Source organism: Sphingopyxis sp. GW821-FHT10B01, from assembly GCF_059415685.1.
This window is the reverse complement of sequence record NZ_JBWKNS010000005.1, coordinates 1-56735: the sequence shown is the minus strand read 5'-3', so window position 1 is coordinate 56735 and position 56735 is coordinate 1. Positions and strand designations below refer to the sequence as shown.

General features: G+C 64.0%; 56 protein-coding genes (1 of these 56 running past the window's edge). 28 read left to right on the top strand and 28 right to left on the bottom strand.

The annotated features are described in order from the left end of the window. The 4 genes in view from AC07NV_RS15810 to AC07NV_RS15795 are tightly spaced (at most 30 nt apart) and all read left to right on the top strand, a layout consistent with a single transcriptional unit that may run on beyond the window. Nucleotides 1–184, top strand: the end of a protein-coding gene (locus AC07NV_RS15810; protein ID WP_495167342.1) for a flavin reductase. 794 nt of this gene lie to the left of the window's left edge; 184 of the gene's 978 nt are visible here — the last part of the coding sequence; its start codon lies beyond the left edge, outside the window; the stop codon is at nt 182–184. Between the two features lie 30 nt (nt 185–214). Next, nucleotides 215–763: a VOC family protein gene (locus AC07NV_RS15805; protein ID WP_495167341.1), complete on the top strand. Its 549-nt coding sequence runs from the start codon at nt 215–217 to the stop codon at nt 761–763. 10 nt (nt 764–773) lie between these two features. Then, nucleotides 774–1484 carry an EthD domain-containing protein gene (locus AC07NV_RS15800; RefSeq protein WP_495167340.1) on the top strand — a complete coding sequence of 237 codons (711 nt, stop codon included), beginning with the start codon at nt 774–776 and terminating at the stop codon, nt 1482–1484. Between the two features lies 1 nt (nt 1485). Then, the gene (locus AC07NV_RS15795) at nt 1486–1992 is read left to right on the top strand and encodes an SRPBCC domain-containing protein (protein ID WP_495167339.1); all 507 of its coding nucleotides are present in this window, start codon (nt 1486–1488) and stop codon (nt 1990–1992) included. Between the two features lie 102 nt (nt 1993–2094). On the opposite strand, the gene AC07NV_RS15790 is transcribed toward AC07NV_RS15795, so the two are convergent. The 9 genes from AC07NV_RS15790 to AC07NV_RS15750 form a co-directional block, all read right to left on the bottom strand. Beyond that, the gene (locus tag AC07NV_RS15790; RefSeq protein ID WP_495167338.1) at nt 2095–4461 is read right to left on the bottom strand and encodes a TonB-dependent receptor; all 2367 of its coding nucleotides are present in this window, start codon (nt 4459–4461) and stop codon (nt 2095–2097) included. A 188-nt stretch (nt 4462–4649) separates the two neighbouring features. Beyond that, on the bottom strand, nt 4650–4985 hold the full coding sequence (locus AC07NV_RS15785; protein ID WP_495167337.1) for a 2Fe-2S iron-sulfur cluster-binding protein: 336 nt from the start codon (nt 4983–4985) through the stop codon (nt 4650–4652). Next, nucleotides 4985–6403: a cytochrome P450 gene (locus AC07NV_RS15780; RefSeq protein ID WP_495167336.1), complete on the bottom strand. Its 1419-nt coding sequence runs from the start codon at nt 6401–6403 to the stop codon at nt 4985–4987. The genes AC07NV_RS15785 and AC07NV_RS15780 overlap by 1 nt, the downstream gene beginning before the upstream one ends. Before the next feature lie 98 nt (nt 6404–6501). Then, entirely contained in the window at nt 6502–7305 is an 804-nt protein-coding gene (locus AC07NV_RS15775; protein ID WP_495167335.1) for a helix-turn-helix domain-containing protein, read from the bottom strand. A gap of 57 nt (nt 7306–7362) precedes the next feature. After that, on the bottom strand, nt 7363–7995 hold the full coding sequence (locus AC07NV_RS15770; protein ID WP_495167334.1) for a Dabb family protein: 633 nt from the start codon (nt 7993–7995) through the stop codon (nt 7363–7365). Further along, nucleotides 7988–8356: a hypothetical protein gene (locus AC07NV_RS15765; protein ID WP_495167333.1), complete on the bottom strand. Its 369-nt coding sequence runs from the start codon at nt 8354–8356 to the stop codon at nt 7988–7990. Before AC07NV_RS15765 ends, AC07NV_RS15770 begins: the two co-directional genes overlap by 8 nt. Then, nucleotides 8346–9335: a quinone oxidoreductase family protein gene (locus AC07NV_RS15760; RefSeq protein ID WP_495167332.1), complete on the bottom strand. Its 990-nt coding sequence runs from the start codon at nt 9333–9335 to the stop codon at nt 8346–8348. The genes AC07NV_RS15765 and AC07NV_RS15760 overlap by 11 nt, the downstream gene beginning before the upstream one ends. Before the next feature lie 62 nt (nt 9336–9397). After that, nucleotides 9398–11659 (bottom strand): TonB-dependent receptor, encoded by a 2262-nt coding sequence (locus tag AC07NV_RS15755; protein ID WP_495167331.1) that lies wholly within the window; start codon nt 11657–11659, stop codon nt 9398–9400. 202 nt (nt 11660–11861) lie between these two features. Further along, complete coding sequence (locus tag AC07NV_RS15750; RefSeq protein WP_495167330.1) at nt 11862–13004, bottom strand: LLM class flavin-dependent oxidoreductase; 1143 nt, start codon at nt 13002–13004, stop codon at nt 11862–11864. Between the two features lie 143 nt (nt 13005–13147). Between AC07NV_RS15750 and AC07NV_RS15745 the strand changes: the two genes are divergently transcribed. Then, nucleotides 13148–13909, top strand: coding sequence for an SDR family NAD(P)-dependent oxidoreductase (locus AC07NV_RS15745; RefSeq protein WP_495167329.1), 762 nt, complete (start codon nt 13148–13150; stop codon nt 13907–13909). A gap of 13 nt (nt 13910–13922) precedes the next feature. Here the strand turns inward: AC07NV_RS15745 and AC07NV_RS15740 are convergent, their stop codons facing one another. From AC07NV_RS15740 to AC07NV_RS15730, 3 genes are all read right to left on the bottom strand, one after another. Next, entirely contained in the window at nt 13923–14372 is a 450-nt protein-coding gene (locus AC07NV_RS15740; protein ID WP_495167328.1) for a nuclear transport factor 2 family protein, read from the bottom strand. Then, nucleotides 14373–15545: a sulfotransferase family protein gene (locus tag AC07NV_RS15735; RefSeq protein ID WP_495167327.1), complete on the bottom strand. Its 1173-nt coding sequence runs from the start codon at nt 15543–15545 to the stop codon at nt 14373–14375. Between the two features lie 96 nt (nt 15546–15641). After that, nucleotides 15642–16829, bottom strand: a complete 1188-nt coding sequence (locus AC07NV_RS15730; RefSeq protein ID WP_495167326.1) for a helix-turn-helix transcriptional regulator — start codon at nt 16827–16829, stop codon at nt 15642–15644. On the opposite strand from AC07NV_RS15730, the gene AC07NV_RS15725 reads away from it, so the two are divergent. Then, nucleotides 16828–17763 (top strand): alpha/beta hydrolase, encoded by a 936-nt coding sequence (locus AC07NV_RS15725; protein WP_495167325.1) that lies wholly within the window; start codon nt 16828–16830, stop codon nt 17761–17763. The two genes, AC07NV_RS15730 and AC07NV_RS15725, sit on opposite strands and share 2 nt — an antisense overlap. Nucleotides 17764–17791: 28 nt before the next feature. Here the strand turns inward: AC07NV_RS15725 and AC07NV_RS15720 are convergent, their stop codons facing one another. Further along, a complete protein-coding gene (locus AC07NV_RS15720; RefSeq protein WP_495167324.1) occupies nt 17792–18568 on the bottom strand; it encodes an SDR family NAD(P)-dependent oxidoreductase in 777 nt (258 codons plus the stop codon). A 140-nt stretch (nt 18569–18708) separates the two neighbouring features. On the opposite strand from AC07NV_RS15720, the gene AC07NV_RS15715 reads away from it, so the two are divergent. From AC07NV_RS15715 to AC07NV_RS15680, 8 genes are read left to right on the top strand one after another with little or no spacing between them, the layout of a single operon-like run. Further along, nucleotides 18709–19788, top strand: coding sequence for a 3-ketosteroid-9-alpha-monooxygenase, oxygenase component (locus AC07NV_RS15715; RefSeq protein WP_495167323.1), 1080 nt, complete (start codon nt 18709–18711; stop codon nt 19786–19788). Nucleotides 19789–19824: 36 nt separating this feature from the next. After that, nucleotides 19825–20619, top strand: a complete 795-nt coding sequence (locus AC07NV_RS15710) for an SDR family NAD(P)-dependent oxidoreductase (protein ID WP_495167322.1) — start codon at nt 19825–19827, stop codon at nt 20617–20619. Between the two features lie 2 nt (nt 20620–20621). Then, nucleotides 20622–21368, top strand: coding sequence for an SDR family NAD(P)-dependent oxidoreductase (locus AC07NV_RS15705; RefSeq protein ID WP_495167321.1), 747 nt, complete (start codon nt 20622–20624; stop codon nt 21366–21368). A gap of 13 nt (nt 21369–21381) precedes the next feature. After that, nucleotides 21382–21822 carry a nuclear transport factor 2 family protein gene (locus AC07NV_RS15700; RefSeq protein WP_495167320.1) on the top strand — a complete coding sequence of 147 codons (441 nt, stop codon included), beginning with the start codon at nt 21382–21384 and terminating at the stop codon, nt 21820–21822. After that, nucleotides 21819–23075: an NADH:flavin oxidoreductase gene (locus AC07NV_RS15695; protein WP_495167319.1), complete on the top strand. Its 1257-nt coding sequence runs from the start codon at nt 21819–21821 to the stop codon at nt 23073–23075. The genes AC07NV_RS15700 and AC07NV_RS15695 overlap by 4 nt, the downstream gene beginning before the upstream one ends. Beyond that, on the top strand, nt 23059–23844 hold the full coding sequence (locus AC07NV_RS15690; protein ID WP_495167318.1) for an SDR family oxidoreductase: 786 nt from the start codon (nt 23059–23061) through the stop codon (nt 23842–23844). The genes AC07NV_RS15695 and AC07NV_RS15690 overlap by 17 nt, the downstream gene beginning before the upstream one ends. 2 nt (nt 23845–23846) lie before the next feature. Then, the gene (locus AC07NV_RS15685) at nt 23847–24935 is read left to right on the top strand and encodes a DUF1214 domain-containing protein (protein WP_495167317.1); all 1089 of its coding nucleotides are present in this window, start codon (nt 23847–23849) and stop codon (nt 24933–24935) included. Further along, nucleotides 24922–25389 carry a nuclear transport factor 2 family protein gene (locus AC07NV_RS15680; RefSeq protein WP_495167316.1) on the top strand — a complete coding sequence of 156 codons (468 nt, stop codon included), beginning with the start codon at nt 24922–24924 and terminating at the stop codon, nt 25387–25389. The genes AC07NV_RS15685 and AC07NV_RS15680 overlap by 14 nt, the downstream gene beginning before the upstream one ends. A 17-nt stretch (nt 25390–25406) precedes the next feature. Here the strand turns inward: AC07NV_RS15680 and AC07NV_RS15675 are convergent, their stop codons facing one another. Together AC07NV_RS15675 and AC07NV_RS15670 are read right to left on the bottom strand one after the other, a co-directional pair. Continuing rightward, on the bottom strand, nt 25407–25877 hold the full coding sequence (locus AC07NV_RS15675) for an Lrp/AsnC family transcriptional regulator (RefSeq protein WP_495167315.1): 471 nt from the start codon (nt 25875–25877) through the stop codon (nt 25407–25409). After that, a complete protein-coding gene (locus tag AC07NV_RS15670) occupies nt 25874–26401 on the bottom strand; it encodes an Lrp/AsnC family transcriptional regulator (protein ID WP_495167314.1) in 528 nt (175 codons plus the stop codon). The genes AC07NV_RS15675 and AC07NV_RS15670 overlap by 4 nt, the downstream gene beginning before the upstream one ends. A 179-nt stretch (nt 26402–26580) precedes the next feature. Between AC07NV_RS15670 and AC07NV_RS15665 the strand changes: the two genes are divergently transcribed. The 3 genes from AC07NV_RS15665 to AC07NV_RS15655 all read left to right on the top strand — a co-directional run bounded on the left by AC07NV_RS15665 (nt 26581) and on the right by AC07NV_RS15655 (nt 32339). After that, nucleotides 26581–28266: an FAD-dependent oxidoreductase gene (locus AC07NV_RS15665; RefSeq protein ID WP_495167313.1), complete on the top strand. Its 1686-nt coding sequence runs from the start codon at nt 26581–26583 to the stop codon at nt 28264–28266. Nucleotides 28267–28888: 622 nt separating this feature from the next. Next, the gene (locus tag AC07NV_RS15660; protein WP_495167312.1) at nt 28889–31822 is read left to right on the top strand and encodes a TonB-dependent receptor domain-containing protein; all 2934 of its coding nucleotides are present in this window, start codon (nt 28889–28891) and stop codon (nt 31820–31822) included. Nucleotides 31823–31931: 109 nt separating this feature from the next. Further along, nucleotides 31932–32339: a hypothetical protein gene (locus AC07NV_RS15655; protein WP_495167311.1), complete on the top strand. Its 408-nt coding sequence runs from the start codon at nt 31932–31934 to the stop codon at nt 32337–32339. 161 nt (nt 32340–32500) lie between these two features. Here the strand turns inward: AC07NV_RS15655 and AC07NV_RS15650 are convergent, their stop codons facing one another. The 4 genes from AC07NV_RS15650 to AC07NV_RS15635 are packed head-to-tail and all read right to left on the bottom strand — an operon-like array spanning nt 32501 to nt 35789. Then, on the bottom strand, nt 32501–33256 hold the full coding sequence (locus AC07NV_RS15650) for a glucose 1-dehydrogenase (protein ID WP_495167310.1): 756 nt from the start codon (nt 33254–33256) through the stop codon (nt 32501–32503). Between the two features lie 17 nt (nt 33257–33273). Beyond that, entirely contained in the window at nt 33274–34476 is a 1203-nt protein-coding gene (locus AC07NV_RS15645; RefSeq protein ID WP_495167309.1) for a thiolase family protein, read from the bottom strand. Nucleotides 34477–34481: 5 nt separating this feature from the next. Then, a complete protein-coding gene (locus tag AC07NV_RS15640) occupies nt 34482–34859 on the bottom strand; it encodes a nuclear transport factor 2 family protein (protein WP_495167308.1) in 378 nt (125 codons plus the stop codon). 39 nt (nt 34860–34898) lie between these two features. Beyond that, nucleotides 34899–35789, bottom strand: coding sequence for a VOC family protein (locus AC07NV_RS15635; RefSeq protein ID WP_495167307.1), 891 nt, complete (start codon nt 35787–35789; stop codon nt 34899–34901). A 382-nt stretch (nt 35790–36171) separates the two neighbouring features. Here AC07NV_RS15635 and AC07NV_RS15630 point away from each other — a divergent pair, with 382 nt between their 5' ends. The 6 genes from AC07NV_RS15630 to AC07NV_RS15605 are packed head-to-tail and all read left to right on the top strand — an operon-like array spanning nt 36172 to nt 42454. Continuing rightward, the gene (locus tag AC07NV_RS15630) at nt 36172–37380 is read left to right on the top strand and encodes an acyl-CoA dehydrogenase family protein (RefSeq protein ID WP_495167306.1); all 1209 of its coding nucleotides are present in this window, start codon (nt 36172–36174) and stop codon (nt 37378–37380) included. A 14-nt stretch (nt 37381–37394) separates the two neighbouring features. Then, on the top strand, nt 37395–38213 hold the full coding sequence (locus AC07NV_RS15625; RefSeq protein ID WP_495167305.1) for an alpha/beta fold hydrolase: 819 nt from the start codon (nt 37395–37397) through the stop codon (nt 38211–38213). After that, on the top strand, nt 38200–38988 hold the full coding sequence (locus AC07NV_RS15620) for a fumarylacetoacetate hydrolase family protein (protein ID WP_495167304.1): 789 nt from the start codon (nt 38200–38202) through the stop codon (nt 38986–38988). Before AC07NV_RS15625 ends, AC07NV_RS15620 begins: the two co-directional genes overlap by 14 nt. Before the next feature lie 9 nt (nt 38989–38997). Further along, the gene (locus AC07NV_RS15615) at nt 38998–39942 is read left to right on the top strand and encodes an acetaldehyde dehydrogenase (acetylating) (protein ID WP_495167303.1); all 945 of its coding nucleotides are present in this window, start codon (nt 38998–39000) and stop codon (nt 39940–39942) included. Continuing rightward, nucleotides 39939–40985: a 4-hydroxy-2-oxovalerate aldolase gene (dmpG, locus tag AC07NV_RS15610; protein WP_495167302.1), complete on the top strand. Its 1047-nt coding sequence runs from the start codon at nt 39939–39941 to the stop codon at nt 40983–40985. The genes AC07NV_RS15615 and dmpG overlap by 4 nt, the downstream gene beginning before the upstream one ends. Next, nucleotides 40982–42454: an FAD-dependent oxidoreductase gene (locus tag AC07NV_RS15605; protein ID WP_495167301.1), complete on the top strand. Its 1473-nt coding sequence runs from the start codon at nt 40982–40984 to the stop codon at nt 42452–42454. Before dmpG ends, AC07NV_RS15605 begins: the two co-directional genes overlap by 4 nt. On the opposite strand, the gene AC07NV_RS15600 is transcribed toward AC07NV_RS15605, so the two are convergent. The 7 genes from AC07NV_RS15600 to AC07NV_RS15570 form a co-directional block, all read right to left on the bottom strand. Beyond that, entirely contained in the window at nt 42451–43323 is an 873-nt protein-coding gene (locus AC07NV_RS15600) for an SDR family NAD(P)-dependent oxidoreductase (RefSeq protein WP_495167300.1), read from the bottom strand. The two genes, AC07NV_RS15605 and AC07NV_RS15600, sit on opposite strands and share 4 nt — an antisense overlap. Before the next feature lie 40 nt (nt 43324–43363). Continuing rightward, on the bottom strand, nt 43364–44842 hold the full coding sequence (locus AC07NV_RS15595) for a flavin-containing monooxygenase (RefSeq protein ID WP_495167299.1): 1479 nt from the start codon (nt 44840–44842) through the stop codon (nt 43364–43366). A gap of 158 nt (nt 44843–45000) precedes the next feature. Beyond that, on the bottom strand, nt 45001–45153 hold the full coding sequence (locus tag AC07NV_RS15590; protein WP_495167298.1) for a hypothetical protein: 153 nt from the start codon (nt 45151–45153) through the stop codon (nt 45001–45003). A 234-nt stretch (nt 45154–45387) separates the two neighbouring features. Next, nucleotides 45388–47961 (bottom strand): TonB-dependent receptor domain-containing protein, encoded by a 2574-nt coding sequence (locus tag AC07NV_RS15585; RefSeq protein WP_495167297.1) that lies wholly within the window; start codon nt 47959–47961, stop codon nt 45388–45390. Between the two features lie 213 nt (nt 47962–48174). Then, entirely contained in the window at nt 48175–49452 is a 1278-nt protein-coding gene (locus tag AC07NV_RS15580) for a DUF5690 family protein (protein WP_495167296.1), read from the bottom strand. Between the two features lie 26 nt (nt 49453–49478). Next, the gene (phnX, locus tag AC07NV_RS15575; RefSeq protein WP_495167295.1) at nt 49479–50324 is read right to left on the bottom strand and encodes a phosphonoacetaldehyde hydrolase; all 846 of its coding nucleotides are present in this window, start codon (nt 50322–50324) and stop codon (nt 49479–49481) included. Continuing rightward, the gene (locus AC07NV_RS15570; protein ID WP_495167294.1) at nt 50321–51460 is read right to left on the bottom strand and encodes a TIGR03364 family FAD-dependent oxidoreductase; all 1140 of its coding nucleotides are present in this window, start codon (nt 51458–51460) and stop codon (nt 50321–50323) included. The genes phnX and AC07NV_RS15570 overlap by 4 nt, the downstream gene beginning before the upstream one ends. 138 nt (nt 51461–51598) lie before the next feature. Here AC07NV_RS15570 and AC07NV_RS15565 point away from each other — a divergent pair, with 138 nt between their 5' ends. Both AC07NV_RS15565 and AC07NV_RS15560 read left to right on the top strand, forming a co-directional pair. Further along, on the top strand, nt 51599–52480 hold the full coding sequence (locus AC07NV_RS15565; protein WP_495167293.1) for a LysR family transcriptional regulator: 882 nt from the start codon (nt 51599–51601) through the stop codon (nt 52478–52480). 200 nt (nt 52481–52680) lie between these two features. Next, nucleotides 52681–53211, top strand: coding sequence for a sulfatase/phosphatase domain-containing protein (locus tag AC07NV_RS15560; protein ID WP_495167292.1), 531 nt, complete (start codon nt 52681–52683; stop codon nt 53209–53211). A gap of 475 nt (nt 53212–53686) precedes the next feature. Here AC07NV_RS15560 and AC07NV_RS15555 read toward each other — a convergent pair whose 3' ends face one another. Beyond that, a complete protein-coding gene (locus tag AC07NV_RS15555) occupies nt 53687–54127 on the bottom strand; it encodes a MarR family winged helix-turn-helix transcriptional regulator (protein ID WP_495167291.1) in 441 nt (146 codons plus the stop codon). Between the two features lie 141 nt (nt 54128–54268). On the opposite strand from AC07NV_RS15555, the gene AC07NV_RS15550 reads away from it, so the two are divergent. From AC07NV_RS15550 to AC07NV_RS15540, 3 genes are all read left to right on the top strand, one after another. Further along, a complete protein-coding gene (locus AC07NV_RS15550) occupies nt 54269–55033 on the top strand; it encodes an alpha/beta fold hydrolase (RefSeq protein WP_495167290.1) in 765 nt (254 codons plus the stop codon). A 204-nt stretch (nt 55034–55237) separates the two neighbouring features. Then, nucleotides 55238–55687: a DoxX family protein gene (locus AC07NV_RS15545; RefSeq protein ID WP_495167289.1), complete on the top strand. Its 450-nt coding sequence runs from the start codon at nt 55238–55240 to the stop codon at nt 55685–55687. A gap of 191 nt (nt 55688–55878) precedes the next feature. Then, nucleotides 55879–56037 (top strand): hypothetical protein, encoded by a 159-nt coding sequence (locus tag AC07NV_RS15540; RefSeq protein ID WP_495167288.1) that lies wholly within the window; start codon nt 55879–55881, stop codon nt 56035–56037. A 179-nt stretch (nt 56038–56216) separates the two neighbouring features. On the opposite strand, the gene AC07NV_RS15535 is transcribed toward AC07NV_RS15540, so the two are convergent. Beyond that, nucleotides 56217–56735, bottom strand: a 519-nt coding sequence (locus tag AC07NV_RS15535; RefSeq protein WP_495167287.1) for a substrate-binding domain-containing protein, incomplete at its 5' end; no start/stop codon positions are given.

Here is a 56735-nt window from a genome sequence, read left to right as displayed (position 1 = left end):
GCTGACCGACACCGGCCGGCGCACGCTCGTCGAACTCACTGCCGCCGCCAAGGCCGCCGAAGAAGATGCGCTGGGCGCGTTCGACGAGAATGAAACCGCGCTGCTCAAGCATCTCCTCAAGCACGTCATTCGCAGCACCGATCCCGGACTTCCCGATCCGTGGGCGGCGCAGGAGACGCCATAAACCCGACGCACGCTACGAAGGAGCGCGAGCATGGACAGGACACACGCAATCGCGGGCCAAGGCTCGATCCGCCAGATCGCCTGGCTGACCGGGGATCTGGATCGCGCGATCGACCAATGGCGCCGGCTCGCAGGCGTCGGCCCCTGGACAGTCTATCGCAACGTCACGCTCGACGGCGACTATCGCGGCGTGCCCGCGACGATCGCGATCGATGTCGGGCTTGCGTATCAGGGCGAAACCCAGATCGAGCTGATCGCCCCGCACGGCACCGGCCCATCCCCCTATCATGACGCGAATGGCCGCGTGCGCGTGGGCATGCACCATGTCGCCTGGCTGGTCGACGATATCGCCGCCGCCGCGACGGATGCCGCCGCCGCGGGGCTCGTCCCCGTCTTCAGCGCCGAGAGCGGCGGCGGTGCAACGCGCGTCGCCTATCTGGAAGCACCCGACGAGCCCGCGATCCTGATCGAACTGATCGAGGCGACGCCGATGATCGTCGAAGGCTTTGTCGCAGGAATCGCCTCGGCGCGCGACTGGGATGGCAGCAATCCCGTTACCACTTTCGATTTCGCAGCCTGAGGGAAGCACTATGGAAAAGATCATTTACGCTTTGTGGAAAGACAGCGCGGAGGAAGATGTGCGCTTCACCGCTCGGCTGCTTGGCGATATCGCACAGCGGCTCGGCGAAACGGCGCACGCGGTGCGCATCAATGTTCAGGACGGCAGCGTCGCGGCCGGCAATTCGCCGCGCATGACCTCGACCCGCCCGCAAATGGACGCCGTCGTCCAGCTCTGGCTGCCGAGCGCGAACGAGCCCGAGCGCGCGGCCGTCGATGCGATCATCGGCGACGCCGCGCCGCGCCATGCCGCCTGGCTTGCGAGCGAATCCACCGTCATCGCCAATACGCTGCATCCATCCACCCCCGGCGCACGGACCGAAGGCTTTTCGCAGATCGTGTTTCTGGGCCTGCCCCCACGGTTGAACTGGGATGGCTGGCGCGACGCGTGGCAGCGCCAGCATTCGGCGGTCGCGGTCGATACGCAGGCCAACTTCGAATATGTCCAAAATCTGATCGTGCGGCCGCTGAGCTATGGCGCGCCCGCCTATGTCGCGATGGTGGAGGAATGCTTCCCCGCCGCCGCGCTGACCGACGAGGCGGTCTATTTCGACGCGGTGGGAGACAGCGCGCGGCTGGCGGAGAACCAACGACTGATGATGGAAAGCTGCGCGCGCTTCATCGATTTCGACCGGATCGACTGCATTCCAACCAGCCAGTTCGATATTTCGAAAAGGATCTAGCATGCCCGACGCCGATGAATCGCTATGCTATGTCGATCCCGACGCCATCGCCCGCTCGGAACGTGTCGAGATCGACGCCCCTGCGGCGGTGGTCTGGGAAATACTCACCGACCTTCCCCGCTACGGCGAATGGAACCCCTTTTGCATTGCGGCGGAATCAACGCTCGCGATGGGCGCACCGGTCCATATGACGCTCAAAAGCTATATCGAGCCCGAGACGGTCTTTCCCAATTGCGAATATGTCTGCGCGTTCGAACCCGAAAGGCTGCTGTCATGGGAGCTGCCGCATGACGACGCCTGGCCCTATCCGGCACGGCGCGACCAGATCATCGAACCGCTGAGCGACAGTGCCTGCGCCTATCATTCGACCGACGCCTTTCTGGGGCCCAACGGCATTCATGTCATGCGCTTTGCCGGGCCCTGGGTGAAGCGCGCCTTCGACGACACCGCCCACGCGCTCAAGGTCCGCGCCGAAGCGATGTATCAGGCCCGCAAAACCGCGGGATGATCCCCGTCCAGCCGGGCCCTGCCGCTCTCGAGACCGAAATGGCAAAGCCGGGCGCCGCCGATTGGCAGCGCCCGGCTTCACAAGATCATTGCGAGTGGTGCGCTAGAATTTGAAACCCACTTCAACGCCATAGCTGCGCGGATCGCCGTACATGACCCCGGCGAAGCCCAGCGAGCCGAAGTCGATCCCCGAGAGCAGATAATCTTCCTTGGTCAGATTCTTGCCCCACAGCGCGATCGAGGCCCGGGCGCCGCCAATCGAGATATCGGAGATCGAAAGCCGGGCGCTCAGCAACCCGACCCCGCCGTCGGAGATTTCTGCGTTATACGGATTGACCGGATGCCAGTAGACCTTGCTGCGATAGCTCCAGTCGGTGCGCGCGGTCAGTTTTCCGAAATTGCCGAGTGCGGTTTCATATTGTGCACCGACATTCGCGGTCGTCGCTGCCGAATATTGGAACTTGGCGACATCCGAAATGTCGGCGGGGACACCCGTCAGCGGATCGACGAAGGTGAACTTCTTGTATTTGCGGTCGGTGTAGCCGAACGACGCGTCGACCGTGAAGCCGTCGGCAATCTGCGCCAGAACCTCGGCCTCGATCCCCGTATAGGTGGCCTTTGCCGCGTTAACCGTGGTGCTCGATGCGCCGCCGGTGCCGGCAAGGAATTGCTGGACCTGAAGATCGTCATAAATGGCGTGAAAGGCCGCCACATTGAACCGCAGGCGCCGGTCGAACAGCTCGCTCTTGAACCCGACCTCGTACGAGACGAGATCTTCGGGATTGAAGCCGTTGTTGTCCGCCGCACGGGCATTGAAGCCGCCCGCCTTATAGCCCGTGCTCACCCGGGCATAGGTCATGATGTCATCGCTCCAGTCATAGGAGATGTTCGCAAGCCAGTTCAGACGATTGAACTTGCGTGTCAGGTCGCGCGGCGCGGTCGGCAGCGGCGCCGACTGGATCAGATGCTTCTTGTCTTCGGTATAGCGAATGCCGCCGGTGATATTCAGCCGGCCGTCAAGCGCGGCCGGTTTCCAGGTGACCTGGCTGAAGGCGGCGACCGACCGCGAGATGTGGCGATAGGACAGCAAGGTATCGAGGTTGACGCCAAAGCTGTTGAGGTTGACACCCGGCGCGATCGGGATCGGCACCGGCGAAGGAAGGACCAGCGTGAAGCCCTGCGGATTCACCTCGGTCGCGCGTTCGCGGAAATAATAGGCGCCGAGGACATAGTCGAACTCGTCGCCGATCGAGCCGATCAGGTTGAATTCCTGCGAGAACTGCTTTTGATGCCGCTCATTGCTGGTGTGGAACAGGTCGATCGGGCCGACGCCCTGCGGAATGAAGGCATTGGGCGGCACGAGGATCGCTGGGCTGACGAGGAAACCGACGAGGCCTCCGTTACCGTCGAGATCGGAGCTTTCGCTCACATTGTCCCATTTGCGATAGCCGGTGATCGAACGCAGCGTCGCGTCGCCGATCTCGAGGTTGAGCGTCAGCGAATGGCCCTGCACCTTGTCATGCGCATTGCCGTCGCGATCGAACCGGACCTGCGACAGCCGGTCCCGCGAAACCTGCGGCGCGGTGCCGCCGAACGCCGGCGAGAAGCTCAGATACTGGAGGATGTCGGGGCGGATCGCGCGCAACTGGAAGGCATTGGCACGGCCGTTACGGTCGCTCGAGTCAAAGACATAGTCGGCGGTGAAGCCGGTGCCCTTGTCAAAGCGGACCGCGGCGCGAACCGCGTCGGTGTTGCGCGCGCCCGGATCGCGCTTGTCGGACGGTTCGAGCAGATTGTCGACGGTTCCGTTGCGCTGGCTGTGGTAATAGCCGAGCTTTAGCGCCAGGCCGGTGTCGCCCAGTTCGCCGGTGTCGATCAGCGCTTTCACCATATATTCGTTGAAGCTGCCATAGCCGGCCTGCAGGCGGCCGCCGAAATCCTTCGACGGCTTGGCCGAGATCAGGTTGACCGCACCGCCCGTCGTGTTGCGGCCATAGAGCGTGCCCTGCGGCCCACGCAGGATTTCCACGCGCTCGAGGTCCATCATGTCGAACAGCGCGCCTGCCGAACGGCCGACGATGACGCCGTCGACATAGAGCCCCACCGCGGGATCGGCGGTGAGGATCGGGTCGTTGTCAACGATACCGCGGATCGAAATCGAAGGGTTCGCCGTCGCCGACGGCGTTTCGGTGATGATGAGGTTCGGGGCCGCGCTGCCGAGTGCGGCGACGCTGGTGATACCGCGCTGCTCGATCATCTCGGCGTTGATTGCACTGATCGCCAGCGGCGTGTCCTGGAGGCTTTCCGAACGCTTCTGCGCCGTCACGATGATTTCGCTGAGCCCTTGGGACGCGGCACCCTCGGCCTGCGGCGCCGGTTCGGCCTGCTGCGCCTGTGCGGCATTGGCGATCCAAGGCGCCATCAATGCGATAGCGGCAAGCTGCGTGCGATGATGTGTGCGTAGCTTCATCAGTCCCATCCCTCCATTTTATCGATTACGGCGTATTATGTGCCGTTTTTTGATCAATTACCATGTCATGCGTAATATGTGCAATAAATACCTACGCAAGAAGGCAATACAACACCCCCTTTTGGTGGTGCGCGCGGGGACAAAAAAAGGGGCGGCAAAAGCCGCCCCGGTTTCCGTTCCTAACCCATTTAAATTCCGGGCTGTTCCTTGGGGATATGGACCCTCAACCCGTCCAGTTCCTCGGTAATATGGATCTGGCAACTCAGCCGGCTGCCCGGCGTGACCTCGATAAAGTCGGCCAGCGCTTCGAGCATGATGGCCTCCTCTTCGCCTGGCGGCCCGACTCGGTCGACCCAGGCATCGTCGACATAGACATGGCAGGTGCCGCATTGGCGTACCCCGCCACAGAGGGCGTCGATCCCGTCGACAAGATTGCCGATGGCAAGGTGCATGACCGCCATGCCCTCGAAGTTCGTGCAGGTCCGTTCACTCCCGTCGGACTGGACATAGGTGACGCGCGCCATCAGTTTTTGCCCTTCGCATGCGCCGGGCATCCCGCCGCCGCCGCAACCGCGCCGAGATCGGCGGGCGCACGATCCACCATCGTCCGGCGCTTGTACCGCACACGGCAAGGCTGTTCGGGCCAATAGGTGCCCGCCCCGGCGATCGGGCGCGGCGTGTCGATCAGTTCCATATCATAGCGCTGGAGCAATATGGCGATCAGCGCCTTCATCTCCATCCGCGCGAAGTTCACTCCGGCACAGCGGTGCATGCCGCCGCCAAAACCGATCAGGCTGTTCGATTCGACCTTGGTATCGGTGCGTTCGGTGTTGAAGCGTTCGGGATCATAGTCGTCGGGCCGGTCGAAAATCTCGCTCATCCGGTGGCTGACCGAGGGTGCAAGCAAGATCCAGTCGCCTTCGCGGACCTGATAGCCGTCGCGCTCGAAATCGGCGGCGGCCTTGCGGATCATCGTGAAGGCCACCGGATGCAGCCGTTCGGTCTCGCGCAGTGCGAGGTCCATCTTCTGCATCGCGATCGCCTGTTCCCAGCTGAGATCGGCGCCCGATGCCGAACCCAGTATGGCGGCGATCTCGCCTCGCAGCACATCCTGATATTCGCGGTTCTGAAGGATATCGATCATCGCCCAGCTGACCTGCCCCGCGGTCGTTTCATGCCCTGCCCAGACGAGAAGCAGGATCATGTGGATGATCAGTTCGTCGGGGATCGGGCGGCCGTCGGGATAGGTTGACGCGACCATGTCCTGAAAAAAATCCGCCGGCTCGATCGGATTTGCACGCCGTTGCTTGATCCAGTCGCCGAGAATCTGGTGCAGCTTTTTCTTGGCGGCCTGGCTGCGCCGCATCTTCTTCGTCGGCAGCCACAGTGGCAGGACAAATTCCATCCCACCCGAGAAGTCGCGAAACAGCTCGAAAAATTCATGGCCCAGCTTTTGCTTGAAATCGCGGCCCATGAAGCTGTGCGCCGCGATATCCATGACGACCGGCCCGAGGGTCGAGACGAGATCGAATTCGCCGCGGTCGCCGAGCCGGTGACAAAGCGCCATCGCCTCTTCGGCCATCACCGGCACATATTGCTTCATCGCCGAAGCCTTGAAGCGCGGCATGATTACCGCGCGCTGGTTCAGATATTCCTCCATCTCGGCGAAGGAGTAGAAATTGGGCGAGAACATCTTGTGGAAGAAGGGCATCGATTCGCGGATCGACAGCAGTTTGTCGGTTTCCTGAAAGACGAAGCGATTGTTGTCGGGCCCGAGCATCACAACCATGTTCCGCCCACCCATGCGGAAGGAATAGATCGGGCCATGTTCCTGATATCCCCGGCGCAGCAATCCGACGGGGTCCTTGAAGAAGTCCGTCAGGTGGCCAAGGAACGGGATGCCGCCGCGCATCGCGGGCGGCTGCATGGCGATTGCCGTCATCAAATTTCTCCCTCTCACGCCGGTATCGAGACCGACTTGCAGCCGGTATCGCGCCATCGCGCGAGGCCGCCGAGAGGATCGCGCAATTGTAGCGTATTTTAATCCTTAAAGGATCGAATTTCGCGACTTTCTAGACCGAACGCACCCGCCGCAACGTCGCGCGCAACCATCGGCAACGGGATCGGGGTCGACGCGATCAGCAGGCCGACGTTGGTCTTCACTGCGGGCGGGAGCAACGCATCGCGCGCGATCAGGTCGCGCACTTCGCGAAAGAGGCTGACAAGCCGGCGCTCGAGCAGGATGCGCGAGGCATCGGACAGTTCGCCAATCTCGAACTCCCAGATCGACCCCTTGGCCGAGAAATCATATTGGAGAAACTCCTCCTTCACCCGCCGGTCGAAGAAGCGCCGCATCGGCCCGCCCCGGCGCCAACTGATGCTGCGTGCGGTCATCAGGCGGATGACATTGCCGGGGAGCAACTGGATCAATCCGATGCGTTCGAGCTTCAGCAGCGCGGGGACCAGCACCGTCTGGTCGATCGCATACTCCCCCTCGATCCGCTCGACCGTCCAGCCGCCGAGCGCGAGGTGAAAGCAAAACAGCGCCAGCGGATCATCGACCAGCGCCTGTTCCTGAACGTCGGTGAGTATATCGGGCATCGCGGGCCGCGCCGCGTCGGCCAGCCGCGCCAACTCGAGGAAATTGATCCCGGCGAGTTCGCAAATCTCGTCGATCCGCGCGAGCGTGAAGCTGCGCTGAGCGAAGGTCCGGCGAACGCTGGCGTGACTGATGCCGAGCGCCGCCGCAACGTCGGCATAGGTGAGCCCGCGCTCTTTCAACACGCGCTTCAATGCCTCGATCAGATAGTTGCTCTGCGTATGCAATCGCTCTGCTGCCGTCATTCGCCCCGCCTTTCGTCACGGTCACCATGCCCCCGGATCGAGGCTGGCGCCATGCGATTATAGGACGGACGCTTCCATCGCGCAGAAGCTGTGGCAGAGCCGCGCGTCGACGATCCGGTCCGGGCATTCGGGGTCGAACCAGCGATCGATCCGCGCCCAATGATACGGATGCATCATATAGGGGCCCATCAGCCCGCCGGCATCGGCATATTCCTGTTCCCAGACGTGCGTCCAGCGGCGCGCGCCGATCGCCTCGTCGATCCGGCTCAACTGCCAGTTGCGGATCGCGGGAATATAGTATGGCATCGTCCGCGTTTCCGCCTCGAAGCGCTCGACGAGGGCAGGATCGGTGCCTTCGTCGACGCCGAGCAGCAGCACGCGATAGACGCCATTCGCAAGCCCCGGATCGGACCGCCCGCCCGGCCCGCTCTGATAAGCAACGCCATCGACCGACGCGACCGCCTGGGTAGCGAGCAGCGGCGCGAGCGCCGCGTCGAAATCCGAGCGCTGCACCGCGTCGTCGAACGCAAAATGTGCGAGGAGGTCGCCGCCGAAATGGCTGCCCGCCAGCGTGGGGGCAACAAGCTGGCGATAGGCGGCGTGCACCGTAGCCAGCGCGTGTATCTCATCGGCCAGCGCCGACACACCGGCGGGGTCGGCCAGCGTGACGAGCCGGGTCAGCTTATACATCGCAGAGCCTTTCGATATTGGCGGGCTCGGACGCGAAGAAACGGCGCCGACCGACCGCGCGCGCATCGACATCGGCCCACCAGGCGGCGACATCGGGGTCGTTACCACCGACAAAGCGCATCTGCCACCACGCCCCCGCACCTGCGAGCGACCAGCGGAAGACAAGCGTGTTCGACTGGTCGTCGAGCCACATCGGTGGGCTGACGAGAATCTGTTCGAGCGTCATGCCGCGCGCCCGCGCGCCGGGCGCATAGCGCGCCAGATAGTCGTCGAGCAGCGCCTTGCCCTCGCCCGGCTTCGCGACGATCTCGTCGATCGCATGGACCATCGGCGCTGCGGCGGCCGTGTCGTCAGTCGACATGGGGCGTCACCTCCAGGATGATCTTTCCGCGGACATGCTGCCCTTCGATGCGGCGGTGTGCTTCGGCGGCGGCGTCCAGCGGCAGGATTTCGATCACGGGCGGCTTCACCCCGCCCGCGGCGCAGAGCGCGGCCAGTTCCTTCAGATGCTGCGGCAAGCGCGCAACCGCATTCATATTGGACAGGATGCTCACCCCCTTTGCGGCGGCATGCGCGACCTCATCGGCGCTCGCCTGCGATACCAAAGTCGCGATCTCGACATAGCGGCCGCCCGGCGCAACGATGTCGGGCGCGGACGGGAGCAGGCTGCCCAACCCGACCGCATCGAGGACCAGATCGACGCCGTCCGGCGCCCATTTGCGCACCGCCTGCGCCACATCGCCGGCGCGATAATCGATGGCATGGTCCGCGCCGAAACCCCGGACGTAGGACATATTGCCGGGCCCGCAGGTCACCGCGACACGGGCACCGAGCGCGCGCGCGATCTGGATGCCGATGCTGCCGACACCGCCCGCACCGCCATTGATGAGCACGGTCTGCCCCGCCGACAAGCCGCCGACGTCGGCCAGCCCGCCATAGGCCGTCGTCCCCGCAACCGGCAGCGCGGCGGCCTGCGCAAAGCTCCATCCGGACGGCAGCGCGGCGAGGAACGCTGCGTCGGCGATGCAATATTCGGCGTAGGAACCATCGCGCCCCTGTCCCTGTTGCGACATGCCGAAAACGCGGTCGCCGGGACCGAATGCATCGGCGCCCGCGCCCACCGCCTCGACAATGCCGGCAAAGTCGAAGCCGAGCACGAACGGGAAATGATAGTCGATATAGGCCGACAGCTTGCCGACGCGTGTTTTCCAGTCGGCGGGATTGACCCCTGCACAGACGACCCGGATCAGCACCTCGCCCGCGCCGGCTTCGGGCATGGGCAGATCGCCCCACACAAGCTGTTCGGGACCGCCGAACCCGTTGATCACCATCGCGCGCATGCCATTCCCCTTATCGACCGGTGGCACAGGGCCGGCCGCGCCGCACGGCCGGCCCCGCCCCGTCAGCGCCGGAAGCTGAGCGTCGCCCAGTAACGGCGTGGTTCATTAAAATAGCCCTCGACAAAGCCGAAGCTGGTCGAGGCGTCATAGCCCGCGGTCAGCACGCGTTTGTCGGTCAGATTGTCGACCGCGAGGCGAAGCGACAGCCCCTTGGCAGGTAGCGTAAATTCGGCGCTGGCGTTCAGGATCGCATGATCGGGGGCGCGCATCAGCGGCGAATTTTCGACGTCGATCCAGGTGAGGCTGCGGTAGGCGGCGTCGAGCCGGAAGCTCGCATCGACGCTGCCCGACAGCGCGGTCGAATAGACGATGCTGCCGCTCGCGGTGAGATCGGGCGCCTGCTTCGGATTGCGGAAGCTGACATCGGTCGGAACCCCGCCGATCACCGAGGTGTAGCGCAGATATTTCGCATCGAGATAACCGAACGACCCGCTGAGCCGAAGCGCGCGCGAGACGCGGACATCGGCCTCCAACTCGATCCCCTGGATGCGCGACTTGCCGGCATTGTCGGTGCGCACGACGATCAAGCCGGTGTTCGGGCTGACCGTCGAGATCAGCAATTGCTGATCCTTGTAGTCGTTGCGGAAGGCCGAAAGGTTCAGTGTGACAAGCCCGCCGAGCGTGGTCTTGAGCCCCGCCTCATAAGCGGTCAGATATTCGGGATCATAGGACCCGATTTCCTCGACCGAGGTCGGCCGCCCGTTGAAGCCGCCGCTGCGGAACCCCCGCGACCAGGAAACATAGCCGAGAATGTCGGGGGTGAATTTATACGAGAGCGAAGCGCGCGGCGTGAACGCCTTCCAGTCTTCGCTCAACCGGTACGAGGGCATGCCCGCGAGCAGCGGCTGCCGACTGTAGATCCGCATCGCGGCCTGGTTCCAGACCTTCTTTTCCCACGTATAGCGCGCCCCGAACTCGAGCGTCAGCGCATCGGTGACATCGAAGGTCGCGTTGCCGAACAGCGCGTAATTGGTCGTCTTCTGCCGGTTGGCGAAGTCGATGTTGAAATCGAGCGCGGTGGCGAGCGCGGAATCGAAGCCCGCCGCGATCAGGCGCGGATAGAGTCCGTCGGCGACATAGAGGGTGGTATCGTCGCGTGATTTCTCGCGGAAATAATAGGCACCGAGGAGCAGCGTGCCGCGATCGAACAGGCTGGTCGCATATTGCAGTTCCTGCGAGAGCTGGCGTGCGCTCTCGTCATGGATATCGCCCGCATAATTGACCGCAGCCGACGCATCGCCGTCGCGCCCGAAGGTCGCATGGACCCAGCGATAGGCGCTGATCGACTTCAACGTGCCAGCACCAAGATCGGCCGAAAGCGTGAGCGTCGCATTTGCCGAATCGGTATCGTCGCGGTTGAGGAAGTCGGTGGTGTCGGTGCGGTTGATGCTGCCGGGCGCGGTGCAGCACGGCGCAACAAAGGCCGATTGCAGCCCCGAGAAGAAGGTCGGGGTGAAGGACAGCATGCTGTGCGGCGTGCTGTTCTGACGGCGGCGCAGCCCGTCGACGGTCAGCACCGCATCGATCGGCGACGCATCATAATGCAGCGTCAGCCGGCCTGCCTGGACATTGCGATTGCTGAGATTCTTGCCCGACGGCACCTTCTGCCAGCCCTCGCCCCATTCGCCGAGCGCGGCGACGCCGATCGCAAGAGTGTCCGTCAGCCCCGCCTCGACATTGGCGCGCAGCCGGAGATCGTTGAACGAGCCGTAGCGGATGTCGCCTTCGAGCCGGTCACCCGTCGGCACGCGCGAGACGACGCTGATCGCGCCGCCGATCGTGTTCTTGCCGAACAGCGACCCCTGCGGCCCGCGCAGCACCTCGATCCGGTCGATGCCCAGAAGCTCGGTGGTCGCGCCAAAGCTGCGCGCGACATAGACGCCGTCGATATAGAGCGCGACCGCGGGATCGGAGGTGATGATAAAATCATTCTCGCCCACGCCGCGGATGAAGGCCGAGACACCGCCGCTGTTGCCGCCCTGCCCCGGGGTAAACTGGAGATTGGGCGCGACCTGGCCGACGTCGGTGACGCCGTCGAAGCCGCGCGAGTCGAGCTGCGCACCGCCAATCGCGGTGATCGCGATCGGCACGTCCTGCAGCTTTTCCTCGCGCCGGCGCGCGGTGACGACGATTTCGGTGGATTCGGTTTCGCTCGCCGTCTCCGCGGCAGCGGCGGGCGCTTGCTCCTGCGCAAGAAGCGGATGCGCCGCGACGAGCGCCGCCAGTGCGACCGAAGTGCGCGCGAAATGCCTGTAATATTTCATGTTTGCCCCTCTGCGACCCGGATCACCTCCGGGATGATGCTTCTCTTATGCATCGCAAATGACACTCCATAGAACGCATTTCAACATCAAATAACATTTACCTATATATTATGCGTTTATCTGATGGGGCGTTTTGTCGCATTTCATGGCCTTACGCCAAGACCGCCCGGCGACGCCACGCGCCGGGCCGGTACGCAAACCGCTATTGTGCGGCGACCGCGGCCTGCGCCCTGAAATGCGGGATCACATGGGTTCCGATATTGCGGATGGTTTCGAGGATGACGTCATGCGGCACCGCGCCCATCTGGAAAAGGAAGAGGATCTCGTCCGCCCCGGCATCGAACAGGCGCTGGACGTAGCGGATGCAGTCGTCGGCGGTGCCATAGGCGTCCTGCACTTCCTCGTAAGCGCCGGTATGTTCGGACCCGATGGTGATTTTTTCCTCGGACAGATAGGCGACGACCGCCGCCTTCTCCTGCTGCAGGATCGCCGCCTGTTCATCGCCCGACAGATCCTCGACCGTCGGCTTGGGGCCGCCCTGATACCAATATCCCAGCGATTCGACGAAGAAGCGCTGACCGCGAAGACCGATGCGCCGCGCCTTTTCGCGGTCGTCGAGCACCAGCGCCGGACAGAGCGCAGCAAGATGTTCGGTCGGGCGGAAGCCGACCTGGTCCTCGGCCCTGCGGTCGGCCCACGCCGCGCGATAGATCGCATTCTTCGCCGCAATGTCGTCGGGCCCGGCGAAACCCAGCACGAGCGCGCCGATCCCGCGCGCCCCCGCGGTCGTCAGCGCGTCGGCACGCGTGCACGCCATATAGAGCGGCGGGTGCGGGTCCTGATAGGGCTTGGGATGGATCGGGCGGCGCGGTATCTGGATATATTCGCCGTCATGCTCGATCTCGTCCTGCACCATGATTTTCGGGATCAGATACATCGATTCATCGATCATCGGCTGAAGCGCACCCAGATCATAGCCGAAGGTTCCGGCTTCCTGCTGTGTGCCGCCCTTGCCCATGCCGAAATGGACGCGGCCTTTGGACAGGATGTCGAGCGTCGCAATCCGCTCGGCGACCTTGACCGGATGGTTCATTGCAGGCGGCAGGCAAACGACGCCATGGCCGATGCCGAGGCGTGTGGTCTTGCCGGCAAGGAAGGCGAGAAAGGTCTCGGGCGCCGACATATGCGCATATTGGGTGAGCGCGGTGTGCTCGACCGCCCAGACGGTATCGAACCCCATTTCCTCGGCGAGCAGCGATTGTTCGATAATCTCGTGAAAGCAGCGCGCTTCGTTCGCGCGCGAGGTGTCGACCATCTGCGCTTCGTAAATAATCGAAAATTTCATGAGCGTCCGATCCTCTCCATTATCCCGTGTTTTTTGCGAGCATAAGGCGGCCATTCGCGCCCGTTCCTCGTCCAATTGGATCAATTCGCCCGGGCCCGCCGGTGCTACGAAATCGGGCAACGACGGATGGAGAGAGGATCGAGATGGGCATGTTCGAAGGCAAGGTCGCGCTGGTAACCGGCGGCGCTTCGGGAATCGGCGTCGCGGCAGCGCTGCGCTTTGCCGAAGAGGGCGCCGCGGTCGTGGTCGCCGACATCAACGAAGCCGGCGCCGAAGCGATCGCCGCGGCGATCCGCGCCAAGGGCGGCCGCGCGCGTGCCATTCGCTGCGACGTCGCGAGCGCTGCGGACAATGACGCGATGGTCGCCGCGGCGAAGCAGGATTTCGGGCGGCTCGACGCCGCCTTCCTCAATGCTGGCGCTTATACGCAGACCGTCTTCGAGGACACCGACGCGACGGCGTTCGACAGCATGATCGCGATCAACCTGAAAAGCGCATGGCTGGGACTACAGGCGGTTCTGCCCGCGCTCGAACCCGGCGGCGCAGCGGTGGTGACGGCCTCGACCTCGGGCGTGATCGGCCTCAATGTCGCCGCCGCCTATAGCGCCGCGAAGCATGGCGTGATCGGCGCGGTGCGATCGGCCTCGCAAAGCTTCGCGCGGCGCGGGCTCCGCGTCAACGCGATCTGCCCCGGCCCCGTCGCGACCGCGATCCTCGGCGTGACCGAGCAGGCGCCGATCCAGCCCGCCGACGCGCTTGCGCCGCCCGCCGACGGCCTGCTGCTGCCGCAGCATATCGCCGAAGTCGCGCTGTTCCTCGCCAGCCCGCGGTCGGGCGGAATCAACGGGCAATCGCTCATTGCCGATGCGGGCTTCCTGTCCAGCTACCCGCCGATGCCCGAATGAGCCCGAGCGCGCGTCAGTCGCGCTCGACGCGGATGCGGCTGAGCCGGGTCCTGGCAATCAGCCAGCGTCCGCGCGCCTTGCGGTAGCAATCGTGATAATGTCCGAAACCATGGCGCGAGCGACCGGCAAGGTCGCTTCCCTCGCCCGCCCAGAAATGATCGTCCATCGCCCAGATGCCCTCGGCGTCGCGCGCGCCGGTGAAGCGGATTTCGAAGCTGTGGAGATGGTGGACCGTCGTGGCATGTTCGAGCGTCGCGGCGACCCCCGTGACAAAGGCCTCGGCACTGGTGGTCAGCAGGCCTTCATCGGTTTCACCCGGCATTTCGCGAAAGTCGCCAATCATGTCGTCGGTGAGCAGGCTGCGCAGCAGCGCCCAGTCCTTGGTGTCGAGCGCGCGCACATAGCGCGCCTTGAGCAGCCTTATCTCCTCGATCGCGGCGAGATTGACGGCTTCGGTCATCATCTATTCCCCCTCCAGGAACGCGGCGCGATACGCCGCGAAACGCTGTTCTACATCCGCGCGGACCAGTCCGAAATCCTCAAGCGCATATTTGTGCGGCGCGCGGTCCTCGCGCTTGTTCGCCTCGATCCATTCGGCCATGCCCGCACGCACCGCGTCGGTGACATCGACCCCTGCGGCCGCAAGCACACGCACGCCCTCCCCGATCGGATCGCCCAGCAGATCGGCGTAGCGGACGTCGATGAAATTCTGCCCCGCGACCTGTCCGCGCACCGCCATGAAACGGTCGAGCAACTCGGCAAGCCGCGGCACCCAGAAAGCGGCGACGCTCGCCGGATCGACGCGGTCCGACACCATTTGGTAGAGACTGTGCTCCATGCTGCAATAGCTCGGCACCGTCGCGACCGGGTCGCGGTGGGTCATCACGATCTTCGCCTCGGGGAATATCTCGATCACCGCATCGAGCGCGAGCAGATGGCCCGGGGTCTTGAGCACCCATTTGGCGCCCTTTCGGCTCCGGTCCTGCCATTGCAGCGACTGGAGAATCTGTTTGAGGTCGCGATAGCATTGGATGCGGTCGTTGTCGGTCAGCCAGCGCGCATAGCCCGGGACATGGTAAGTCCCCTCGATCATCGTGCTCGAATAAAGCTGGCCAAGGATGATCAGTTCCTCGTCGGGTTGGTCGATGCTCATCGGGTGGATCGACATGAGATCGGGAATCGTCGCCAGCATATAATCGAGGAAACCGCGCGCCGCTTCGCGCCGCGGCTCGGGATTGCCGCGCTCCTCTTCGGGAAAGGGCGCGTAATTCTGTGTCTCGAACCAGCGCGTTCCGGTCATTCCCGGCGCCGATGCGAGCATCCGGTGCAGCATGGTGCTGCCCGTCCGCGGCAGCCCGACGACCACTGCGGCGACCTCGACCCGCTCGTCGAGGATTTCGGGGTGGCGCCTGATCAGGTCGATATGGCGCAGGCGGTTGACGAGGCCGTTCACGATCATTGCCGAGGCGCTCACAACTCCGGCTTCGCTCAGCCGGGCTTCGGCATTGAGCGCGGGGATCAGCGCGTCGATGTTGGCGAAGAACCAGGTGTCGCCGAAATCCGAAAGCCCCGCCTGTTCGCAGGCCCGCGCGACCAGCTCGTCGCGATTCGGCACATGGCCAATTACCTCTTTCACCGCACGTCCTCTCTGCATTATGATAGCATTTTTACATATCATACACGATATTCGTATGATCTTATGCTATCATCTACGCAGAAAGAAGCAATACCCTTAGCTTCCGGAACCGCCCAATTCGGTCATTCCGGCGTGGAGCAGATGCACAAGCTGCGACTGACGCCGCGCGCCGGTCTTGGCGAAGATCGAGCGCAGGTGCGACCGCGCGGTGTTGTGCGCGATGCCCAGCCGGTCGGCCGCCTCGACCAGCGAACCGCCGCCCGCGAGCGCCGCGGCCAGCATCGCCTCCATTCGCGTCAGCTGGAACAGGTCGCGGATCGCTTCGGGATCGGGCGTCGCATCCTGCCCCGGATCGCTGATGAACAGGGCGAGCGCGGCCCCCTTGCCGCCGCGCATGAAGGCCGGCGTCGTCACCGCCTTGGCAACGACGCCCAGATCGCGCTGCCCCGAGGGCCTTTCGATGCGGAAGCGCTGCGGCGGCGCGGCGGCGGGATCGGCCTCCGCGCTGAGCAATTTGAGCAGTTTTTCGAGCGTACGGTGCGCGGTCCCCGCCGCCAGCCGGAGCCGCCCGCCCGCGAGCGTCAGCCCGTCGCCCCCGGCCAGCAGGCGCTCGGCGACCGCGTTGGTGCGGATCACCTTGCCGTCATGGTCAAGGGTGATCGCCGCGACGCCCATCTGTTCGACAACCCCGCGATAGACACCATGTTCGGCGCCCGATGCCTGCAATCGTTCGAACAGCTGGATGGCATGGCGCAGATGCGGAACGAGCACCTGCAACGCCTCGCGCTCGGCGGTGCCGAAGTCGCGGCGGCTGCGGTCGCGCGTCACGCGCAACCGCGCCTCGAAACCGCTGTCGAAACGCAAATCCACACCGAGGATCTGGTCGCCGCCCGCAGCTTCGAGAAAGTCGTGCCAGAAATCGCTTGCGCGGGCTGCGCCCTGCACAAAGTCGCTGAACGACATGACCTTGCCTTCGGGCAACCCCTTGAACGGATCGCTGGCAAAGAAGCTTTCGGCATAGTCTTCGCTCGTTTGCGGATCGGCGTCGGGGGTGACGATCGTTCCGGGTTTGCGCGTGCCGGGCATCGTCAGGATCAGCGTCGCGTACGTGCCGTCGAGATAGAGTGCGAGGCCGCGCAGAAAATCCTCCCACGGCGCGTCCGTCAGCAAGCCGCCGAACAGGTCGGAGAGCAGTTTCGAAAATTCCGCGGCCGGTCCGCCTGCCTTCGCCATCACACCTTCATTTCCATCTATTCCATCCCACAAGCCGGAGAGTTTTGCCATGCCCATTGATCCCGCCCTCGCGCCGTTGCTCGATATGATGAACGCGCTGCCGCACATGAATGCGCCCTTCGATCCGGCCGCGCTGCGGCTGGCCGACGAACAGCCGATGCCCGTGCCCAAGGCCGGCGTGGCGGAGGTTCGCGACGTCACGCTCGACACCGGCGCGGGCGCCGTGAAGGCGCGCCTTTATCACCCCGCGCCCGGGACAACGCTCCCCCTGCTCGTCTTCATCCATGGCGGCGGCTGGGTGTTCGGGACGCTCGACACCCATGACCCGCTGTGCCGCGCGCTCGCCGCCGCCGCAGAGGTTGCAGTGCTCTCGCTCGAATATCCGCGCGCGCCCGAGCATCGCTATCCGGCCGCGCTCGATACCGTTCGCGCCGCCGTTGTGACCGCGGTCGAACAGGCCGATACGCTCGGCATCGACCCCGGCCGGATCGCGGTCGGCGGCGACAGCGCGGGCGGCAACCTGTCCGCGGCGCTGTGCCTTGCCACGCGCGATGAGGGTGGCCCGGCCATCGCGCATCAGCTGCTCCTCTACCCCGTCGTCGACAATGATTTCACCCGCGCCTCCTATATCGAGAACGCCACCGGCTATATGCTGAGCAGCGAAATGATGCAGTGGTTCTGGACGCAATATCTGGGCGATGCCGAACGCCCCGCCGACGCCCTCGCGACCCCGATCCGCGCCGACAGCCTCGCCGGCCTTCCGTCGGCGACCGTCGTCACCGCCGAATATGACCCGCTGCGCGACGAAGGCGCCGCCTACGCCGAACGGCTGAAGGCCGATGGCGTGGCGGTGACGCATGACCATTTCCCCGGCGTGATCCACGGCTTTGCCAGCATGCTGGGCATGCTGCCGCAGGCCGATGTCGCGGTGGGAACGGCGGCCCGCGGATTGCGGGCCGCCTTCGCGATGGAAACCGTAGCGTAACGGCGCCGCCGGGGTCTGGGCCGTGCGGTCAGACCCCGTAACCGCCCGCAACCGCGATTTGCTGCCCCGTGACATAGGCAGCTTTGGACGAGGCAAGGAAGACAGCAGCATGGCCGATTTCCTCGGGACGCCCCCAACGCTTGAGCGCAAGATTCTTGTGCACCTCGGCGGTCCAGGCGTCGTCGAACACGCCCTGTTTCGACAGCTCGAGGAACATGCCGGCCTCGATCACGCCGACGAGGATCGAGTTGGCGCGGATGCCATGCTTTCCCTCCTCGCGCGCGATGCCCCTGACCAGCGCCTCGTTCGCCGCCTTGGGCGCGACCGACAGGCCGTCCTTGTCGGGCCAGCGCAGGTCGCCGGCCGAGCCCAGATGGACGAACGAGCCGCCGCCATGTTCGCGCATATGCGGAATGATAAGATGCGTGGCGCCGAAAAAGCCGTGGACCTCGACGTCGATCGCCCGGCGCCATTGTTCGGGCGTCGTGTCGGCAAGATGGACCTGCGCAACGAGCGGCCCTGCGCCCCACAACATGGTGTGGATGCGCCCGTGTGCGGCGGCAGCGCCCGCGATGGTCGCGGCCAGCGCCGCGTCATCGGTAACGTCGCATTGATGCAGGCTCGCCTTGCGCCCCGACGCCTCGATGCGTTCGGCCAGCGCCTCGGCCTCCGCCTGTTTCGAACGCCATGCGATCGCGATGTCGCTCCCCGCCGCAGCAAATTCGCCGGCGACCGCCGCGCCGATGCCGCCGGTCGCGCCGAAAATCAGCGTCGCGCCTTCGGGAAACTGCGAACTTTCACCCATCTTCACCCTCCTTGATCCACAAAATATTGCATAACGTCGACAATAGTGAGATATGTTATCGAAATGCGATGATATCGCAAGTTTTCAAAACGCAAAATGACAATGCCTGATGCAAGCCGGGCATGAATGGGAGATTTCCAATGGCGACAACCGCAGACTATGGACTGGGCGACCAGGTCTTTCCGCGCGGCTGGTTCATGATCGCCGCCGCCGCCGAACTGGAAGGGACGACCCCGCTCGCCGTCCGGTTTTTCGGCCGCGACCGGGTGCTCTACCGCGGCGAGTCGGGGCAGGTTTATCTGGTCGATGCCTATTGCCCGCACATGGGCGCGCATCTGGCGAAGAACGAAACGAGCTTCGTGATCCGCGACAACGAGCATGTGCAGGGGGAGTCGATCCGCTGCCCCTATCATGGCTGGCGCTTTGGCCCCGACGGCAAGTGCAACCAGATCCCCTATTCGCCGCAGAAGATTCCGGCGGCGGCGAGGCTCGAAAACTGGCCGGTGATCGAACGCGCGGGCTGTATCTGGATGTGGCACGACCCCGAGGGGCTCGAACCCGAATATGAACTGCCGTCGTTCGAGGAATATTATCAGCCGCATTGGGTGAAATGGGAACTCGACCGGCTGGGCGAACTCGCGAGCCATCCGGTCGAGATCCTCGACAATATGGCCGACCGCGCGCATTTCGAACCCGTCCACGGCAATGATGCCGTCGATGTCTTTGAAAATGATTTCGACGGCCACCGGGTCGTCCAGCGACTGCGCGCCGGGCACCGCACGCTTCAGGGCGACGCCCCGCTCGAAACCGACACCTGGTATACCGGGCCGGGGATTCTGCAGTCGCGCATGTCGGGGCAATTCCCGTCGATCATCATGATTGCGCACACCCCCGTCGACGACGGGGTGGTGAAGGTGTGGCACGCGCTGCTGGTCAAGGTGCCCAATGCCGAGCCGAGCGCCGATGATGTCGCGATGGCGCGCGCTTATCAAGCCGCGGCCTGCGCCGCATTCGCGCAGGATTTCGAAATCTGGTCGAACAAGAAACCCTGCATCAATCCGATGGCGGTGCAGGGCGACGGCCCGATCGGAAAATTGCGCATCTGGTATCGCCAATTCTACAATCCGCGCGCGCGCGCCGAGGAATTTCAGAAGCGCGTCAACGGCACCCATATCACCCGCGGTACCTTGTCCGCGCCATTCGAACAGAAGGTCGCCTGACCGGCGGCACCAACAGACAAAGACAGGAGAAATTGCGTGGCAAGACTCGCAGGTAAAGTCGCGATCGTAACGGGTGCAGCACAGGGAATGGGCGCCGCGACCGCGCGCCTCTTCGCGGCCGAGGGCGCCAAAGTGGTGCTGTGCGACGTGATCGAGGACAAGGGACAGGAAACCGCGAAGGAAATCGGCGAGAGCGCCGTGTTCGAGAAGCTCGACGTGCGGTCCGAAGCCGACTGGGAGCGTGTGGTCGCCGCGACGGTCCAGCGCTTCGGCAAGCTCGACATATTGATCAACAACGCCGCGATCGTCCATTTCAGCCCGATCGAGGCGATGCCCGCCGAGGATATCGAACGCGTCCTTGCGATCAATGTGATGGGCACGATGCTCGGCGCCAAATATGCCGCGCGCGCGATGATCGAGGCCGGCCGCGGCGTCATCGTCAACATCTCGTCGGTCGACGGTCTGCGCGGCTGCAACGGCCTGTCGGCCTATACCGCCAGCAAATGGGCGGTACGCGGGCTGTCGAAATCGCTCGCTTACGAGCTGGGCCCGCGCGGCATTCGCGTCTGCACCGTCCATCCCGGCGGCGTGAACACCCAGATGGGCAATCCGACCGGGCTGACTGGCGATGCGCTCAACATCGGCTATGAGCGCGTGCCGCTCCAGCGCATCGGCGAGCCCGAGGAAATCGCGCGCGCCAGCCTGTTCATCGCCTCCGACGACGCCAGCTATATCAGCGGCGCCGAGCTGGCGGTCGATGGCGGCTGGTCGGCGGGCTATTACCAGACCTTCCTTCCCGGCGCGCCGGCAAGCCTGATGGGTCAGCCCTGACGATGCTGGCGGGCAAGGTCGCGCTGGTCACCGGTGCCGGTCAGGGTGTCGGACGCGGCATTGCCCGCGCGCTCGCCCGGCGCGGTGCCCGGATCGCACTGGTCGGCCGCACACTCGCCAAGCTCGAAGTCGTGGCGGCGGAAATCGGCAGCGATGCCGCCGCCTTCGCTGCCGACATCAAGGACGCGACATCGGTTCGCGCCGCGGTGGATGCGGTCGCGCAGCATTTCGGCGCGATCGACATTCTCGTCAACAATGCACAGGAGGTGCCGCTCGGGCCGCTTCTGCAGGTTGAGGATGACGCGTTCGAGGCGGGTTTCGCCTCGGGCCCGCTGGCTTCGTTCCGGTTGATGAAGGCCTGTCATCCGCACCTTCTGCGCCGCGGTGGCGGTACGATCATCAACCTTGCCAGTTCGGCCGCCGTGCGCTGGGACATGGCGAATTACGGCGCCTATGCTGCGGTGAAGCAGGCGACGCGCGCGTTGACCCGCGCCGCCGCCGCCGAATGGGGCCCCGACGGCATTCGCGTCCTTACGATCGCACCGCACGCCAATTCGCCGGGCCTGCAAGGCTGGATCGAGAATAACCCGGAGGAGGCCGAGGCCTTTTTCCGCACGATCCCGCTGCGCCGCGTCGGCGATTGCGAGGAGGATATCGGCAATGCAGTGGCGGCGCTGTGCGGCCCCGATCTCGGCTATCTGACCGGGGCAACGATCCCGCTCGACGGTGGGCAGGCCAATTTCGGCTGAAGGAACGAGCAAGATGAGCGCCACCGACATCATCGAAATCCAGCAACTACTCGCCGCCTATGTCTTTGCGATCGACGCCAGGGATTATGACGCGCTCGATGCCGTGTTCACCCCGGACGCCGCGATCGACTATCGCGTCACCGGCGGCGCGCAGGGCAGCTGGGCAGAGATCAAGCCGTGGCTGGCCAGGGCGCTCGCCCCCTTCCCCCTCACCCAGCATCTGATCGGGCTGCCGCTGATCCGGCTCGACGGCGACCGCGCGACGGCAAGGACGATGCTGTTCAACCCGATGCAGCTTGCGCGGCCCGAGGGCGATCATCTGTTCCTGCTCGGCTGCACCTATGTCGACGATCTGGTGCGCACGCCCGCGGGCTGGCGGATCGCAAGCCGCACCGAAGCCGATTTCTGGGTCAAGGACCCGCCCGCCGGTTTCACGCCCGAGCCCGCGCCATGAGCGCCGCCGGCCCCTTCGACCCGGTCCGGATCGGGCCGATCACGCTGCGCAACCGCTTCATCCGTTCGGGTGCGAACGAGATGATGAGCAAGGACACCTTCCCCACCCGCGCGCTCCTCGATTTCCACCGCGCTTATGCGCGCGGCGGCGTGGGGATGACGACGCTCGCCTATCTCGCGGTCTCGCCCGACGGACGCACGCTGCCCGGACAGGGAATGCTGAGCCACGACAGCGTGCCGCATTACCGCGCGGTCACCGATGCGATCCATGCCGGGGGCGCGAAAGCGTCGGCGCAGATCACCCATGGCGGCAGCTTTTGTCAGATCGACGACCTGTCGACCCCGCGCGCGATGTCGGCATCGGGCGGGATCGACAAGATGGGGGTGCTGAAGGGCCGCGTCTTTCAGCGCGCGATGACGCGGACGGACATGGAGATGGTGACGGGCGAGTTCGTGCGCGCCGCGGGACTGGCCGAACAGGCGGGTTTCGATGCGCTCGAAATCCATATGGGGCATGGCTATCTGCTCAACCAGTTCATCTCGCCGCTCTCCAATTTCCGCAAGGATGGCTATGGCGGATCGTCCGCAAACCGCGCACGTTTTCCCGCCGAGGTGCTGGCAGCGGTCAAGCAAGCAACCGGCGGGCGGCTCGCGATCCTCGCCAAGATCAATCTGACCGATGCGGTGCGGGGCGGCGCGACGGTCGACGACGCGATTGTGACCGCGCGGGCGCTCGAAGCGGCGGGCGCGGACATGCTGATCCTGTCGGCAGGGCGCAATATCGAAAGCACATGGGCAATGTTCGGCAGCGCGCTGCCCTATGACGACCTCGCAGCGATGCAGGGCGGGCTGCTGGCGAAGCTGCAATTTGCGATCCTGAAGCGCAGCGTGCCGAAGCTACCAAGTTTCCGCGAAAATTATCTGATGGAATCCGCGCTGAAGCTGAAGGCGGCGCTCGGCCGGACGCCGATGAAGCTTGCCTATCTGGGCGGCATCCAGTCGCTCGCCGGGGCGCGGCAAGCGGCGGCCGAAGGGTTCGATGCGATCGCGCTAGCGCGTGCGCTGATCCACGATCCGGCGCTGATCGCGAAATGGCAGAGCGGAGCCAGCGATGGTTCGGGCTGTACCGCATGCAACCGCTGCGTCGCCGCTATGTACGGCGCGTCGGGAACGCATTGCCCCGAGGTCGGCAACGCGCTGGCCCCCGAACTCAAATCCATATTTGCGGGAGAAGACTATGCCGAGCCTGCTTGAGAACAAGGTCATCATCATCAGCGGGGTCGGCCCCGGCATGGGGCAAGCGATGGCGCGGATCGCCGCCGCCGAGGGCGCCAAGGTCGGGCTCGGCGCGCGCAACAAGGATTTCATCGACGCGGTCGCCGATGAAATCCGCGCGAGCGGCGGCGAGGCGGTCGCGGTGCCGACCGATGTCGGCAATGCGGACCAGTGCGCGGCGCTGGCGAAAGCGACCGCCGATGCGTTCGGGCGGATCGACGGGCTGGTCAATACCGCCTATATCCACGGCGAATGGGTGACGGTGGACGAAGCCGATCCCGAGGATTGGGCACGCGTGTTCGACGTCAATTGCCTCGGCGCGCTGCGGATGACGCAGGCGGTGCTGCCCGCGATGAAGGCGGCGGGCGGCGGCGCGGTGGTCAATGTCGCCACCATGTCGCAGGTCAATCCCTTCCCCGGCGAGGGCGGCTATGCCACCGGCAAAGGCGGGCTCACCACGATGACCAAGCATATGGCCAAGGATCTTGGCCGCTTTAACATCCGGGTCAATGCGACGCGAATGGGCTGGATCGGGGGCAAGCCGGTCTATGACTATATCGACCGCGCCGCCGCAGGCGGGCTGGACCGCGATACGGTGATCGGCGAGATTACCGGGCGCATCCCGCTCGGCGTCATCCCGCCCGAGGCGGATTGCGCCAAGAGCGTGCTCTTCTTCCTCTCCGACTATGCAAAAATGGTCACCGGCGCGACGCTCGACGTCAACGGCGGCCAGTATATGGCGCCATGACGATGACCGGTAACCGCATCCTGTCGCCCGATGTCTGGCGCGATTTCTGCCGGCGGCTGGAGGCCGCGGGCGAGATCGTCACCGGCGCCGAAGCCGCCGCCAATCCGCTCGACCGTGCCGAGGGCTATCGCTATCTGACCCGACTGCTGCGCATCGCGCTCGACATGCAGCTCGAACATGCCGATCCCGATTTCCCGAGCTTCTATGCCGCCTCGCACCAGACCGCGAAGATCGGCGCCGACAATCCCGACAATATCTATATGAACGCGACGGTGTCGGGCGCTCGGCGCTATCGCATCCGGGGTCAGCGCGGCAGCGTGCCGATCCTGAGTTTCGGCACCAAGGCCAACCGCTATGCCGTGGACGGCACGATGGCCTCGACCGGCGAGCTCGATTCGGCCGACATGGCGGTGGCCGCCGACGGGTCGTTCGAGATCATCGTCAGCCGCGAAAAGGCCGACGGCAACTGGCTGCCGCTGGCCGACGACAGCTCGATGGTGATCGTGCGCCAGACCTTTCTCGACCGCGCGAACGAGGAGCCCGCGATGGTGGAGATCGAAGCGATCGACGGCCCGGCATATCCAGCGCCGCTCTCCGCCGACACGCTCGCGGCGGCGCTGGAACGCACCACCGCCTTTGTTGCCGGAACCGCGCGCACCTTCGTCCAGTGGACCGAGGATTTCCGCGCGAACCAGATGAACCGGCTCGCCACGACCGACCAGACGCCCTTTTTCCGCGCGGGCGGCGATCCGACGATCTTTTACCTCCACGGCTGGTGGCAGCTTGAACCCGGCGAGATGCTGCGGATCGACACGCGCGTGCCGGCATGCAGCTTCTGGAATTTCCAGCTCGACAATTACTGGATGGAATCGCTCGATTATCGCCATCATCGCATCCATGTGAACGGGCACAGCGCGCGGCTGAACGACGACGGCACGCTGACGCTGATCGTCGGCCCGCGCGATCCGGGCTTCGGCAACTGGATCGATACCGCCGGGCACCATCAGGGCACCATGTTGCTGCGCTGGATCGGCGCCACCGACCATCCCATCCCCCAAAGCAGGATAATCTCACCCGATGACCGACCTTGAATCCCGTATCGCGCGGCTCGAAGCCGAAAGCGACATCCGCCGCCTGAAGGCGCGTTACCTCAACGCCTGCGACGCGAAGGATGTGGCCGCGATCCGCGCCTGTTTTACCGAGGATGCGGTGATCGACTTTCCGCCCGTCGGCGAATTCAACCTCGACGGGCTGATCGACGTCTTCACGCAGATGGCGGCGACGACCGCGATCACCGACGTCCATCAGGGGCATAATGCCGAGATCGACGTGAAGGGCGACGAAGCCAGCGCGCGCTGGAATCTGGGCTATGCAACCTATGATCCGCGCAGCCAGAGCTTCCGGCTGCTCGCCAATTTCTATCATGACCGCTATCGCCGCACCCCCGAGGGATGGCGGATCAGCTATAGCCGTTCCGAACCGCGCGCGATCGTGGACGGCACGCTCGCCGACGACGCGATCAAGGCAAGCTGGGTGGCGGGGTAAGCCCGCTCACCGGGCTATCAATCGACCAGCGCGCACCAGCGATAGTCGTGCTTGATGAAATTCTGCCCAAGGCTGTAGCGGACGCGCCGCACGCCGGGGATCTTGTCGATCGTCTGGTGGAGGAAATCGGTCAGTTCATTGCCGTTTTCCACCAGCGTCATCGCGAGCACGTCGGCGCGGCCAAGCGTCGTGGCGACAAAGCCGATCTCGGGCAGTTGCGCCAGGCTCTCCGCCACGCGCTCGATGTCCGCGGCGGTGTCCGCCTCGACCCAGAGATAGGCGAGGATCGGGTTGCGGAGCCGGTTGGCGTTGGTCACCGCGGCAACGCGGATCACCTTGTTGTCGAGCAAGCGTTTGAGACGCGAGCGGATCGTCCCCTCGGTCAGATCGAATTCGCGGCCGATTTCGCGGTTCGAAACCCGCGCATCATGGCCGAGGCGTTCGATGATCTTGTGATCGAGGTCGTCGAGGCTGATCCTGGTGCTCATAGCGGGGCCCATTCCGGATTATATTTGAGAACCTTGAGTGCGAGGCTGGGGAAGAGCCGTTCGACCCCGTCGATCTTGGCGATCACGCTGGTCAGGAGATGCTGCATCTCTTCCAGTGTCTCGGCCACCACCTGAATTTCCAGATCATGCGTTCCGATCGCGACGTTGACGGTGATGACGCGTTCCAGCTCGGCGATCTCGGCACCGACCTCGCCCGCCGACCGCCCCTTCACCTGCACCCCGACGGGCGCCAGATAGCCGAAGCCCATCGCCGACAGATCGCGCATCGCCACGACGCGCACCATCCGGGCATCCTCCAGCCGGCGCAGGCGCGTGCGCACGGTCGCTTCGTTCAGCCCCATTTCGCGCGCGATGTCGCGGTTTGCGATCCGGCCGTTCTTGCGCAGCGCAGCGATGATCTGCTCGTCGACATCGTCGAGCGCGGGCAGCCCGTCGCCCTGGCTCGCGTTCGCGGCCTTGCCCCGCGTCCTTTTTCCGGCCTTGGTTGCGGTACGCAACGCCACTTCTCCCAGCTTGATCAGCGCCCCACAGACCGCATCGCCGCGCCACTGTCAACATTCATCGAGCACAACGTGAAATATATAACAGTTTGCGTAGAAATTTCCTGTTTCAAAAACGCAATCATTATGTAGAACATCATATGGATCGGAAAGAGCGAGTTTTCCGAGGCAGGAGCAATTGGGTGGCCGTTCACGAAGTCGATATATTGGTGATCGGATCGGGCGCAGGCGCGCTGACCGCAGCCTTCACCGCTGCCGATGCCGGCGCCGACGTGCTGGTTGTCGAGAAAAGCGCGCGTTATGGCGGAACCTCGGCGACCTCGGGCGGTGGCATCTGGATCCCCAACAGCGACGATGCACGCGCCAAGGGCCATGCCGACGATCCCGAAGCAGCGCTGGGCTATATCAAGACGCTGATCGGCGACGATGTGCCCGAAACCAAACTGGCAACCTATGTCGACAATGCGCACCGGATGCTGAGCTATCTCGAAGAGCGGTCGCAGGTTCACTACACCGCCTATGCCTATTCGGACTATCATATGGACGTCGAAGGTGCGCGCGACGGGTGGCGGACGCACGATCCGATCCCGTTGATGGCCGATACGCTCGGCGCCGATTTCGAGCGGATGGAGCCGCCGCACACGCTGACGCTGACCTTTGGCCGCTTCACCTGGACGATGGAAGAGGCCAAGCTGCTCCTGACGATGAGCCCCGGCGCCAAGCCGCTGCTGTTCAAGCTGATGCTCAAATATATGTTCGACCTGCCGTGGCGCTTCAAGACGAAGCGCTCGCGGCGGCTGACCGGCGGCAATGCGCTGATCGGGCGGCTCAAACTGTCGCTCGACGAAAAGGGCGTACCGATCTGGCTGGGTACGCCGATGGTCGAGCTGGTCCAGGGCAAGAGCGGGATCATCGGCGCAATCGTCGAACGCGACGGCCAGCGGGTCGAGGTCCGCGCGCGCCGCGGCGTGATCATTGCAAGCGGCGGCTTCGACCATGACGCCGCGCTGCGCGAGAAATATCTGCCGCAGCCGACCTCGGCCGACTGGAGCGCCGGGGTGCCGAGCAATACCGGCGACGGCCTGAAGGCCGGGCTCGCGGTGGGCGCCGCGACCGCGCTTATGGATTCGGCGTGGTGGGGCCCCGGCTTCCTGCTCGAGGGTGAGGATCGCGCGCGGATCATGTTCGTCGAACGCGCCCTCCCCTCCTCGATCATCATCAATCAGGCGGGGCGCCGCTATATGAACGAGGCGGCGTCCTATCATGTCGCGGGGGGGGAAATGCATCGCTGCAACACCCCCGAAGCGCCCACGACCCCCTCATGGTTCGTGTTCGATGCGCGCTATCGCGGCAAATATATGCTGGGGCCGATGATGGCGGGCAAGCCGTCGGCCGACGGGCGCATTCCCGAAGCGATGCGCAAGATCCTCAAGAAAGCCGGGACCCTTGCCGGGCTAGCAAAGGAGATCGGCGTCGACGCCGCCATACTTTCCAGGGAAATTGCGCGCTTCAATGCCAACGCGCTCAAGGGCGAGGATCCCGATTTCGGACGCGGCGCCTCCGCCTATGACCGGCATTATGGCGACGCCTCGGTGTCGCCGAATCCGACGCTCGCGCCGATCGCCGAGGCCCCCTTCTACGCCATCCCGATCTATCCGTGCGACCTTGGCACCAACGGTGGACTGCTCACCGACGACAACGGCCGGGTGCTGAACGAGGACGGCAAGGTGCTGGGCGGGCTCTATGCGATCGGCAACGCCTCGGCGGCAGCGATGGGACGGACCTATCCGGGCGCGGGCGCGACGCTGGGCCCGGCGATGACCTTCGGCTGGCTCGCCGCGCGGCACGCGATGCGGGTGAATCAATAAACCCAAGGTCGTCCCGGCGAACAAGGAAACAACCGGTTGCGGATATTCTCTATCATCGTCATCCCGGACTTGATCCGGGGTCCATGACGACAGTGGAGCTATGGATCCCGGATCAAGTCCGGGATGACGATGATCTGAATTCGACCGGAAGTTGCCGCTATCCCTTCTTACTTCTTTATCCCCGCGAAAGCGGGGACCCAGCGAGCTGGCGTCGCAACTGGGTTCCCGCTTTCCCTGGCACACCATTGTTCTAGCTCGCTGGAACTTGCCAATCGAAGCTTTCTCGAAGGCGGAGAACGCCGATTTTACGATGGGGAGACCTGGTAGCTCCGTAGCCCGATTCACCGTTGAACCCATTTTTCACGGGGGCCCGAATTCGTAACCTTTGAAACAAAATGTCGCAAATGCAGCGCTGTAGAATGTTGTATTTCATCGTTCGCCCCCGTTAGTTGCAAATACGTCACAAATGGAATTGAATCCGCTGGTTACTTGGGGAATTCCCTTTACTCGCCCCAAGCGAGAGGTCATCCCCTATGCCATCGGGGCTACATGGGAGGGGTGGTGACACTGCTTGCGCATGGGTGCCCGATATCTTGGGCATCAGGAGCAAGGGGACTGCACCGTGAAGAAAATCCAATATTCGAAGCTGAGACTGGGCGCCGCACCGTTGGTGCTGGGCATTGCCCTGGTTTCGACGCCTGTCTTTGCACAGAACGCGCCGGCCGAAGAGGCCGAAGCAGAACAAATTATCGTCGTCACCGGATCGCGCATCGCGCGCCCTGACCTTAACAACAGCGCACCGACTCTGGTTATTGGTGCCGAAGCGCTCGAAAATCGCGGGCTTGAGAACATCGCCGATCTGGCGACGCAGTTGCCGCAGTTCGCCGCCTCCTTTGGCACCTCGCGCACGCAGTCGACTTTTTCGGGCGCGGCATCATCGGGCCTTAACACGGTCAATTTGCGCAACCTGGGCGGCGGGCGGACACTGACGCTGATCAACGGCCGCCGTGCCGCCGCGGGGACGACGACCTCGACCGCGGTCGATTTCAACATGATTCCATCGGCCAACATCGAACGGATCGAAATTTTGACCGGCGGTGCGTCGGCCATTTACGGCGCTGACGCGGTTGCCGGCGTGGTCAACATTATCACCAAGACCGACTTCGAAGGCCTGCGGGTTGGCGGCAGCTATGGCATCAGCCAGCGCGGGGACAACAAGAACCCCAGCGGTTATGTCATGTTCGGCACGAAGTTCGGCGATGGCGGCCATGTGCTGTTGACGGGGCAGATCGATTATCAGGGCCTGGTCAATTGTTCGCAGCGGTCGCTGTGCTCCGAGGATTTTGCCTGGTTCCCGCCGGCCGCCCCGGTTCGCGGACCGTCCGCCTATTCGGCCGTCGGGCAAAATAGCACCTTCTTCCTGACCGCGGGCAATGGCCTTGGCGCGGTCAACGCAACGCGCATCGGCGACAATCTCAGTTACACGGACGGCAGCGGGAATCTGATTCCGTTCGTAACCACGCGCGACGGTTACAACCGCAACGCACGGCGCGACCTCGCAATCCCGACGCGCCGCATCATGTTTGCTGCGGCAGCCGAATATCCAGTGTCGGACGCCGTCAATGCGTTCATCGAATTCAACTATGGCAAGACGCGGACCAATGCCGCGTTCGAAGGCCATCCCTTCCAGTCGACGGCAGCGGGCAGCCTGTTCGGCGGCGGTCCGGGCGTCACCGGATTGCAAGCCAATATTCCGCTGAATATTCAGTCGACCGTTGGCGGCGTCACCACCACGATTGCCAATCCGATCATCCCGACCGCGGTTTACAATGCAGCCACCGCTCGCGGCATGACCCAGCTTGCATGGCAGCAGCGGTTCGGCGCTTTCGACGACCGCGGCGCGATCAACCAGCGTGAAATGATGCGCGGGGTCGCCGGCTTGCGCGGCGATTTCGAATTGGGGCTCGGCAAAAACTGGAACTATGAAGTTTCCTATACCTATGGCCGTACCAAGCTGGACAGCTTGACGCGCGGCCTGGTGAGCACGCGTCAGCTCTATTACGGCGTCAAGACGGAAATGGTCGACGGCCAGCTGCGCTGCGCCGACGCCGGCGCACGCGCGACCGGCTGTGTGCCGATCAATCCGTTCCTTCCCTACACCGACGCAATGCAGAAGGCGCTGAATGTTTCCGCCGGCCAGACCGGCGAAAGCGTCCTGCACGATGCGATCGCTTCGGTTTCGGGATCGCCGTTCTCGCTGCCCGGCGGCGACTTTTCGGTCGCCTTCGGCGCGGAGTATCGCACCTTCTCGGGCTTCCTCGATTATGATCAATCGATCAATAATGCCGAAGTCACCGGCAACCAGATCGGAGACGTCGACTTCGTAAAAACGAAGACCAAGGAAGTGTTCATCGAAGCGATCGCGCCGATTCTGGGCGATATGTCCTTCGTCAAAAGCCTGACGCTGGAGGGTGCATACCGCATTTCCGATCCTTCGAACGGCGGGAATTACAAGACATGGCGCTATGGTGGTACCTATGAGCCGATCGACGGCTTGCGGTTCCGCGTCATGCGCGGCCGCGCAGTTCGCACGCCGACCCCCGGTGAATTGTCGGGTGTGGGCCAGACGTTCGGCACGGTGAACGATCCGTGCACCGCGACCAACCGGACCGCCAATACGACGCGCGCGGCTAATTGCCTCGCCGACGGTGTGCCGGCCAATTACAACCCGCCGCTCAATGTCTTGCAGTCGGTGGGCGGTTTTGTTGGCGGCAATCCCAATCTTGCCCCCGAAAAGGCAACCACGCTGACTTATGGCCTGTCTTTCGCGCCATCGTTCCTTCCGGGCTTCTCGCTCACCGTCGATCGCTTCGAAATCAAGATGTCGGGGATCATCACCACGGTGGGGCGCCAGCTTAAGGCGAATCAATGCTATGATACGGCCGCCCGGTTGTTCTGCGAGGACCTGACCCGCGCCACCAATCCGAACGTACCCGGCGCCAACTATGTGTTGACGGGCGTCAACGATCAATTGGTCAACGTCGCTTCGCTGAAAATCAAGGGCATCGACATCGACGCGCGTTACAACTTCCCGGCGTTCGGTGGACGTGGTTCGCTGTCGACCATCGCGACCATTTACGACAAGGCAAAACAGGTGTCGTTGCCGGGTCAGCCAGCCACCAATTTGTTGGGCTTTGCCGGTGGGTCGACCTCCGATCAGGGCTTCATCAAATTCACCGCCAACGGTAATATCGGTTGGAACAGTGACGATTTTGGTTTCAACTATAACATCCGCTACATCGGCAGTGCGAAGAACAGCCCGTTTGTAACTCCGGCTACGGCAGTTAAGATCGGCGATCGTTTCTATCACAACGCTCGCTTCTCGTTCCGCGTCGAAAAGGACTATGAATTCTACGTCGGTGTCGACAATATTCTCGACAGCAAGCCGCCTTTCTTCCCGTCGAGCACCGCGGGGACCCAGGCGCTGGACACGATCCCGGCCTATTATGATGTTTTCGGACGGTCATTCTATGTCGGATTCAAAGCCGATTTCTAACGGTCCAGGCTGCATATGCAGCTGTTGGTCACGACGATGAGAAAAGGGCGGCTGAATCAGCCGCCCTTTTTATTGGCGACGAATGGCTTCGCCTGAGGGCATAGCGCGGTTGGCCGACGCACCACAGGACGTCCCCGATATTCATCCCGGCATTGCCGAAATCTACAGGCGCAAGATCGCTGCGCTCCTTGAAGCGCTCAACGACCCGGAAACCCGGCTTGATGCCTCAAGCGACATCCGTTCGTGCGTCGGCAAGATCGTCCTGCATCCCGGCGAGAAGCGCGGTGAGGTCCATGCAAACTTGCACGGATTGCTCATGGGATATTGGATTTTGCAAACGGCATCCCGAGGCCCGAGTTGCAATATCGGTGGCGTAGGGTTCGCGGGAATGACGAAGGTGGGGAGGCGTCGCCTTCAAATAAGCCTTTCCTACATTATCCGGCCGTGCCAGCCTTCATCCGGCTCTTTCATTTGGTGGATAAAGCGGTCGCTGCCCGGCGTGCGGGTGCGACCATAGCAGCGCGCGCCCAGCACGCCGCGACGTCCCAATCGGGCGATGCACGGGGCTGAACTTTCCTGAACTTTGGAATATCGTGCGCCCTTGCGCCGGCCCGATCCCGGATCCAGCCCGGGATCGCGAAAGAAGGTAGTGCGATGAAAGCCCGGTGACGGGGCTGCTCAGCGTGCCAGATACCCGCCGTCGACCGCGAGCGGGTGACCGGTGATGAAGCTCGCCTTGTCCGAGCAGAGGAAGATCACCGCGTCGGCGATTTCATGCGCTTCGCCGATCCGGTTCATCGGGTGCATTTCGGCGACGAAGCGCGCCGCGGCTTCTTCCTTCACCACCGCGTCGACCATCGGGGTGCGGATCGCGCCGGGGCAGACCGCGTTGATGCGGATGCCCTGCGCTGCGTAGCGCATCGCCGCCGAGCGCGTGAGCCCGATCACCGCATGCTTCGACCCGCAATAGCCCGCACCGCCCGCGCCCGCCATGCCCGCGATCGACGCGGTGTTGACGATCGCGCCGCGCCCCGCCTTTTCCATATGGCGCAGTTCCGCGGCCATGCAGAGCAGCAGTCCGCGCTGATTGACCGCGATGGTGCGATCGTAGGCAGCGAGGTCGCCCCACGGGGTTTCCATGCCCTCGAGCGAGACCCCCGCATTGTTGAAGGCGCAATCGAGCCGTCCCCAGCGCAGGGCGATATCGTCAACGAAGGCATCGACCGCGCTCCCGTCGGTGACATCCAGCGCACCATGATGCGCCTCGCCGCCCCCGTCGCGGATCAGCGCGGCGGTTTCGGCGGCGCTGTCGCCATTGAGATCGCCGATCGCGACCTTCGCGCCCTCGGCGGCAAAGGCCAGCGCGGCGGCGCGGCCGATGCCGCTGCCCCCGCCGGTCACGAACGCGGTTTTTCCCTCGAACAATAGCGCCATCGCCGCCTCCTTTTGATTCAGACGATTTCGAACAGGCCGGCGGCGCCCATGCCGCCCGCGACACACATCGAGACGACCGCATAGCGGACGCCGCGGCGCTTGCCCTCGATCAACGCGTGGCCGACGAGGCGCGAGCCCGTCATCCCGAACGGATGGCCGATCGCGATGCCGCCGCCATTGACGTTGAGCTTGCCCGGATCGATGCCGAGCTTGTCGCGGCAATAGAGCGCCTGGCTGGCGAACGCCTCGTTGATTTCCCACAGCCCGATATCGTCGACCTTCAGGCCGGCGCGTTCGAGCAGCTTGGGGATTGCGAAGACCGGACCGATGCCCATTTCCTCGGCCTTGCAGCCCGCGACCTGAAAGCCGCGATAGATGCCGAGGATCGGGAGCCCTTCCTTTTCGGCCATCGCACGGTCCATCACGACCTGCGCCGAGGCGCCGTCGGAGAGCTGGCTGGCGTTGCCCGCGGTGATATGGCGGCCTTCCTTGACGACGAGCCCGTCCCTGAACACCGGCTTCAGACCCGCGAGCTTTTCGGCGGTGGTGTCGCCGCGCACGCCCTCGTCATGCGCCAGCGTCAATTCTTCCTTGCCGGTCTCATGGCCTTCCTTGTCGAACAGCGCCTTCTCGACGGTGATCGGTACGATTTCGTCGGCGAACTTTCCCGCGGCCTGCGCCGCGCCCGCGCGCTGCTGGCTGGTCGCGGCGAACGCGTCCTGCGCCTCGCGGCTGACGCCATAGCGGTCGGCGACGATCTCGGCGGTTTCGATCATCGCCATATAGGCGTGCGGGTCGGCGGCGCGGATGAACTCGGAGCGGTTGCGGAACGCCGGCGTGTGCTTGTTGAGGGTGAGCGAAATGCTCTCCATCCCGCCCGCGACCGCGACGTCGATCTCGTTGCACATAATGCCGCGCGCGGCGAGCGCGAGCGCGTTGAGCCCCGACGAGCATTTGCGGTCGAGCGTGAAGCCCCCGGTCGAATCGGGAAGCACCGAACCATGGACCGCCAACCGGCCGAGATTATAGCTCTGCGTGTTCCAGTGATTGCCGACACCCAGATAGACGTCATCGATCCGCGCGGGGTCGATCCCGGCGCGTTCGATCGCGGCGTTGACGACATGCGCCGCGAGGACGGGTGCCTCGGTGTCGTTGAAAGCGCCGCGATAGGCCTTGCCGACGCCGGTGCGCGCGGTCGAAACGATGGCGGCTTCGCGCATCGCCCTCACGCCCCGGTGCTGCGCATGTTGGCGGGGCTCCAATAGGCGCGCATCTCGGTCACCTTGCCCTCGCCGTCGAATTTGAAGGTGTCGATGACCTCAATCTCCTTCGGCCCGCCGAAGTCGACGAGCACGGTGAAGGCGAAGGCCGCATAGTCGCCGCCGGTGCGCACGGGGCCGTCGAGGCGGAGCTTGGCGCCCGCCTGCATCGACATCGTATAGAAGGCATGGATCGCATCGCGTCCCTGGTGGATCGGGGTGCCGATCGGATCCTCGACCGTCGCGTCGTCGGCATAAAGGCCAGACGCCATCGCGGCATCGCCTTTGTCGAACGCTTCGACATAGCGCTCGACGGCGCGGACCATATCTTCGTGGCTGGGCATGGTATCTCTCCGTTGCGGGTGGCTAAGGAAGTGACGGCGTCAGCCGCCGAAATCCCAATGATGACCCCATTCGTCCTCCTTGAGGCTGATGGTCGGCGTGAAGCTGCTCCAGTCGGGCTGGATGCCGCCAAAGCCATATTCGATGTCGAAGCCGCCGGGGCTGCGCATATAGAAGCTGACCATCTTGTCGTTCATATGCTTGCCGAGGCTCGACGAGATATGGACGTTCGCCGCCTTCGCGCGGTCAAGCGCGCGGCCGACATCGTCGAGCCCCCGCACTTCGACCATCATATGGACGAGCCCGCTCGGCACCGGGAATTCGGCAAGTGCGACGCTGTGGTGACGCGGATTGTCGCAGTGCAGGAAGTGGAGGCCGAGCCCCGGGTCCTCGGGGCCGCCGCCCTGCATATAGACGCGCATCTCGTCGGTATCGCCGAAGCCGAGCAGGTCGATATAGAAAGCGCGCGTCTCCGCAAGCTTCGCCGCGGGGAAGACGACATGCCCCATCCCCATCTCGCCGGTGATGAAGCCGGACACGCCTGCGGGCGACACAAACGGATTGCCGTCGACGACGCGCCCCCAGCCAAGTTCGAGCCGGTTGCCCGAGGGATCGGCGCAGCGCACATATTCGACGACATGGCGATCCTTCGCTTCGTCGGCCGTCGCGGCTTCGATTGCAACGCCCGCGCCCTGCAACCGGGCGATGCCCGCGTCGAACGTCGCCTTGTCGGGATAAACGAGCCCCGCAGCGTAAAACCGCTCGGCATCGCCCTTGCGGATCAGCATGCGAAACGGCCGCTCGTCCATGCGCAGGCGAATATCATCGCCCCGATCGATCGCCTGCATGCCAAGCACATTCTCCCCATAGGCGCGCCAGGCTTCGATATCGGCCGTGTCCACCACAACATAGGCCAGTGACCGTATCGCCATTCACTTCATCCCCTGCATCCAGACGGGTGCGTCCGCACCCTGAGTGGAGCGCAAGCTACAGGCGAAAATCGCGCGCATCAAGTGTAATACGTAAAAATATTCCGTAAAATCTACGCAAACCGTAGATCAATACGCGTGCCGTCTCCGCATATCGTTATCGACGGGTCGCCTAAAGGCCCGGGCACCCCTACGGCAAGCAACGCTTTGCGTATCGCACACAGCCCCTCGATACGCAGGCCGCCTCTCCAAACCATCATAAGCGGCGTTTTGCACAGAATCGGGATTGACAGCTTGCGTAGAGAAATGCATCATTCTCTACGAATATAGGAGCAATACCGCGAAGCGGCTTCCGCAAGCGCATAAAATATCCCGAGGAGAGCATATGGCCACCGCCCCCAAGCAAGCCGGCGACACCGCCTTGCCGAACGCCGAAGCGCTGATCGAACGCGCACGTGCGATGATCCCGACGCTGAAGGCGCGCGCGCGCCAGACGACGCTCGACGGCAATGTGCCCGCAGCGACGATCGCCGAGATGCAGCAGGCCGGATTCTTCCGCATCCTGCAGCCGAAGCGCTGGGGTGGTTATGAAATGCACCCCAATGTCTTCTTCGAGGTGCAGAAGGCGCTCGCCGAGGGCTGCATGTCGACCGGCTGGATCTATGGGGTTCTCGGCTGCCATCCCTATGAACTCGCACTCTTCCATGACGAGGCACAGCGCGAGGTGTGGGGCGACAAGGACGATATGCTCGTCTCGTCAACCTATCAGCCCGTCGGCAAGGTCGAGAAGGTCGAGGGCGGCTTCTATCTTTCGGGCCGCTGGGGTTTTTCCTCGGGTTCCACCCATTGCGGCTGGGTGCTGCTCGGCGCGCTCAACTTCGATACCGATGGCGGCCCACCCGACATGCGCACCTTCCTGCTCCCCCGCGGCGACTATCAGGTCATCGAGGGAACATGGGATGTCTTCGGGCTGCAAGGCACGGGCAGTTTCGACATTCTCGTCGAGCGCGTCTTCGTCCCCGAGCATCGCACCCACCGGGCCAGCGACGGCTTTGCCTGCACCAATCCCGGTCAGGTCGAGAATGACGGTCCGCTCTATCGTCTGCCCTGGGCGCAGATCTTTGTCCGGTCGGTGTCGACCGCGGCGTTCGGCGGTGCCCGCGCAGCGGTCAATGCCGCGATGGAGATCATGCAGGGCCGTATCTCGACCAACACCGGCAAGGCGTCGAAGGCCGATCCGCTGCTGCACGGCGCGATCGCCAAGGCGCATGCGCAGATCCTCGAGATGGAACTGACACACCAGATGACGTTCGACCGGCTGATGGCGAAAGCGACAGGCGGCGAACCGATCACGCTCGAGGAGCGGGCGCTCTATGCCTATCAGTCCTCGACCGTCGTGCGGCGGCTCGCCGGACTGGTCGACGGCATGGTCCAGCTCCTCGGCGGCCGCGCCGTCTATATGTCGAGCGCGATCATCCAGCCCTGGCTCGACCTCAACGCCGCGCGCGCGCACGTCGCGAACGACCCCGGCAATCGCACCACCGACGTCGTGATGACGATGCTCGGCGAACCGCCCGCCTTCACGTTCATGTAAGCAAGGAAACGGCCATGGGAGAGATGAAGGAAACGACCCACCGCGTCGCGGGCGGATATGACATCCATATCAAGGAGGTCGGCGAAGGTCCGGCGCTGGTGTTCATCCACGGCAGCGGCCCCGGCGCATCGGGACTGTCCAATTTCCGGCAGAATGTCGACGCGTTCGTCAATGCCGGTTACCGCGTCATCCTGCCCGATATGATCGGCTATGGCGCCTCGTCGCAGCCCGTCGACATCGACTATACGCTGACCTTGTTCACCGACACGCTGTACGAGGCGCTGAAGGCGCACGGGATCGAGAGCGCGACGCTGATCGGCAATTCACTCGGCGGCGGCGTCGCGATCCAGATGACGCAGGACCATCCGGAATTCATCGAGCGCCTGATCCTGATGGCGCCCGGCTGCATCGAGGAACTCGACGTCTATTTCGCCATGCCGGGCATCGCCGACATGCGCTCCTCTTTCGGCAGCCCCGACTTCAGCCTCGCCGACCAGCGGCGCCTCGGCGAAAATCTGGTTTACGACCCGAAGCACATCACCGACGCGCTGGTCGAGGAACGTTTCGCGGTCGCGCGCCAGCAGCCAAAGGATGTCATCACGCGGATGCGGACGCATAATGTCCGCCCGCGGCTGGGCGAGATCAAAGTCCCGATCCTGCTCTTCTGGGGCCAGAACGAACGCTTCATGCCGCTCTCGGGCATCCAGTATTTCTTCGAAGCCTGTGACGATGTGCGCTGCGTGATCTTCAACAAGGTCGGTCACTGGGTGCAGGTCGAACGCGCGAGCGAGTTCAACCGCTATGCAATCGAGTTCCTCGATGAGCATCGCTGAAGCATACGGGCTGGAGCTCTATGCGGCGCTGCGCGACCGGCGCACCGTTGAACCGCTGATCGCGCGCGATGCGTCGCTGACGATCGACGACGCCTATGCGATCAGCCTCGACTTTCTGTCGCGGCGGCTGAAGGACGGCGAGCGCGTCGTCGGCAAAAAGATCGGGGTCACGTCGAAGGCGGTGCAGGACATGCTGGGTGTCCATCAGCCCGATTTCGGCTTCCTCACCGACTGGATGCATGTCGAGGGCGATATCGACATCGACGCGAAGGCGCTGATCGCACCGCGCGCCGAGGCCGAGATCGCGTTCATCCTGAAGGACAGCCTGAACGGCCCCGGCGTGACCGCCGCCGACGTGATCGCGGCGACCGCGAGCATCGCGCCCTGTTTCGAGATCGTCGACAGCCGCATCACCGACTGGAAGATCGGCATCGTCGATACCGTCGCCGACAATGCATCGTGCGGGGTCTTTGTGCTCGGCGAGGAGCGTATCGATCCGCGCGCACTCGATCTTCCGAACCTGCATGTCGCGGTCGCGAAGAACGGATCGCCGCTGTCCGAAGGCTATGGCCACGCGGTTCAGGGCGACCCGGCGCAGGCGGTCGCGTGGCTCGCCAACACGCTCGGCGCGCATGGCGTGACGCTCGATGCCGGCGACATCATCCTGTCGGGCAGCCTCGTGCCGCTCGCGCCCGCGGTGAAGGGCGACATTTTCGAAATGATCCTCGGCGACGGCCGCCGCACGCTCGGCCATTGCGTCGCGCGTTTTACATAAGGAATGGCAATGATCCGCGTGAAGGCAGCGATTATCGGTTCGGGCAATATCGGCACCGACCTGATGATCAAGATGATCAAATATCCGCAGAATATGGAGTTGGTCGCGGTCGTCGGCATCGACGCAGCGTCCGAGGGCCTCGCCATGGCGCGCGAACGCGGCGTCGCGACGACGCATGAGGGGCTCGACGGCCTCAAGGCCATGGACGTCTATCCCGAGATCGGCATCGTCTTCGACGCGACCAGCGCCTATGCGCACAAGGTGCATGACGCTGTGCTGCGCGCCGACGGCAAGCAGGTCGTCGATCTCACCCCGGCCGCGATCGGCCCCTATACGATCCCGACCGTCAACGGCGAAGACAATCTCGATGCGGGCAACGTCAATATGGTGACGTGCGGCGGACAGGCGACGATCCCGATGGTCGCCGCGGTCAGCCAGGTCGCGACGGTCCATTATGCCGAGATCGTCGCGTCGGTCTCGTCGCGCTCGGCAGGCCCCGGTACCCGTGCCAATATCGACGAGTTCACGCGCACCACGGCGGGTGCGATCGAAGAGGTCGGCGGCGCAGCGCAGGGCAAGGCGATCATCATCCTCAATCCCGCCGAACCGCCGATGATCATGCGCGACACGGTCTTTACCTTATCCGAAGGCGCCGACGAGGACATCATCCGCGCGTCGGTCGAGGCGATGGTGAAGAAGGTACAGGCCTATGTGCCTGGCTATCGCCTGAAGCAGGAGGTGCAGTTCGAGCGCTTCGGCGACAACAACAAGCTCAAGATTCCCGGCCGCGGCGAATTCACCGGGATCAAGACGATGATCCTGCTCGAGGTCGAGGGCGCGGGCGATTACCTGCCGCCCTATTCGGGCAATCTCGACATCATGACCGCCGCCGCCAAGGCGACCGGCGAACTGCTCGCACAGCGTATTCGCGAAGGAAAGAAGGTGGTCGCATGAGCGTGAAGTTCAACGTCGAGGCGGGCGACAAGCTCTATATCCAGGACGTCACGCTGCGCGACGGCATGCACGCGATCCGCCATATGTATAGCATCGACCAGGTGAAGGCGATCGCCAAGGCGCTCGACGACGCGGGGGTCGACGCGATCGAGGTCGCGCATGGCGACGGGCTTTCGGGCGCAAGCTTCAACTATGGCTTTGGCGCGCATACCGACTGGGAATGGCTGGAAGCGGTCGCTTCGGTGCTGACGAAGTCGGTGCTGACGACGCTGATCCTGCCCGGCGTCGGCACGGTCGAAGAACTCCGCCGCGCTTACGATCTCGGCGTCCGTTCGGTGCGCGTCGCGACGCATTGCACCGAGGCCGATGTCTCGAAGCAGCATATCGGTATCGCGCGCGATCTTGGCATGGACGTCGCGGGCTTCCTGATGATGAGCCATATGATCGAGCCCGAGGCGCTCGCGCAGCAGGCGCTGCTCATGGAAAGCTATGGCGTCCAGTGCGTCTATGTCACCGACAGCGGCGGCGCGCTCGACATGGACGGGGTGAAGGCGCGGCTCGAAGCTTATGACCGCGTGCTGAAACCCGAAACGCAGCGCGGCATGCACGCGCACCACAATCTGTCGCTCGGCACCGCGAACAGCATCGTCGCGGCGCAGGCGGGCGCGGTGCGCATCGACGCCTCGCTCACCGGCATGGGCGCGGGGGCGGGCAATGCACCGCTCGAGGTCTTCGTTGCCGCCGCCGACCGCAAGGGCTGGAACCATGGCTGCGACGTGATGAAGCTGATGGACGCCGCCGAGGATCTGGTCCGCCCGCTGCAGGACCGCCCGGTCCGCGTCGACCGCGAAACGCTCGCGCTCGGTTATGCCGGCGTCTATTCGAGCTTCCTGCGCCACGCCGAAAAGGCCGCCGAAACCTATGGCCTCGACACCCGCACGATCCTCGTCGAACTCGGTCGCCGCAAGATGGTCGGCGGACAGGAAGACATGATCGTCGACGTCGCACTCGACATGATCAAGGCGCGCGAGACTGCCGCATGAGCGATTTCTCCATCGCTCGCCCCTTTCCTCACGAACAGGTCGAGCGCTGGGATGAAGAAACCGACGTCGCGATCGTCGGCTTCGGCGCCGCGGGCGCCTGCGCCGCAATCGAGGCGGCCGAGGCCGGCGCCGCAGTGACGTTGTTCGAAGCGGGGTCGGGCAGCGGCGGCGCCTCGGCGCTGTCGGGCGGCGAAATCTATCTCGGCGGCGGCGGCGGCACCGACGCCCAGCGCGCCGCGGGGTTCGAAGATTCGACCGAAGCGCTCGAAGCCTATCTGATGATGGCGGGCGGTCCCGATGCCGATGCGGCCAAGGTCGCGCTCTATGCGCGCGAAAGCCTGAACCACTATCAATGGCTCAAGGGTCAGGGCGTGCCATACAAGGGCAGTTTCCTCCCCGGCAAGATCATCGAACCCGCCGAGGACGACACGCTGATCTGGTCGGGCAGCGAGGCGGCGTGGCCCTTCTCCGAGACCGCAACGCCCGCGCCGCGCGGGCATACGATCCAGTTCATGGGCTGGGGCGGCGGGCGCAAGCTGATGGACATATTCGAGGCGCGGGTTCGCGCGGTCGGCGCCGACGTTCGATGCGATGCGCGCGTGCTGTCGCTGGTCGCCGATGCGGCGGGCGGCGTTACCGGGCTCGTCGTGCGCATCGACGGCGCGCCGAAATTCATCCGCGCGCGCCGGGGTGTCATCCTCGCGACCGGCGGTTTCTGCATGAACGAGGACATGCTCCGCCGCTACGCGCCGCAGACGCGCCGCCTCGCCAACCCGATCGGCGAAAATGACAATGGCTCGGGTATCTTGATGGGCATGGGGGTCGGCGGCGACGCGATCCACATGGACGAATTTTTCACCACCTGCCCGTGGATCATGCCCGAAAGTCTGGTGAAGGGCATTTTCGTCAACGAACGCGGGCAGCGCTTCATCAACGAGGACTGCTATCACGGCCGCGTCAGCCGGACGATGCTCGACCAACCCGGCGACCGTGTTTTCCTGCTCGTCGACAATGCGATTTTCGCGCGCCCGCTCGATCTGGCGCGGATCGAAATCGCCGCCGTCGGCGACAGCTGGGAGGAGGTCGAACGCGAACTCGGGATGCCCGAAGATACGCTCGCGGCCACCGTCCACACCTTCAACCGCTACGCCGCCGAAGGTCATGACCCGCTCTTCAACAAGGCGCCCGAGTGGCTGACGGTGCTCGGCGAAGCGCCTTTCGCCGCGCTCGAACTCAGCGTCGCGACGAGCTTCTTCTCTTTCTTCACGCTCGGCGGCCTGAACACGCGTCCGTCGGGCGAAGTCCTCGACCGCATGGGCGACCCGGTCCCCGGCCTCTACGCCGCCGGCCGCGCCACGTCGGGCCTGCCGCGTTGGGGGCATGGCTATAGCTCGGGTCTCAGCCTCGCCGACTGCACCTTCTTCGGTCGCTTGGCGGGGCGGCAGGCGGCAACCGGCACGCCCGACTAATAGACCGCCGCGGGATTGGGCTCGCGCGGGCTGCCCAGCATCTCGCGGTGCGAGGGCGGTGTCTTGCCGCGGTCGGTAATGCCATAGCGTCCCGCAATCTCGGCGCCGATCACGGTATGCCCCGACAGTTCGTCGCCCTTGGGATCGCTGGCGATTGCGTGGATGATATGCCCGGTGAACTGCGGCATCTCCGCCATCGCCATAAAGCCTTCATATTGGTCCTTATGAACCTCGGCCGCGCCCAGCGCGCGTTCGGTAATCTGCGGCCCCAACCAGACCGAGACGGCGCGGACGCCATGTGGCCTGAAATCGACCGCCATGTCGTGCGCGAGCTTGTCGACGCCCGCCTTTTGCGCGCCATAGGCCGCGCCGTGCATGTAGCAGCTCGCACCGAAGGAGGAGGTGAAAGCGATCAGGCCAGATTTCTGTTCCGCCATGATCTTCGCGGCATGCCAGCTCGCGACATAGGCAGAGCGCAATCCGACATTGAGAATCTCGACCGCCGCAAGCTCCTTTTCCCAGAAGGGCGCGGGGGTGATGAGCTGGTGATGGATGTAGGTGGCGTTGTTCACCAATATGTCGAGCCGCCCCGCATCCTTCCGCACCCGTTCGAAAAGCGCCGCGACCTGCACATCGTCGGCATGGTCGCAGGCGACCGCGATGCCCTTGCCGCCCGCGGCCGTCACCGCCGCGGCGGTTTCGTGGATGGTCCCCGCCAGCGGCGCGCCGTCCCAGCCCGTCGCATCGCTGCGATTGCTGCTGCGGCCGGTGACATAGACCGTCATCCCCTTTTCGCCGAGGCCGATCGCAATGCCCTTGCCCGCGCCGCGGCTGGCGCCCGTCACGATGGCGATTGCCGAATTTGTCATTTCACTCTCCTGATTTCCCGTACGCACGATCGGGCCGCCTTCAGGCCGCAACCCCGGCCCTCACCATTTCGAAATCGTCGAAGTCGGGCTTCGCCATCACTTCGGCGAAGCGGCCATAGCTCCACGGCCAGGTCATCGGCACGCCATCCTTACCGAGATACCAGCTCGAACAGCCCGATGCGAAGATCGTCCCCTTCGCGGCCGCGATGCGCGCCTCTTCATAACGCGCCATGGCGTCGGCGCTCACCGAAATCTCTGCGCATTCGCCCGTCGCCACCTTGTCGAGAAGCTGCTCGACATAGCCCCATTGGCGTTCGGCGACATCGATCAGCGAGAAGTTGCCGACCGGCCCGGTCGGCCCGTTGAGGAAGAGAAAATTGGGAAAATCGGGAAGCGAAATCGCGTTGTACGCGGTCGCATGCTTGCTCCACACATCGTCGAGCGCGACGCCGCCGCGGCCGGTCACGACCGCAGGACGGATGAAGCGGTCGCTGTGGAACCCTGTCGCGAGGATGATGAGGTCGAGTTCGTGGAGCACGCCATCCTTCGTTCGGATGCCTTCGGGTTCGATCCGGTCGATCCCGCCGACGACAACATCGACATCATGGCCCTGGACCACCTGATAATAGTCGGGCGAGAAGATCAGCCGCTTGCACGCGGCGCGATAGTCGGGGCGCAGCTTTTCGCGCAGCGCCGGATCGATCACGCCTTGTTCGAGATAGCCCAGCACCATCGCCTCGATGATCTGCATTTCCTCTGAATCGGGCTTGATGATGCCTTCGGTGAAGCGCAGCACATTGGCGAGATATTCGGGATCATAGCGGATCGCGTCGATCAGCGCCGGGTCACGGCGGAAAGCTTCGCGCTGTGCCTCGTCATAGGGCTCGTTGAGCACCGGCATGATCCATTGCGGCGAGCGCTGGAAATGGCTGAGCTTGCCCGCGCGGCCGCCGAGCGCGGAGACCAGCTGCACGCCCGTCGACCCGTTGCCGACGACGCCGATCCGTTTCCCGTCGAGCGCGATCGTTTCGTCCCAGCGCGCGCTGTGGGCGATGGTTCCGGCAAAGTCTTCGAGCCCCGCGATGTCGGGCATGCGCGGATGATGGAGAACACCGGTCGCGGTAATGACGATATCGGCCTCGCACGCCATCCCCGCCTTGGTCGCGATCTGCCAGACGCCGTCGGCATAGGTGCAGCTTTCTACCTCCTGCCCGAAATGCGCGATGTCGCGCAGGCTGTAGTCGGCGGTCACACGCTCGAAATAATCCTGAATTTCGTGGCCGGGGGCGAGATAGCTGCTCCATTCGGCATTGGGCGCAAAGCTGTAGGTATAGGCGTGGGCGGGAACATCGCAGTTGAGCCCCGGATAACGGTTTTCGCGCCACGTACCGCCGACGGTCTGCGCCTTTTCGAGCAGCGTAACGTGGCGATAGCCCGCCTCACGCAGACGGATCGCCGCCAATATGCCCGACATGCCGGCACCGATGACGACATATCGCAGGTCCAGATTGCGTTGCATGGGCTATCCACTCCACTTTTCCATTTGCTCTTGCGCCATTCCCTACGGCCGCCGCCGGACGCTCACATCACTCAAACGGACGAGATCGGGAATTGGAGACCAACCGCCGCCGGTGGCGAGTGGCTAAGGCTTTGCGGGATTTTCTGTGGGTTGCACCATCATGCGATACCGAACGTCAGGCCTTCGATCGCGGGGCCGTAAGGCGGCAAAGTGACAAGAAGCAGGCCGATGATCAATGGCGGGACAATCGCACCGACGATCGCGATCGTAGAGCCGCGAGCGTGCAGTTCGGCGCGAGAGTCCCCAACCATTCGCATCCCCCACCCCGACTGCCCCAAGCTGCACCGTCCAAAGATGTCGATGCGACCGTCCGTGCGGCGCGCGACCTCTGGCGACAGCCTGCCATCGCCAATGTGCGCTCTCTTCGGGTCGCGCTCGCCAGCAGTTGCTATGCGTATTCAGCTGCGGCGCATGTTCGATCAGCTGCAGCTCGACTACGGAGCTACGGGACGGCACAAATTCACCGAGCGACGTCCCGAAAGCGATCAGAAAATCGCCGCCTTCACGCCCAGCAGGAAACGCGGACCATAATATTCGACCTGCAACGGCCGGTCCTTGTTGCCGAGATAATAGTGCAGCTTCTGGTTGGTAAGATTGCTTGCCTCGCCAAAGATCGTGATGCCCTCCTTCACCTGCCAGTTCACCGTCAGGTCGAGACTGGTGTAGGCGCCATAATAGCTGTCGCGGTCGGCACTCGCGCCATATTCCTCGATGAATGCGCCCTTGTAGTTCATCGCAAGGCGGCTCGAGAAGGCGCCGTCGTCATAATAGAGCGCGACGTTGGCGAGATTGTTCGCCTGGCGCGGCACGCGCACCTCGCGCCCGTCGGGCAGCGTGAAGTTCGAGCGGATCAACGTGTAGTTGGCGTTGATCCCGAAGTTCGAGAGCGCGCCGGGCAGGAAGGTGAAGCGCGTCTGGACGTTGAGCTCGAACCCGTAGAGATCGCCCGATGCGCCGTTCGCCGGCGTGAGGAAGGCGACGCCGTCGATCCCGCGATAGGTGCCGATACGGCGCGAGTCATAGATGGGATCGCTGATTTTCTTGTAGAAGGCCCCGGCCGAGATCACGCCGCTGGTCCCGAGATAATGCTCGAACAACAGGTCGGCGTTCCACGCATAGGTCGGCTTCAGCCCGGGATTGCCGCCCGCGAACTCAAGGTCGGCCTCGCTGAATGCACCACCGGGCGCGAGATCGCCGAAATCGGGCCGCGCAAAGCTGCGCGTAATCGCGGCGCGCACATTGGTATCGCCATTCAGGCGGTAGGTCAGGTGCAGCGACGGCAGCACCGCGAGATAATCATTCGCCTCGCGCGTATCTTCGAGCGCGCCGTTGACGAGAACCTGCCCGTCGACCGTCGTCTTCGTATGTTCGAGCCGGACGCCGCCGAGCAGGGTCACCGCATCGCTCGGTTTCCACGTCGCCATCGCATAGCCCGCGAGCTGCTTTTCATAGAGGCGGAAGGTGCGGCCGAGCGCGCCGCCATTCTGCGCCGTTGCCGACCCGGCGGTATCGAGGATCAGATTGTTCCGGTTCGCTAGATACCAGGCAACGATATCCTTCTCCGACACCACGCCCGAGAATTGACCGGCATATTGCTTGCCGATCGCCAGTTCGTCGAGGAATTCGCCGCCGCGCGGCTGGCCCGTCAGCTGGAAATCGGCGAGCGTCGGCACCGGACCCGCCGCCGGGTTCCATGTATAGAAAAGATCCTCAAAGAACGCGTCGCGCAGCTTGTCGCGATATTTGGCGCCGACCTTGAAGATCAACGTGTCGCTGGCGGGCACCGTGAGATTGCCTTCAAGGACGATGCGATCGCTTTCCTTGACGCGGATCTTGTAGAGCTCGACATTGGCGAGACGGGTCAGCGACGGATTCATCTGGAACCCCGACGGCAGATGGTTGCCGATGCCATCGGCGGGGTCGGCCCCGCCGTCGATCTCGTTATAGGCGAGATTGCCCGACCCGCGATTTTCGAGGCCCTGATAACCGACATTCCGCTGGTCGAAGCGCACGACGAAATAGCTGCGATCGCGGCCGTCGGGCGTATTTCCGTAATAGAAGAGATTTTCGTAGTGCGCGGCCTTCCAGTCGAATTTGGCGCCGCCCTCGCCGCCGAGCATATGGACGCCGCCAACCTCGCCGCCCGCGAGCTCCGTGACCAGCGTATTGAAGATATGCTGCACCTCGACGCGGTTCGACGCGAAGTTCAGACGGTGCTTGTAATGCGTCTCATTGTCCTTGAGCGAGCCATAGATGCCGCGTGCGTAAAGTTTGCCGCCGTCGTCGAACGCATATTCCATCGCGGCATTGGCGCCGATCGTCTCGCGCACGCCGGTATAATCGCGCAGTTCAAGGCGGGAGATGCCGATGCCGTCGCCGCCGCGGCGCGGTTCATAATTGTCGGTCGCCCAGTTGCGCTTGAAATAGGTGCCCGACAGGACAAAACCGAACTTGCCGTCGCCGAGCCGGTCGCCATAGAGCGCGCTCGCTAGGAAACCGCCCTTGTTCGCCTTTTCCGACCAGACGCCGCCACCGGTGAGTTGCAGCGTGCGCCTGTCGGGCGCGGTCTTGGTGATGAAGTTGACCGATCCACCGATCGCGTCGCCCTCCATGTCGGGCGTGATCGCCTTCGCCACGACGACCTGATCGATCAGTTCCGACGGGAAGAAATCGAACGCGGTCGCGCGGCTCGTCGTTTCCTCCTCGGCGGTCGGCAGGCGGCTGCCGTTGATCAGCGTCGAATTCCATTGCGACGGCAGGCCGCGCACCGCGACGAAGCGGCCCTCGCCCTGGTCGCGCTCGATCGCGACACCCGGCAGGCGCTGCACCGCTTCGGCGGCGTTGCGGTCGGGCAAGCGGCCGATACCGTCCGACGACAGGACATTGACGATATTGTCGGCTTCACGCTGCGCCGCGATCGAGCGCATCTCGCCGCCGACGATCGTGCCAGTGACGACGATTTCCTCGCCGTCGAGCGCGGCGGCTTCGTCGGCCCGCGCGGCCGTGGTGACGATCAGCGCGCCGATACTGGCGGCCGACATAAGAATATATCTGTTCATGACTTGACCCCTTCGTCGAAACCGCCCCGTATCGGATCGGCCTTTTCACGAGAGATCGATTGCCACGCCTTCATTGCGCTGCACCAATTCATTGGATGCATCGTAGCAATAGATGATGATGGAGATCCCATGCACGAAAAATGCCCCGCACGACGGATCGTGCGAGGGAAATATGCTACAACTTCTTGGCCTTCACTGGCGACTGTCATTCCTTCACTTCAACTTCTTCCGAAAATAGAGCGCCGATGCTGTGCCCATGACGAGGCACATCGCCGCGCCCGCGTAGGCAAGCGCAATGAAGAAGCTCAACCAGTCGAGCGCCACGCCGGGAATATTGCGCAGCAGCATCAGGGCGACGCTCCCCGCATAGCCCGAGGCGTCGGCGACGTAGATGAGGAAACCCGCAGTCCCCGCGCGCCGCGTTGCCGCGACCAACCGGTCGAACAGCATCGCGTTGAACGGCGTGTAGCCGAGATAGAGGCCGAGGCCCGACAGGATCATCCAAGCGAGCGGCGATAGCCACCCCTGCTGGAAGGCGAAGGTCGACAGGCCGATCAGCGCGGCACCCGCAAGCACGATCGCGTGGACGACCATCAACGCGCGAACATTGTCGCGGATCAGGGCGAGGCTGCCGAGGATGACGAGCGTCGCGACCGCGATCGGCGCCTCGCTGGCGGTGAACACGCCCGACACCCCGGCATAGCCAAGGTCGGCCCAGAGCTCGGCGGCGAAATTGTCGCGGAAGTCGCGGATCGCGGTGAAGAGCACATAGGCGAGGACGAGGAAGGCAACGCCGGGGCCATAGTCGCGCAGGAAAGCGCGCCGTGCGGCGGCGGGCATCGGCGGACGCGCCATGCGTTCGGCCTGCTCCTTGGCGGTCGGCGGCGGCAGCTGCGCCAATCCAATCACCGCGACGACGAGCAGCGGAAAGAAGATCAGCCCCGTCGCCGCGGGCATCCAATATTCGCCGACATGAAAGCCGGTCATCAGCCAGAGCCCGACCGATTTGACCATCCCCGACGAGACGATGAAGCTCGCGCAGAGGATCGCGGCGAGTATCTCGCTCGTCCGCCGCCCCTCGACATAGCCGAAGACGAGCCCCCAGATCATCCCGAGCGGCAGCCCGTTGAGGAACAGCGCCCCGACCTTCCACGCCGGCGGCACGACAGCGAAGAGCAGCAGCGCCGCCCACGAAAAAGCGACAAGCGCGATGATCGCCAGCCCGCGCCGCGACGCGGTCATCTCGGACACGACCTTGACGCCGATGAACTTCGAGAGCGCGTAGCCCGCGACCTGCGCGATCACGAGCGCGGTCTTGAAATCGACCATCCCCGCCCAGCCCGGCACATCGGCATAGGTCGCCGCGGTGAAGGGCTTGCGAAAGGCATACATCGAAAAATAGGCGGCAAAGGCGGCGAGCCCCCCATAAAGCGCGAACAGCGCGGGGTGCGCACGCGACAGACGGTCGCGCAAGGTCGCGCGTATGGCCATCACCGCCCCGTCTGCCGCCAGGGCCGTCATGCAGGCAGGCCGATCAGGGTGCGGGCGGGCGCGGCACCGGGCAGTTCGCCCTTCGTCAGCGCCGCCTCGATCGCATCGATCGCGAGCGACAGGTCGGCGACGCTTTCGATCACGAAGTCGGCGCCCGCGGCGGCGAACTCGCCGATCACCGGCGTCATGCGTGCCAAACGATCGTCGGCGGACAGCGCGGCGAAATCGGCGTGCGTCAGCCCGACGCCATTGCCCGATCCGGCGACACCGATCGTCCACGTCCCGGCGTTGCGCCCTGCCGTAATGCCGACCGGCGCATCGTCGACCGCGACGCAGCGCGCAGCGGGCCATGCACCGATGGCGCCCATCGCCTGCCACAGCATCAGCGGCGCCGGGCGGCCCTGCGCAGCCTCACCCGCACAGACGATCACCGCGGGCGCATAGCCCTGCGCCGCCGCGGCGGGAATGATGTCGGCCACCATCGTGCGCGTGTAACCGGTGGTCGATCCGGTCTTGATGCCCTTCGCGGCCAGCATCGCCGCCCCCTCGGCCGCGCCGGGAATGAGCTCACGGCAAGCCGATGCGCTCGCCTGCATCGCGGGCTCGAGCTCGGCCATCAGCGCGTCAATGTCAGCTTCGCTCCAGTCCTGCCCCTTGGCCGCGAGCCAGCGATCGGTCATCGCGGCCTCGCTCAGGATCGCGACGACATGCTCGCGCTTGGCCATCCCCATATAACGGCGGATGGTCGCCTCATCGGCGGGCACGCCCACCCCTTCAAACACTTTTGCCATCGCGATCACAGGCGCGCGCGATCCGAAATCGATCATTGTGCCCGCCCAGTCGAACAGCACCGCAACTATGGGGGACATCATGCAATCTCCTTGATCGGGGTATTCAGCGCCGCACCGACCACGCGTTCGCCGATCGCGAAGGCAGTCGACATGCCCGCGCCCGATGTCACGACCGTGACATGAACGCCGGGAGCCGTTTCGCGGCTGAACCAGTTGCGCGCGGGCGCCGAGGCATAGACGCCGATCCAGCGCTCGATGACCGGCGGCGGCGCACCGAGCACGGCGGCAAATTCGCCGAGCATCAGCGCGTCGATATGTTCGTGGTGAAAGGGATCGGGCGCGTCGCCATAATCATGGCTGTCACCGACGACGAGCGAGCCGTCGGCCGATTGCACGGCGATCAGATGCACGCCCGCATCGAGTTCAGCGCCCTGCTCGGCGCGAAGCTGTCCGGTCAGCGCAGCGGCTTCGGGCAGCGCGCTATAGCCTTCGTAGCGCGCGAGGCCGAGGTCGCTCATCACCGGACGCGCGAGGCGATAGCCGGGTGCCGCGAGCCGCAGCATCTGCAGCTTGCAGCGCGTCACCCGATGTTCGGCCATCACGTCGGGAAAGAGCGCATTGAGATCGTCGCCGGGGCAGACGAAGATTGCTCCGGCGCGATATTCGCCCGCGCTGGTGACGACATAGCCCGCCTCGCAATGCGTCACCGTCGTTGGCGGTGCAAAGGTCACACCATGCTCGGCTTCGAGCCAGGCGGCGATCTTCGGAACGGCGTCGCGTGCCTCGACGCGCAGTTCGTGCGGGCTGACGAGCGCCGCCTCGCAGCGCGTGAAAGGCGTTTGGGGATCGAGCGTGCGCAGTTCGGCGTCGGTGAGCAAGGCGCAACCCTCACCCATTTCAGTTCGCATGAAGGCTTCGAGCACCACCGCCGCCGCGGCACGGCGGACCGGCAGGACCAAGCCCGTCTGTTCGATCGCGATCCCCGCGCGCGGCGCCACCTCGGCCCAGACGTCCCGGGCGCGGCGCGCGAGCGGCCACATGTCGCGGCGCTCCTGCCCGCTCACGGTCACGAACCCGAAATTGCGGATGCTCGCGCCCGTTGCGCGGGCATGGCGGTCGATCACCACGACCCGCTTGCCGCTGCGTGCCGCGGCCAGCGCATGGGCAAGGCCGACAATGCCCCGCCCCACCACCGCGACGTCGAAACCCCTGCTCATTTCCATCCTGCCCGTCTGTGACCAACTTGTAACAATCCTGCGTCACAGGCGTTTTGCGCCGGATCGTCCGGCGCGGCCAATGCATCCGGGGCATGGCAACCATAGACGCGCGATCCATGGGCGCGTCAGGAGACGGGTTTGAGCGTCAATTTCCTTCACCTGCGGTCCTTTTATGCGGTGGCGAGCGAGCGCAGCGTCAGCAAGGCGGCGCGGCGGCTCAACATTTCGCAGCCGACGCTGTCGAAACAGCTCAAGGCCTTGGAAGAACGCTACAAGGTCAAGCTGATCGAGGGTTCACGCCCGCCGCTGACGCTGACCACCGCTGGCCGCGCGCTTTACGAAAAGGCGGAGCAATTGTTCGGCGTCGCCGACGAAATCGGCGCCTTGCTTGGCGAGGACGACGTCGACAGTGGCGCGCTCCTTCGCCTCGGCACCGACTCGCCGCCCTATGCCGCCGAATTCCTGACCGCGTTCAAGGCCGAGGTGCCGAACGCGCAGTTCCGCGTGACGATTGCCAATGCGATCCAGACCAACGAACTATTGGTGAAGGCGCAGATCGATATCGCGATCGTTTGCGACCCCCCGATCCACAACGACTATAGCTATGCGCCGCTCTATCGCGACCGGCTGGTCGCAATCCTGCCCGCGAGTTGGCCCGACGATGGCGCCAAGGTCCTTCCGCTGGAACGCCTCGGCGAGGAGGTCATCTTCGTCCGCGAAGCGACTTCGCGCACGCTCGCGGCAATGAACCGGCTGCTCGCAGACGCCGAGGTCACACCGGGGCAGACGATGGAACTTCACACGCGCGAGATGATCCGCGAAGCGGTCGCGCAGGGCCTCGGTATGAGCCTGATGTTCGAAAAGGAATGCCCGCCCGATAGCCGGATCCGCGTCGTGCCGCTCGACACGATATCGTCGCTGATCGAGGTCAATGGCTATCTTGCGGTCCGCACCGAACGCCGCCGCATGCCGCTCATCCGCCAGTCGCTTGCCATCGCGAAACGGATGGCTGGAACATAGTCGAACGCCCCTTTCGGTTGGCCGATTGCGATGAAATATTCGCAAGTGAGAACCCGTTAGCAGATTTGTCCTCACGCCGCGGTGCCATGGCGCGTACCCCGATCATCACCGGGCAGCGGAACCGTGCCAGCGACTGCGGTTGGCTTCGGTGTACGGGCCGGTCATCACCGGACGAGAGTTGGTGCCATATCCCCGTAACCATGGACGGTGTCGCAAAGAAACAGCGGCCTGTGCGCAAGCCGAGCGACTTCGTCTACGAATATTATTGGGACTGGCAGTTCCCGATGACGCCGGGGACGTTCGCGATCGAGCGCGACCGGGTCAAATATATCCAATATTACGGCATCTATGACACCGAAGAGTTATACGATCTCTCGAAGGACCCCGACGAGATGCACAATCTGATCGACGATCCTGCCTACCTCGATCGCAAGGTCGCGCTGCGCGCCGCGCTCTACAAGGGGCTTGCGAACCGCGCCGGCGTGCACGCCATTCCCTTCACCGCGCGCTATGCGCGGGGCAGCGTGCGCCGCAATCGCGATGGAACCGGCGCGGCCCCCTTCCCCGACCAGTGGCTGGTCGAACCCAACCGTCTAGATCGCCTCGACGACATGGTGCCCGACAATCCGATGAAGCAGCGCGCGCACGACGAGGGACGTCCTTTCATTCCCTACCCCGTCATGGGCGGCCCAAGGCCGGCGGACGAAGCAAAGGAAAGATCCGATCGATGACATCAACGCATCTGCCATTCTAGCGCATGCACGGATAGCGCATGCACTCATGGTGCCCGCAAGCCCATAACCGACGCCGGCAGGTTCGCGCCGGCCGTTTCGCCTGACGTCAAGATGCAATCATTTTGCGTTGCCAAGCCTCGAAGGAAGCAAGCGAATCCGGCTCAATGTCGGGATTTGGCGTTTCGATACAATTCTTCGAGGCACCGGCAATCTAGGCGCCCCTCATTATCGGCTTCCGGGGAGTGGGCATCTCGAACAGATGTCCAGACGTCGGCAGGGGGCGATGGTTAGTGGATACATCGTCAGGGCGGCGCGGTTAGTCACGCGCCGCCCCAACTTCCGTTCATCATTGAGCCTCTCCAAATACGCGGCCGGTTATTGCTGCACAGGATTGAAAGCCGCCCGTGCGCTCTTGAATTGCAGCGGGCGTCGATAGCTTCCAAAATGCCCGACCACTTACTCTATTGCAGAGCTATTCGGTCAGGGCCGAGCGCAACCGCTGCACCTGCTCGTTGAACGCGATCATCTCGGGCACCGTCAGCTTCGAATTGGCGAGGAGCGCGTCGGTCAGGCAACCGGCGCCTTCGTAGAGCGCCCTGCCCTTGCCGGTGAGGTGAACATGCACCTGCCGCTCGTCGGCGGCGTTGCGTTTGCGCGCGACAAGGTCGGCGGCTTCGAGCCGCTTGACCAGCGGTGTGATCGTGCTCGGTTCGAGCGCGAGGCGTTCGGCAATCGCTCCGATCGTCATCCCGTCACGCTCCGCAAGACTGCTCAGCACCAAATATTGCGTGTAGGTCACGCCCATCGAGTCGAGCATCGGTTTATAGAGTCGATTGACCGCGATCGTCGTCGAATAGAGCGAAAAACAGAGCTGCGCGTCAAGCGGCAGCGGCTTACCTTCGGGTCCGGACACAAAAACATTCCTTTCAAATCAATATCATACTGAAATATCATTTATCACGATAAATTTTATCTTTGACAATATGGAAAGTCCAGTCCTAATAACTATTATTGCGATAATGATTATCGCGCAACACAAGATAGGAGATATGCCATGACCAAGAAGATCCTCGCCGCCGCTGCCGCCTCGCTCACCCTGGCTGCCGCTCCCGCTGTCGCTGCCAAGAATGCGGCGCCCATCAAATCGGTCGTCCTCGTCCACGGCGGCTTCGTTGACGGTTCGTGCTGGGCCGACGTCTACAAGCTGCTCAGCAAGGACGGTTACAAGGTGACCGTCGTCCAGAACCCGACCAACTCGCTCGAAGATGATGTCGCGGTCACCAAGCGCGCGATCGCCGCCGCCGACGGCCGAGTGATCCTCGTCGGCCACAGCTATGGCGGCGTGGTCGTGTCCGAAGCCGGCACCGATCCGAAGGTCGCGGGCGTCGTCTACATTGCCGCCTTTGCTCCCGATAAGGGGGAGTCGGTCGGCTCGCTGATCGCCAACCCCGTCCCCGGTGCGCCGGTTCCGCCGATCCTTCCTCCGGTCGACGGCTATCTCTTCCTCGACCGCGTCAAGTTCGCCGAAAGCTTCGCCGCCGACGTCGAACCCGGCCTCGCCGCCTTCATGGCCGCGTCGCAACGCCCCTGGGGTGTCAATGCCCTCGCCGGTGCTGTCACCGCCCCGGCGTGGCGCACGAAGAAGAGCTGGTACCTCGTCGCCAACGACGACAAGATGATCCCGCCGCCCGCCCAGCGCATGATGGCCGCTCGCGCCGGTTCGACCGTCAAGGAGGTCGCCGCCAGCCACTCGCTCTATGTATCGCAGCCCCAAGCCGTCGCCAGCATCATCGAAGATGCCGCCAAGGGCGCCGAATAGGCCCTTTACACAAGGCCACAGAACAGCACCGGATTCCCAAAACGGAATCCGGTGCTTTCGCGTCGGATCGCGGATCGCTCCAGATGTTCGAATTTATCGAACCTATCTGTCGATCTTATTCGGCTGTTTCAACAACCGGAGCGATGGCAATTATTGGCCATGCGGCGCTCCATGGTGGCGTGCCGCTTCAGAAGGACTATCCCAATGACGCAAACCGCTACCGTTGCTGCCTCGTTCGACCGGGCCAACATCAACACCAACAGCACCGCCGCACTTGCCGACTATGCGTCGCTCGCCGGCCGTTTCCTGATTGCCCCCCTCTTTCTTCTCTCGGGCGTCACCAAGCTGACCGCTCCGGGACCGACGATCGACATGATCGCCTCGACGGGCCTGCCGTTGGCCACGCTCGGCTTCGCCCTCGCCATCCTCGTCGAGGTGGTCGGTAGCATTGCGTTGATCGCCGGCTATCGCGTCCGCCTCGTTGCCGCCGCCATGGCGCTTTTCTCGGTGGTCGCCGCGCTCGCTTTCCATGCCGACCTCGTCGACCAGAACCAGTTCATCCACTTCTTCAAAAATATCGCGATGGCCGGTGGCCTGTTGCAGATCGTTGCCTTCGGCGCCGGCCGCTTCAGCCTCGACGCCCGTCGCCGATGACCGAAGGGGGGCGCCTCGCCGAGGTGCCCCCCTTCCACTAATCTCAGGCCATCCGCGAATAATCCGGAAAGGAGAGAAATATGTTCCATGCCCACAAAACCGATCATGCGTTTCGGTCTACCGCCCCGGGATCGCGCGCGTCCTCGCGTACGCCTGTCACGCCGAAACCAGGCCTCTCCGCCGTCGTTGCAATGCTATTTTACATCGGTGCAGCACTCGGCGCCGCGGCCTTCGTCTACCTCCGGCTCTCGGCCGAGTTCGGCGATCCGCCGATAGCGGGGCTGCTGACGTCGATGATAGCCATCACGCTCCTGCCCTTCCTCGGGCTTGGCGAGGATCGCGCCTCATGAAATGGCTGTCCGTCCTGCTGGATACTCGGGGGGCAACCCGGGTCAGGCGACACAACCCGCAGCCGCCATCGAGTCTATCTGGATCGGAACATCTGGCTCTCCGGTCTCTGCGCTGATCCTGACACCTTTCCGGCGCGCCATAAAGCCATAGGCGCGCCCTTCACCGTCCGCGTTTCCCCTTACGCTACCGCTTCGGCCCTAGCCTGTTCCTCGAACCGCTGGATGAGCCACGACGCCGCTGGCCCCGGTGGCGTGTCGGCGCGATAGATCGCGGCGAGCGCATAATCGCCGCCGATGCTATCGGGGAGATCGAGCGCCACCAGCCGCCCTGCCTTCAGATCGTCCTCGATCATCGGCACCGGCATGTTACCCCAGCCGATCCCCGCCTTCAGCAGCATATGCTTCGAGCCGAGATCGGCGAGGCGCCACGTCCGGCTGCTCACCACCGCGAAATCGCGCCCCTCGGTCAATGGCGAACGGTCGGTGAGGACAAGCTGGATATGCTCGCGTCCGGCGCCCGGCGCGTTGCGGCCCGCAAGCGCCAGTGGATGCTGCGGCGCCGCAACCGGAATCATCGGTACATGCCCGATCGAAATGCGCTCGACCCCCGCAATCGGCCCGTCGAGCGGCCCTGTCACGCCGATCGACGCGACCTTATCGAGGACGAGCTTGGTCACCGCCCCGAGTGTCTCGACATG

Coding starts and splice junctions, on each gene's coding strand:
- AC07NV_RS15750 (WP_495167330.1), bottom strand. CDS start 13,004: ATGAAATTTTCGATTATTTACGAAGCGCAGATGGTCGACACCTCGCGC.
- AC07NV_RS15560 (WP_495167292.1), top strand. CDS start 52,681: ATGGACGGTGTCGCAAAGAAACAGCGGCCTGTGCGCAAGCCGAGCGAC.
- dmpG (WP_495167302.1), top strand. CDS start 39,939: ATGAGCGTGAAGTTCAACGTCGAGGCGGGCGACAAGCTCTATATCCAG.
- AC07NV_RS15645 (WP_495167309.1), bottom strand. CDS start 34,476: ATGCGCGAAGCCGCCATCGTTTCGACCGCGCGCACCGGCGTCGGCAAG.
- AC07NV_RS15595 (WP_495167299.1), bottom strand. CDS start 44,842: ATGCAACGCAATCTGGACCTGCGATATGTCGTCATCGGTGCCGGCATG.
- AC07NV_RS15550 (WP_495167290.1), top strand. CDS start 54,269: ATGACCAAGAAGATCCTCGCCGCCGCTGCCGCCTCGCTCACCCTGGCT.
- AC07NV_RS15590 (WP_495167298.1), bottom strand. CDS start 45,153: ATGGTTGGGGACTCTCGCGCCGAACTGCACGCTCGCGGCTCTACGATC.
- AC07NV_RS15700 (WP_495167320.1), top strand. CDS start 21,382: ATGAGCGCCACCGACATCATCGAAATCCAGCAACTACTCGCCGCCTAT.
- phnX (WP_495167295.1), bottom strand. CDS start 50,324: ATGATGTCCCCCATAGTTGCGGTGCTGTTCGACTGGGCGGGCACAATG.
- AC07NV_RS15625 (WP_495167305.1), top strand. CDS start 37,395: ATGGGAGAGATGAAGGAAACGACCCACCGCGTCGCGGGCGGATATGAC.
- AC07NV_RS15705 (WP_495167321.1), top strand. CDS start 20,622: ATGCTGGCGGGCAAGGTCGCGCTGGTCACCGGTGCCGGTCAGGGTGTC.
- AC07NV_RS15720 (WP_495167324.1), bottom strand. CDS start 18,568: ATGGGTGAAAGTTCGCAGTTTCCCGAAGGCGCGACGCTGATTTTCGGC.
- AC07NV_RS15790 (WP_495167338.1), bottom strand. CDS start 4,461: ATGAAGCTACGCACACATCATCGCACGCAGCTTGCCGCTATCGCATTG.
- AC07NV_RS15730 (WP_495167326.1), bottom strand. CDS start 16,829: ATGGCAAAACTCTCCGGCTTGTGGGATGGAATAGATGGAAATGAAGGT.
- AC07NV_RS15585 (WP_495167297.1), bottom strand. CDS start 47,961: ATGAACAGATATATTCTTATGTCGGCCGCCAGTATCGGCGCGCTGATC.
- AC07NV_RS15755 (WP_495167331.1), bottom strand. CDS start 11,659: ATGAAATATTACAGGCATTTCGCGCGCACTTCGGTCGCACTGGCGGCG.
- AC07NV_RS15640 (WP_495167308.1), bottom strand. CDS start 34,859: ATGCCCAGCCACGAAGATATGGTCCGCGCCGTCGAGCGCTATGTCGAA.
- AC07NV_RS15570 (WP_495167294.1), bottom strand. CDS start 51,460: ATGAGCAGGGGTTTCGACGTCGCGGTGGTGGGGCGGGGCATTGTCGGC.
- AC07NV_RS15605 (WP_495167301.1), top strand. CDS start 40,982: ATGAGCGATTTCTCCATCGCTCGCCCCTTTCCTCACGAACAGGTCGAG.
- AC07NV_RS15795 (WP_495167339.1), top strand. CDS start 1,486: ATGCCCGACGCCGATGAATCGCTATGCTATGTCGATCCCGACGCCATC.
- AC07NV_RS15785 (WP_495167337.1), bottom strand. CDS start 4,985: ATGGCGCGCGTCACCTATGTCCAGTCCGACGGGAGTGAACGGACCTGC.
- AC07NV_RS15760 (WP_495167332.1), bottom strand. CDS start 9,335: ATGCGCGCGATGGTGATCAACGGGTTCGGCGGTCCCGAACAGCTTGTG.
- AC07NV_RS15685 (WP_495167317.1), top strand. CDS start 23,847: ATGACCGGTAACCGCATCCTGTCGCCCGATGTCTGGCGCGATTTCTGC.
- AC07NV_RS15635 (WP_495167307.1), bottom strand. CDS start 35,789: ATGGCGATACGGTCACTGGCCTATGTTGTGGTGGACACGGCCGATATC.
- AC07NV_RS15695 (WP_495167319.1), top strand. CDS start 21,819: ATGAGCGCCGCCGGCCCCTTCGACCCGGTCCGGATCGGGCCGATCACG.
- AC07NV_RS15725 (WP_495167325.1), top strand. CDS start 16,828: ATGCCCATTGATCCCGCCCTCGCGCCGTTGCTCGATATGATGAACGCG.
- AC07NV_RS15765 (WP_495167333.1), bottom strand. CDS start 8,356: ATGTCGACTGACGACACGGCCGCCGCAGCGCCGATGGTCCATGCGATC.
- AC07NV_RS15675 (WP_495167315.1), bottom strand. CDS start 25,877: ATGAGCACCAGGATCAGCCTCGACGACCTCGATCACAAGATCATCGAA.
- AC07NV_RS15745 (WP_495167329.1), top strand. CDS start 13,148: ATGGGCATGTTCGAAGGCAAGGTCGCGCTGGTAACCGGCGGCGCTTCG.
- AC07NV_RS15770 (WP_495167334.1), bottom strand. CDS start 7,995: ATGTATAAGCTGACCCGGCTCGTCACGCTGGCCGACCCCGCCGGTGTG.
- AC07NV_RS15580 (WP_495167296.1), bottom strand. CDS start 49,452: ATGGCCATACGCGCGACCTTGCGCGACCGTCTGTCGCGTGCGCACCCC.
- AC07NV_RS15545 (WP_495167289.1), top strand. CDS start 55,238: ATGACGCAAACCGCTACCGTTGCTGCCTCGTTCGACCGGGCCAACATC.
- AC07NV_RS15740 (WP_495167328.1), bottom strand. CDS start 14,372: ATGATGACCGAAGCCGTCAATCTCGCCGCGATCGAGGAGATAAGGCTG.
- AC07NV_RS15800 (WP_495167340.1), top strand. CDS start 774: ATGGAAAAGATCATTTACGCTTTGTGGAAAGACAGCGCGGAGGAAGAT.
- AC07NV_RS15690 (WP_495167318.1), top strand. CDS start 23,059: ATGCCGAGCCTGCTTGAGAACAAGGTCATCATCATCAGCGGGGTCGGC.
- AC07NV_RS15630 (WP_495167306.1), top strand. CDS start 36,172: ATGGCCACCGCCCCCAAGCAAGCCGGCGACACCGCCTTGCCGAACGCC.
- AC07NV_RS15775 (WP_495167335.1), bottom strand. CDS start 7,305: ATGACGGCAGCAGAGCGATTGCATACGCAGAGCAACTATCTGATCGAG.
- AC07NV_RS15540 (WP_495167288.1), top strand. CDS start 55,879: ATGCTATTTTACATCGGTGCAGCACTCGGCGCCGCGGCCTTCGTCTAC.
- AC07NV_RS15600 (WP_495167300.1), bottom strand. CDS start 43,323: ATGACAAATTCGGCAATCGCCATCGTGACGGGCGCCAGCCGCGGCGCG.
- AC07NV_RS15715 (WP_495167323.1), top strand. CDS start 18,709: ATGGCGACAACCGCAGACTATGGACTGGGCGACCAGGTCTTTCCGCGC.
- AC07NV_RS15620 (WP_495167304.1), top strand. CDS start 38,200: ATGAGCATCGCTGAAGCATACGGGCTGGAGCTCTATGCGGCGCTGCGC.
- AC07NV_RS15780 (WP_495167336.1), bottom strand. CDS start 6,403: ATGACGGCAATCGCCATGCAGCCGCCCGCGATGCGCGGCGGCATCCCG.
- AC07NV_RS15805 (WP_495167341.1), top strand. CDS start 215: ATGGACAGGACACACGCAATCGCGGGCCAAGGCTCGATCCGCCAGATC.
- AC07NV_RS15615 (WP_495167303.1), top strand. CDS start 38,998: ATGATCCGCGTGAAGGCAGCGATTATCGGTTCGGGCAATATCGGCACC.
- AC07NV_RS15650 (WP_495167310.1), bottom strand. CDS start 33,256: ATGGCGCTATTGTTCGAGGGAAAAACCGCGTTCGTGACCGGCGGGGGC.
- AC07NV_RS15680 (WP_495167316.1), top strand. CDS start 24,922: ATGACCGACCTTGAATCCCGTATCGCGCGGCTCGAAGCCGAAAGCGAC.